We start from the raw sequence: 55,826 nt of genomic DNA, 5'->3' as shown, positions 1-55,826 counted from the left end.
GTTCGCTTTGGCCAGCTTCGTTCTTTTCCAAGCTTGGCTTAATCGGCCGCACGCGATCATAGATGATGTGGAACAGGTAGGTGTAAACCGTATAAGTCAGTGTCAGACCGACATTGAGCGCAAGCGCTGATCCCAGAGAATGCCCACCAACCATCATCAAAAGTGGGCAGGTGATCATGACTGCCGTAACCTCATGCAATGTGGCATGAAGAACGCGCACCGATTGGGGGCGTTTGCAGGCCAGCCGGGCCGTTTTGTCCCGCTCAATCAGATCAAAAATAGTATTGAAGAACGGGCACCAGATCATGATCACAATCGACAGCATGGCGATCATAGCGAAACCGTGCACCATCGATGCGCCGGTCAAATAAGCGTATACGGGTGAGACAAATGCGATCCCGATCAGCTCGAAGCTGCCGGTCTGGATGACGCGTTCCTTGAAGGTCCTCAGGGTCATGTCACGCCTTTCAAAACACAGGATCACGGTTCAGCCGAGCGGATTGCCCGGCTGCTGAAATACGGGTGGTCTTAAGGGATAGATTGCTTCCCTAGCGTAACCTTTCATGAAGAAATACATCTGACTGTGAACTCGCACACATTCAGATATTTATGGCAATAATTGACCGATCCGTCCTTGGCTGGGCGGTCATAGCTCGAAACGAAAAAGGCCCCGGCGTTTCCACCGGGGCCTTGGTCACTTGAAAGAAGAACAGATTACTCTGCGCTTTCCTCTTTCTTTTCTTTCTTCTCGGGAACGATCTCTTCGCCGGTTTCCTGATCGACCACTTTCATCGACAGGCGGACCTTGCCGCGATCGTCAAAGCCCAGCAGCTTGACTTTCACTTCCTGACCTTCCTTCAGAACATCCGACGGATGGTTCAGGCGGCGGTTTTCGATCTGGGACACGTGGACCAGACCGTCGCGCTTGCCAAAGAAGTTCACGAAGGCACCGAAGTCGACGATCTTCACGACCTTACCGGTGTAGACCTGACCCTCTTCCGGCTCAGCGACGATCGAGTGGATCATCTCATACGCCTTCTTGATCGATTCACCATCGGGCGAGGCGATCTTGATGACGCCGTCGTCGTTGATGTCGACCTTAGCGCCTGACACTTCGACGATTTCGCGGATGACCTTACCGCCCGAACCGATCACTTCACGGATCTTGTCGGTCGGGATGTTCATGGTCTCGATGCGCGGGGCGTGGACCGAGAAATCGTTGGTCTCGGACAAGGCTTTGCCCATCTCACCCAGGATGTGCATTCGGCCGTCCTTGGCTTGCGCCAGGGCTTTCTCCATGATCTCGGGCGTGATGCCTGCGACCTTGATGTCCATCTGCAGCGAGGTAATGCCGTTTTCGGTGCCCGCAACTTTGAAGTCCATGTCGCCCAGGTGGTCTTCGTCACCCAGAATGTCGGATAGGATGGCGTATTCGCCGTCATCTTCCAGGATCAGACCCATGGCCACACCGGCAACCGGTGCTTTCAGCGGAACGCCCGCATCCATCATCGACAGCGAACCACCACAGACCGACGCCATCGAGGACGATCCGTTGGATTCAGTGATCTCCGACACGATACGGATCGTGTAGGGGAAGTCGGTCGCCGCCGGCAGAACCGCCTGCAGGGCGCGCCATGCCAGCTTGCCGTGGCCGATCTCACGACGGCCCGGACCACCAACGCGGCCAACTTCACCTACCGAATACGGAGGGAAGTTGTAGTGCAGCAGGAAGTTCGATTTGAAATTGCCATGCAGCGCATCGATGAACTGCTCATCGTCGCCAGTGCCCAGCGTGGTTACAGCCAGCGCCTGCGTTTCACCCCGGGTGAACAGGGCGGAACCGTGGGTACGGGGCAGCATCGAGGTTTCTGCAACGATCGAGCGGATATCGGTGGTCGAACGACCGTCGATCCGCTTGCCGCCTTTGACGACGTCACCGCGCAGAATGCCAGCTTCCAGCTTTTTCATAGCCGAACCGAGGTTGCCGTCTTCCAGCTGCTCTTCGGTCAGCGCTGCTTTGATCGCTTCACGCGCAGCGGCAACAGCGGTAGTGCGCTCTTGCTTGTCGGTGATCGCGAAAGCGGCGCGCATCTGCTCTTCCCCGGCAGCTTTGACTGCGGCGGACAGCTCCGAGTAGTCGGGCGCCTGGAAGTCGAACGGCTCTTTCGCGGCGTCTTCGGCCAGCGAGATGATCAGGTCGATGACCGGCTGAATCTGTTCATGTGCGAATTTGACCGCACCCAGCATTTCGGCCTCGGACAGCTCGTACGCTTCCGATTCAACCATCATTACGGCGTCTTTGGTGCCGGCAACAACCAGATCCAGGCGCTGTTCAGGGTTCAGGCGCAGGTCCTGCATGTCGTCAACAGTCGGGTTCAGAACGTATTCACCGTCCTCAAAACCAACGCGGGCACCGGCGATCGGACCCATGAACGGCGCGCCGGAGATAGTCAGCGCAGCCGAGGCAGCGATCATCGCAACCATGTCGGGGTCGTTGACCAAATCGTGAGACAGCACGGTGCACATCACCAGAACTTCGTTTTTGAAGCCGTCAACGAACAGCGGGCGGATTGGACGGTCGATCAGACGCGCAGTCAGTGTCTCTTTTTCGGTCGGGCGCGCCTCGCGCTTGAAAAAGCCACCCGGAACCTTACCGGCGGCATAGTATTTTTCCTGATAGTGGACGGTCAGAGGGAAAAAGTCCTGACCCGGTTTTTGCTGCCGTGCAAAGGTCACGTTCGCCATGACGCTGGTTTCGCCCAGTGTCGCGATCACGCTGCCGTCGGCCTGACGGGCAACCTTGCCGGTTTCCAGTGTGAGCGTCTCTTCGCCCCACTGCATAGATTTTTTCGTTACATCAAACATATGCGTATCCTAGATGGGAGCACTCCCGCCCCTGCGGGTCTCCCGTTTGCATGGCGGCCCCATTGCCGCCGATCCCATTTTAGCTTTCGTCTGAGTGCCGGGATCAGGGCACAACGTCTCAGATACCGCGCGCATACATGAGATTGGTGTAGAAGGAAAGGGGAACCGCGCAGCGCCGGTGGAGGACTGCGCAGCCTACGCCCGATCCATTTTGGACCGGGCCAGAGCCGTTCAAAAGAGTGCGTGCGCGAGGATCATCACCACGCCGCATCCCAGAGCATAGCCAGTGTCGACCATGATCGCGAACACGCTTTTTTGCGCCCAGGCCCCGACCGAGGCCGTCTGCGCCGCCACTGCAAGGATGGCCAGAAGGGCGACGCCCAGGCTGTTGGTGGTTTCGGTGAGCGCGATCACGGTGGCCAGCAAGATCAGGAACACGATCTGCGCGGCCATCTGAGGCAATGGCGGCGATTCCGGCGGTGTCGGATCGATCCGCGTTCCTTCGGCCCAGCGTTTCTGGAATCCGACCGGTCCATAGACCAGCCATCCCAGCAGAAAGGCCGCGATCACCCCCGCTGCAAGGGCCAGCCAGTTGATCATAGCGCTGTCTCCAGCGCTGCAAGGATCGCAGTCCATCCGCCCTCATGATTGTCGCGGCTTTCCTGTGATGGGAATCGGACGTGATGCAGTCGCAATTCGGTCCCTGCATCGGTTGGCGTGAAATCCAGCGTCACGGTGGAATCATCCTGACTGTACGGAGAGTTCCAAGTAAATTGCAGCCGGTTCGGGCGGTCGATGACCTTGTATTCGCCCTCGTGCGGCAGGTCACCCGCTTCGGGTGCACGCATGATGATCTTGAACCGTCCACCGACCTTTGCATCGGAATGCGCCTCTGGCACCGTCATACCCGGCCCTGGCAGCATGAATTTGGCCAGCATATCCGGGTTCAGCCAGGCGTCGAACACCTTTTCAGGCGGGTGCGGGATTGCGCGTGTGATTTCAAGTGACAGATCCGTCATCTTCTGGGTCCTCCAAAGCAGTTTCCAAAGCGTCCAGCCGAAGCGTCCAGATCGAACGCAAACCGGCAAACCATTCATCCACGGCTGACAAGGGATCCATTTGAACCTCGATCAAATGCTCACGCCATTCCGTCCGGCGCCGCACCAGTTCGGCGTTTTCCAGCACCTTGATGTGCTTGGATACCGAATTGAGGCTCATATCGAATTGCCGCGCGATGTCCGTCACCCGCAAGGGTCCCTGCTGCGCAAGCATCGTCAGGATCGCACGGCGGGTCGGGTCGGACGCGGCCTTCAATATCGCGCTCAGATCAGAGCGACTCTCTCGTTCAACCATATGGATGAATTACATCCTTCCTCTGCTTCAGTCAACCATTTGGGTGAATAACACGGATAAAGCCCCTTGGCCAGAAGTTGGGACCAATGATCCCGGTGCCGTCCAAAGTCGTTTATCAAGTCAGATAAATTCACTAACGGGAATGCGTTTGGTGAAATTATGTCGTCAGTGTAAGCTGTTATCACGAAGCCCGCGGTCGAATTGACGGAGAAGCGCCAAGGGACAAAATCTCGTTTCCGTCCGCTGGTCGAATACCTTGGCGTTTGCACTTAGCGAACAGAAGGGCAGACGAATGGCACAAACCAAGAAAATGCTGGATCCGGACCCCCGGATTTACGACTTCGAGACCGAATACGAGCTTGGGCAAGACAACGTCCGGCCATTCGGTCTGGACATCCACAACCCGGTCTTTTTGATCTCGAGCATCCTGATCTTCGCGTTCGTTCTGATCGCATTGGCCAATCAAGAGGGTGCTGCGGCACTTTTTGGCTGGCTACGACCATGGCTCACCAGCACGTTTGACTGGTTCCTGGTCCTGTCGGTCGACGCAATCACCTTGTTCTGCCTTGTTCTGATCGTGTTGCCGGTTGGCAAGGTGCGGATCGGTGGCAAGGACGCAAAGCCCGACTATTCCTATGCCGGATGGATTGCGATGATGTTCGCGGCTGGTATCGGCATCGGGCTGTTGTTCTTTGGAGTGATGGAGCCCGTCTATTACAATTTTGCCGAAGACGGCAACGCGGTGCCACTGGGCATCGACATCGCCGTTCCGGGCAATGAATATGCTGGAGTCGTCGGTACAATCCATCACTGGGGGCTGGAAGGCTGGGCGGTCTACGCCGCTGTTGGTCTAAGCCTGGCCATCTTTGCCTATAACCTTGATCTGCCCTTAACCCTGCGGTCGGCCTTCTACCCGATCCTGGGCGAACGCGTCTGGGGTTGGTGGGGCCACATCATCGATACCTTGGCTGTGTTTGCGACGCTCTTTGGCCTGACCACCTCGTTGGGTCTTGGTGCGCAGCAGGTTGCGGCGGGCCTGAATGAGGTGTTCGGCATCGAACCCAGCCCAACCGTCACAGTCCTGCTGATCATCGGTATCACGTTGATTGCGTTGGGTTCGGTCCTGATGGGGATGGATGCTGGCGTCAAACGGTTGAGTGAAATCAACATGATCATGGCCGTCGGCCTGTTTATCTTCGTGATTGTTGTTACTGGCGTCGGCACGGCCATCGCACGGTATTTCAACGTGATGGTGGATTATGTGTACCACCTGCCGGCGCTGTCGAACCCGTTCGGACGCGAAGACACCAGTTACTTCCACGGCTGGACGACCTTCTATTGGGCCTGGTGGATCGCATGGTCGCCTTTTGTGGGCATGTTCATCGCCCGCATCTCAAAAGGTCGCACAGTGCGCGAGTTCATCCTTTGCGCCCTGCTCGCACCAACGGCTGTTTGTGCCTTGTGGATGTCGACCTTTGGCGGTGCCGCCATCGACATGTTGAACGCAGGTGGAGCCGAAGGTGTGCGTGCCACAGTGATCGACAGCTACGCCCCTGAAGGTGCCCTGTTCGGATTCCTCAAGGAGCTGCCGCTTTACAGTATTGTTGCGCCAATCGCCCTGGTCCTGATCGTGGTGTTCTTTGTCACCTCGTCGGATTCCGGTTCGCTGGTGATCGACACGATTACTGCGGGTGGCAAGATGGACGCACCGGTGGTTCAGCGGGTGTTCTGGTGCACTTTGGAAGGTCTGGTCGCCATTGCGCTGTTGCTTGGCGGGGGCCTCTCTGCACTGCAAGGTGCTGCGGTTTCGACAGGTATCCCGTTCACCTTGGTGGTTCTGATCATGTGCTACTGCTTGTGGCTGGCGCTGAAATCAGAAAAAGCTAAGATGTAGGGCCTTGATCCGATACATTCTGGACGCCCGCCTTTTGGCGGGCGTTCTTTTGCCGCCGGACAACCGAAAACGCCCGGAAACTTCGCGGAGAAAAAGCAAGGCACAGGCTAGAGGCCCTGAAGCTTAAACTTCTGCGACACTCACAGCAGTTTCGAGCGCTTGATCAAGACTGTTCGCCACCTGATCCACGTCGTCCAACGACAAACACAGCGGTGGCACCATCCGTAGGCATTGTTGAAACGGGCCGGACTTTGACAGGATAATTCCTTGTGCGCGGCAGGCTTCGAAAACTTCTGTGGTCATGTCCTTGTCCGGCGTTTTGCTATCCCGGTCTTTCACGAATTCCAGCGCAAGCATAAGGCCTTTCCCGCGAACATCGCCGATGACCTGATACTTGTCTTTCAAGCCATGCAGCCTTTCCAGCAAGGCGGCCCCTACAACGCGGGCGTTTTCCTGCAACCCTTCGTCCCGCATGACAGCAAGAACCGTACGGGCTGCGGCAGCCGAGGTCGGGTTGGCCCCATAGGTGTGGAACATGAACCTTTCCGCCATCGGTTCCGCAATATGTTTCTTGGCCACAACCGCCCCGATCGGGAAGCCATTTCCCAGACCTTTTGCCATGACGACGATATCGGGCACGACGCCGTCCGCTTCGAACCCCCAGAAGTTTTCGCCAGTGCGGCCAAAGCCGGATTGCACCTCATCCGCGATGTAGAGACCTCCTGCCGCGCGCACGCGCTCGGCTGCGCCGGACATATAGCCGGGGGGCATTTCGATGATGCCGCCATAGCCCTGCACGCTTTCGACAAATATGCCCGCTACATTGCCGGATGTGGCTGTGGCGATTGTGTGATCAATCTCATCCAGATAGGGCTGGGTCCCCTGTCCAAAGATGCCGCGGTATTGATTGGGTTCCGGCACAAAGGCCACGTTGCCGGGCATGCCCGGGTGACGCCAGCCCGAGATACCGGTAATCGACTGCGCCGCAGCCGTTGGCCCGTGATATGCGGTGCGCAGCGCAAGTAAATCCAGATTGCCTGTGTAAGTGCGCGCCATGGTCATCGCCAGATCAACCGCTTCGGATCCGGAGTTGGTCAGATGCACCACCCAGTCATGTCCTTTGGGCATCGTCGCGGCCAGTTCTTCGGCCAGATGTGCTGGTGTCGGGTGGTAGAACATTGTCGTGCAGTGGGTCAGTTCCTGCGCCTGTGCTGCTGCCGCCGCCACCACGCGCGGGTGCGAGTGCCCGACCGAGATACAGACATTCATGCCCAGCAGATCGGTGTATTTCCGACCATCCGTATCCCAAAGGTATTGTCCCTGACCTTTCTTGAAAACGATAGGTTCGCGAAACGGTGTGAACCGCGTTAGTGAGGCAGCATAGTACTGGTCCCGTCGCGCGGCGGTGTTCGAAAAGTCCCAGTCGGTGTGAAGGGCGTGGTCGGTCATTCGGAACCTCCGGTTTTCAAGCGTGAGTTTTCGGGGTCAAAGGGAGCCTTTGGCAGGATGGTTGCCGCACGATGCTGGCCCAGTATTGAGATGGTCAGCCCGTCTCGCGCGGTCTGGTCGCGCAGATAGGCCAGGGCCAGAACTTTTCCGGTCCGGTGGCCATAGGCACCCGAGGTGGCGATCCCAACGGGCAGATCGTCTTTCCAGATCGTGTGGGAGTAGAACGGGTCAATCTCACCGGCCTCGACCTCAAGCAGCACCATATCCCACGTGTTGTCTCGGCCCAGTCCGTGGCGCAGGTCCTTGCGGACAAACGGGGTCAGACCGGCCTCAAGCGGGCTGCGTTCGGTCGTCAGGTCACTGCCCCAACCGCGATACCCTTTTTCAAGGCGCATGGAGTTTGCTGCATAGGCCCCATAGAACCCAAGACCAAGCGGTTTGGCGACCTCTTCCAGCGTCGTGAAAAGCTGCACGGCATTTTCTTTGGCCACATGCAATTCCCAGCCACATTCGCCCAGATAAGACACCCGCAGAGCGCGCAGGGAAATCCCGCCTACATGGGTCTCTTGCGCGGTGAGCCAGGGCATATGGTTCAACTCGGGCAACACATCGGCGGATTTGGGTCCCATGACGCCGATAACTGCCAGATCCTCAGACACGTTTCGAACGGTGACGTCAAAGCCTTTGGCAACCTGTGTCAGAAGATCCTGGTCGATCTGCTCGGCCGCGGCGGCGCTGGTCAGATAGGCGTGATCCTCGGCCAAGCGTGTGACGGTGAATTCCGACAATACGCCGCCTTTGGGTGTCAGCGCATGGGTCAGACCGATCCGGCCCGGCTGGATGGCGCGGTTTGCGCCCAATGCTTGTAGGAAGGCCGCGATATCGGGGCCGGTGACGTCGAATTTCGAAAACACCGACAGGTCGCCCATGGCGACGCGGTTGTGTGCGGCCTCGACCTCTTGCGCCACGGGTTCGAACCAATTGGCGCGAAGGAAGGTTTCGTCGGCGACTGCTCCGGGTGTGTCCGAGAACCAGTTTGGACGTTCCCACCCATAGGCCGCACCCATCACCGCGCCGCGTTCGACCATCAGGTCATGCAGTGGAGACAGGCGTAGACCGCGCCCGACGGGGCGTTCTTCGTGCGGATAGTGCACGCCGAATTGCAGGCCGAAGCACTCGACGGCCTTGGCCACGCGATAATCACGATCAGCCCAGGACCCAAAGCGGCGCGAGTCCACGGCCAGCGCATCCATCGGCGGCGCGCCGTGGGTCATCCAATGCGCAAGGAACCAGCCCGCGCCGCCGCCTTCCATGACGCCCATCGACGAGCCGGTCAAAAGCCACGCGTTTTGAAGCCCATGCGCAGGCCCGATCAGCGGATTGGCGTCGGGCGTGAACGTGATCGGGCCGTTGATCACCGATTTTACACCACCGGTTTCCAGCGCCGGAATCCGATCCATCGCGGCCATGATGATATGTTCCACACTGTCCAGATCCGGCGGCATCAGATCCGCGCCAAACTCCGGTGGCACACCATCAACGGACCAGACCTTGGCGTCCTTTTCATACGGCCCAAGGATCAGCCCATCGCGTTCCTGCCGCACATACCAGCTTTCTTCGGGGTCGCGGATGATCGGCAGCTCTGGCAATCCCTCTTTGATCCGCGATGACACGGCTTCCACCGTGTCCGTCACCAGATATTGGTGCAGCACCGGAACAGACGGGATGTTGAGGCCCATCATATGTCCGATTTCCCAACCCCAGGTGCCTGCAGCGTTGACCATGTGGGTGGTTTCGATGATCTCTTTCGCAGTCGCAATCCGCCAATGGTCCTGCTGACGCTCAATCGCGGTGACTGCGCAATTGCGTATGATCCGAGCCCCGCCACGCCGAGCAACCTCAGCCATTGCGTGGGTTGCCAGCGTAGGGTCTACATGGCCGTCATCGGGTTCATAGATCCCCCCGATCAGCCCATCCAGTTTGGCCAGAGGGAACAGCTCGGCGATGCGCTCGGGCGTCAGCACCTCCAGCGGGTAACCGGTGAATTCGGACAGGCCGGCCACATGGCGGAACTCGTCCATTCGGTCGGGGTTGCGTGTGATCCGCATCGCACCCGAGCGGTGAAAGCCGCAATCGCGTCCTGTTTCCTGCGGAAGTATATCGCGGTAAAGCCGAACAGAGGTAGCACGCAATTCCTGAATGGTGGGATTATGCGCGAAATGAGTACACAGTCCCGCCGCATGCCAGGTCGATCCGTGGGTCAGGTCGTTTTTCTCGACCAGCAGAACATCGGACCAGCCAGCCTTGACCAGATGATACATCAGCGACACGCCCATGGCCCCGCCGCCGATGATAGTAACCTGCGCCTTGATCATGCGCGCATCCTTTCGCCTGAGGGATCAAAGGGTGGGCGTCGCAAGGGCTGAGCGGGATAGTCCTGCCCGGCGACCCGAACCGTGAATTTTCGATCGCATGTCTGGGCCAACGTCTCGCCCGGTTGGACCGCGACCATGGCAAAACACAGGTTCAGCCCCGTACGCGGCCCGCGCCCGCCCGAGGTTGTCAGCCCCACATGGGTGCCATGCTCGAACACCGGTTCGTCATACAGCATCAGGGCATTGCCGTGAACCTGCAGAAGGATCAGGCGCTGTTGCAAGCCGTTGGACTTTTGCTGTTCCAGCGCCGCTTTGCCCTGAAACTCCTTGTCCCAGTCGATGGTGAACCCCAGGCCGGCTTCCAGCGGAGTGATCTTGGGGCCAAGTTCATGCCCCCAGTGTTTGAAGCCCTTCTCCAACCGGCAGGCATCCACCGCATAGTGACCCAGCGGGCGCGCGTCTGCCTTGTGGAGGGTGTCGAACAGCTGAGGGGCCTGCGCGTTGGGTACGGTTAGTTCCCAGCCCAATTCTCCGACAAAACTAACGCGCGTGGCGCGGCAAGCAATGCCTGCCAATTCGGCCGTGGCGGCATAGCCAAATGCCATTTCTTGAAGGCTGCCAAGACCCTGTAGCAGCGTCCGGCTGCCACCTCCCATTACACCGATTGTGCAGAATGCTTCGGTCACATCCCTGACAGACACATCGCCCTTCAAATGCCTGCGCAGGAACATCAGATCGCGCATCCGCGTGGCAGCGCCTGAAGTCAGATGAAACGCATCCCGACCCAACCGCGTGATGGTCACATCCATTTCGATCCCACCGCGCGCGTTGAGTATCTGCGTATAGACAGCCCGACCAATGGGCACGTCCATCTGCGCGGTCGTCAGGCGGTTCAGCGTTGCAAGAGCATCCGGCCCGGTGATGTCAAGTTTGGTAAACGGACTCAGGTCAATCAGCGCAGTGCCCTGATCCAAGATTGCCGCTTCGGTCTCAGCCAGCGACCACCACCCCTGATCTGTTGTCGAATAGGGCTGTGCCGGGCCGTAATACAGCCCGCGTTCCCACCCGGCCGTCAGGCCAAAATGCGCCCCAGCCTCAGCCCAGAAATCGTGCAGTGCTGTGGTGCGCAGACCTCGGCCGGCGTTGGGCTGTTTATATGGCCAATGCAAAGCGAAAAGATCCGCGACGGCCTCTTCCATGCGGTCGGCCATATGTTCAGCGCTGGCTGTGTGCGGGTCGACCCGGGCGACATCGACCTCCCACATGTCCATCGGGGGGTGGCCGTCGACCATCCAATCCGCCAGCGCCCGCCCAATCCCCGCCGAAGACATGACCCCGACCGAGTTCATACCCGCAGCCACAAACAATCCATCGACCGTGGTTTCACCAACAAGCGGCCTTGTGTCTGCGGTAAAGCTTTCTGGGCCATTCATGAAATGCTGGATGCCGACCGTTTCAAGGCTGGGGCACAGCTCTAATGCGGCCTTCATGAAAGGGGCAAATTGATCCCAATCCTCGGCCAGTTCAAGAAAGGGTCGGTCGCCTTCGGGGCCGTATGCGTCCCAGCATTTGGCGTTGGGTTCAAAGCCGCCGATCACAAGCTTGCCCGCATCGCCCTTGATGTAGATGCCCCGGTCCAGATCTCGGATCACCGGGAACGGGTTGGGCAGGTCGAGCATGGGTTCGGTGACAACATACATGTGCTCGACCGCCTGTAACGGAAGCGCGACGCCAACATTGGCGGCCAGCTCACGTGACCAAGCGCCGGTGGCAAGAACGACCTGATCGGCGTCCAGTTTCGTCCCATCGGTCAGGGTTACACCCGTGATCCGCTGACCCTTTTTCCGCAGGGACTGAACCCCGGTATGTTCGCGGATTGAAACGCCACGATCCCGTGCACCTTTGGCGTATGCCATGCACAAATCGACCGGATTCACATTGGCGTCTTCCGGCACATGCAGCGCACCGAAATGGTTCCTCAGTTCAAGGTGTGACAGGGGCACGTCCGAGGCCTCGATCATGCGTGGTGTCAATCCCAGGGTCTGGCCCAGATCCGCAATCCGGCGCAGCTCGTCCAAACGGGCAGGGTCGCGGGCCAGCCAATAGCCAGAGGTTTGGCGATATCCAGTGGACATGCCAGTCTCGGCCTCAAGGGTCGGAAAAACCTCAAGTGCGGCCATTGCCAATCGGGTCATGTTTGGCGTTGCACGCAGTGGACCGACAATCCCCGCCGCATGCCAGGACGTGCCCGAGGTCAGCTGATTGCGCTCCAGAACAGTGACGTCATTCGAACCGCGTTTGGCCAGATGGTAGGCCAGGCTGAGGCCAATGGCGCCACCACCGATAATCAAGAAACGGCTCATCAGAAGTAATCCTGATCTGGCTTCTCGGCCTTACGCTGCGCGATATAGTCCTGCAGCGCGGCGTCGATGCCGGGGTCGAGACCGGGGTCTTGATATGCGTCAAGCCGCTCTTTCCAGATTGCATTGGAGCGGGCTGCGGCATCCAACTCTCCGGCCGCGTGCCATTGTTCGAAAGAATTGTCATCCGGGGTCCAGGGCCGGAACAATGCGGACATGAAATTGGCCTGCGTATGCTCAGAGCCCAGAAAGTGCCGCCCCGGTCCAGTCGCGGCAATTGCCTCCATCGCCTGAGCGTTCTCGCTCATGTCGATTCCATCGAAGAACCGTCCGACTTTGCCACACAGATCATGATCCAAGATCGTTTTTTCGAACGAGGTCACCAACCCACCTTCGAGCCATCCCGTGGCATGGTTGATCAGATTGGCACCCGCGAACATCGACATCATCAGGCCCCATGTAGCCTCTTGCTGGCTCTGGGCGTCCGCAACTTTTGAGGCGCTGAGCGTGCCAACCGTGTGCAGCGGCACCCCCAGTCTGCGGGCAAGCTGACCGGCCGCCAAAACCATCAACCCGGCTTCGGGCGTACCAAAAGTGGGCGCACCGGATTTCATCGACATGGTTGAGGCGAAACTGCCCATCAAGCAGGGTGCCCCGGGGTTCACCAGTTGGGTCAGCGTCATCGCTGCCATGGTCTCGGCCAACACCTGAGCCAACGTTCCTGCTACGGTGGACGGCGACATGGCCCCGGTCAGAACCCAGGGGGTGCAAGCGACCGGTTGCCCGGCCCGGGCATAGGTTTTCAAGGCGCCCGACATGTGGCTGTCCATCACCAGCGGCGCGTTTGTATTCGAGACACAATACAGGACGGCGTTTTCCGCCACGAAATCATCACCGAACACAATCCGTGCCATGTCGATTGCGTGGCCCGCGCGTTCGGCCCCGATAAAGGCCCCCATAAAGGCGCGGTCAGAATGGCGAATATGACCATAAAGCATGTCGAGATGGCGTTTATTGGCCGGTAAATCCACCGGTTCGCAAACCACGCCGCCCGAATGGTGCAGCCAGGGCAGGCTGTGATGCAGCTTGACCAGATCGACGAAGTCCCGATGCGAGGCATAGCGCCGCCCCCGGTCCAGATCGTGCACAAAGGGCGGACCCCAGGCCGGGCATAGCACGCTGGCTTCGCCGCCCAATTGAACGTTGTTGTCCGGGTTTCGGGCGTGTTGAACGAACTGTGCAGGCGCGGTTGCCATGATCGTATTGCGGCAGAACCCCGGCGCGAACCGAACGCGAGAGCCGTCGACGTCACAGCCTGCATCGGCAAAAATGCTCAGGATTTCCCGGTCGTCCTGAAACTCCATCCCGGTTTCGGCAAGGATGGTATCAGCATTGGCCTCGATCTGTTGCAGGCCGGCCTCGCTGAGGACATTGAAGGTCGAAAGTTTGCGCAGAATGAACGGCGCGCGCACCTCGGGAAGAGTGCGAGATCCAGCGGCCCTGCGGCGTCGAGATGAGCGCGAACGTGTCATGGCCAAAGCGTTGACCGAGTGCTTGACGTAAACCAAGAAAATTCCAACAGTATAAATATTATTTATACTAAGGATGAGCAATGCTGGATCATCGTAAACTCTCACCAAGTCTGATGCGTTCACTTGAGGTTTTCGTCGCCGTTGCGGAAACGGGTCAGATGCGGGCTGGCGCAAAACTTCTGAATTTGTCGCAGCCGGCGGCTTCCCAGCACGTCACTGCGTTGGAAAAGGCTTTTGGTACTGTGCTTCTGGATCGCAGTACGCGACCGGCACGGCTGACCTATGCGGGTGCGCGTTTGCATGGGAAAGCGCAGAAAATTCTGGATGCACTTTCCGACATGGAAACGGAACTGCGCCACGTTGGCCAGAAATCCCTGACGCTGCTGCGGGTCGGCATTCAAGCCTCAATCGCCACAACGCTGACGCCCTCTTTGGTCGATTTTGCGCAGCGTGAGTTCAACGTCGAAGACATCACCCTGCACGCCGGTCAAAGCGGCAATCATGAACACCTGCTGCGGACGAAACAAGCGGACCTCGCGATCACATCCAATCCGTTTCTGGATATGGATGGGTTAGAGCGTCACCACGTTCTGACCGAACGATACCTTCTGGTACTGCCGGAAACATATGACGGCCCGACGGACAGCCTGGAGGCGATCCAAACGCGGCTTCCTTTGGTTCGGTTCGGGGATACAACCAACGCGGGCCGCCAGATTGCGCAGCATCTGCGCCGATTACGGTTTGAGCCCGACAAGGTCATCCAGGCGGACCGCTCCAGCATGGTTACGTCCTGTGTTTCCGCAGGTCAGGGGTTCAGCCTTTTGACGCCGACATTGCTGATTGATGGTTTGGTTGAGAATATGAGCCTGCAGTTGAAAGATCTTCCGGTCTCGGGCCTTTCACGCACTTTGACAGTTGTCGCCAGAAAGGAAGAGCTTCAGAGTTTTCCGGAGGCGCTTGCAGACATGTCCAGGCAGAAATTGGTGCAGCGCATCACCGGCCACATGGGCGACATCGGAGCCAAAAGCGTAGAGTACGATATGGTTTAGCGCGCCGTCACAAGCTGAACAGTGCGGGGAACTTCGGGCTAAGTTTTAGCCCAAAGTCGCTACCTGTTGATGAACTTCGACAACATTGCCTTCGGGGTCGCGAAAGAACACTTGGTGCCACTCTTTCGAAAAGGCTGTGCCATAGTCCGAATAAGGAACCGCGTTTTCATCAAGTATCCTCAAGACCGCGGCAAGATCATCCGTTCGGAACGCAATGTGTCCGCGGCTCACTGGATTGATGACCTGATCATTTTTGAAAGCGACGTCAAAGTCCCGTTCCGCAAGGTGCATCTGCATGCTGCCGTCCGTTGCAAAGCGGATTTGGCCGTCATAACCCGAGTCTTCGGTTGCTTCAGAGCGCGGGAAATTATGCTGCGGAATATCACCCAAACCCAAGACGTTTGTATAAAAGTCGTGTAGGCGGTCAACGTCGTCTGCCACCAGGTTAATATGATGAAATTCCAGCTTCATTTGGTTCCATTTTACTTGTCGTCACACACTGGATGTGTGCTTGGGGGACTGAGGTATTGAGCAGCTGTTGATCAGGTCCCGGGATAGTGCCGACAGAGTTTGTGAACTGCAAGCCGGATTGAGCCCCACCATACCGCTACTCCGAGCGCGCGTTCCCTGATCCAACAAAAAACGCCCGCCAATTAGGGCGGGCGTCCGAAATCCAAAAGCGGTAAGATCCGAAATTAACGACGGATGCCCAGCTTTTTGATCAGGTCCTGATAGCGCGCTTCTTCTTTGCCCTTCAGGTAGTCCAGCAGCTTACGGCGCTGGGCGACCATTTTCAGCAGACCACGACGACCGTGGTTGTCTTTTTTGTGGGTCTTGAAGTGCTCGGTCAGGGTGGTGATGCGCGAGGTCAGGATGGCAACCTGGACTTCTGGCGAACCGGTGTCGCCGTCCTTGGTGCCGAATTCTTTCATGACGCGTGCTTTTTCAGCGGCAGTAATCGACATCGGGGTCTCCTTTAAAAGGTTAGAGTTGATGGCGCAGGCCGGGATGTCGTCCAGCACAGGCCCATGGAGAAAACCGCACCGATTCCGATGCGGATGGGCGCGTATAAGCGGATTTCAGGCAAATGGCAAAGGGATTCTATTGCTTCAACTCAGCGCATTGAGCTGCGGCAGTTCCTGACCGTTGATCAATTGGATATCGTCCAGGGTCAACCCTTTGGCACCCAGCAGTTGGGCGACGTCTTGTCCGTCGACCATGACACGGGTCAGGTTTTCGTTTTCAGTGTCTGTTTCAATGTTGATCTCCGGATCTTCCTCGCCTTCCCACGAGATCAACAGCTTGTCCTGCCCGGGTTCAAAATCCATGACCTTGACGGCATCGTCGTCATCCTCGGGGTTCAGGTGGATGCTGTCGGCGCCTTCGCCTCCGGTCACGATATCACCGCTATGGGCAGCAATAATGTCGTCGCCGGCACCGCCATTCAGAAAATCCACGGAGTCTTCGTTTTCGCCATCCTCACCGGTCAGCACGTCGTCACCGTCGCCGCCAAACAAGACGTCTTCACCTGCGCCACCAGCAAGCTCATCGTCGCCATAGCCCCCATGCAGCGCATCGGCGCCCGCGCCTCCGGTCAGCGTGTCGTTGTCCTGACCGCCGTACAGGTCGTCATCCCCATCGCCACCGTCCAGCCTGTCGTCGCCGAAATGACCAAAAAGCTTGTCGTCGCCATCCTCACCGGACAGGACGTCATCGTTACCTTCGCCATGCAAAACATCATCGCCTTCGCCGCCCTGGATTGTATCAACGCCATCGCCGCCATGCAGGGTGTCATCGCCCATGCCCCCCAGCACAGTGTCGTCGCCACCGTAGCCGTTGATCTGGTCGTCGCCATCTTGCCCGGTCAGAATGTTTGTGTCGTCGTCCCCGGCCACAACCAAATCGCCTTCGAATTCCGAGACTGTGGTCCCGGTCGAGGGCTCTTCGACTTCGTCGATGTTTTCACCAATCTCAAGATACCTGCCGTCAGAGACCTCTTGCGGTTCATCTTCGATGATCTCGTCTTCTTCGGTGTCGTCGTCAGCCTCGATAATACCGCCCATCGCATAGGCTGCTCCGCCCATTGCGGCCAGGCTCAGCAATCCGAACAGAAACATGGCAACCCTCCGAGAACGCACTGCTCCGAGGGTGAAATATCCCATGTGATCAGTCAGTTGGTCAAAGCCAAGCTGAACTTGTGGTTAACCGTCGGTCACCACGGTTCGGGCTGTTGGGTATAGGCGATGTAAAGCGGGTGCTTGGGGTGTCCGGCCTTGGTCAGCCCCAAATGAAACAGTTGCTGACCGGTGCCGCGCAGCAGCGTCTCAACCGCCGGGCCGCGGTCCAGATGTGCACCATGGGTGCCCCATGCGGCGATGACCTGATCGGCCCATTGAACACCATCCAATATGGCCGCGTCGTTCTCGGGTCCTACCGGGTCGGCAGCAGCGCGCATCTTGCGCGGGTCCGTGTCGCGCCATGCGAAGATGTTGGTTACCTGAAACGCTCCGAACCCCAGCGCCCGCGCTCGGCGCTCGCAGCGTTCCACCGTCGGGTCGTTCTGAACTTCGGTCGCGGTTGACGGGTTCAGCATCACGAACAGAGCTTTGCGCCCCGCAGGATCCCAGATACGGGTCAGGCTATAGCGATATTTCTCGCAGTCGGAATAGATGGCGGTCGAGGGCGCGTCGCCCTTGGTGTGCGTTCGGGTAATCATGCCCTTCGCCTAGCACGTGGCTTAGGTAACGAACACCCGGCTGGGGTGCAATTCGCCCGATTTGTAGATCCCTACCGCCACGGCCTTGCCGTCTAGCGAAGCCCAGGCTTCATCGCCGTATTCCACGTCCGAGGCCAGAACCATGCCCGGGTTTCCGTTGCGCAGGCGGGTTGCGCCTTCGGGTGTGCATTTCAATTCAGGCAGATCGGCGAGGCCGGTTTCCAGCGGGTGCAGGTAGTCGTCCAGTGCGGTTGTCTTGGCCATTTCATCGATCTGTTCGATGCTCAACCCGTCTTCAACGCCGAACGGGCCGGACCAGATGCGGCGCAGTTCCCGGACGTGGCCGTGGCATCCCAGCGCTGCGCCCAGATCGCGGGCGATTGAGCGGACATAGCCGCCCTTGCCGCAGGTCATTTCCAGCGTCACGTGGTCTTCGTCGGGGCGGTCGACCAAAATCAACTCCTCAACCCATAGCGGACGTGCGGCCAGTTCCACATCTTCGCCATCGCGGGCCAGCTTGTAGGCGCGCTGGCCGTCGATTTTCACGGCCGAGAACTTGGGTGGGACCTGCATGATATCACCCAGAAACGGGGCCAGTGCTTGTTTGATATCGTCATCCGATGGGCGCGCATCGCTGCTCGCAATCACTTCGCCTTCGGCATCATCGGTATTGGTGGCCTGACCCAAACGCACGGTGAATGTGTAGGCTTTCAACGCATCGGTGATGTAGGGAACGGTCTTGGTCGCCTCACCTAGTGCCACGGCCAGTACACCAGTCGCTTCGGGGTCCAGTGTGCCCGCATGGCCCGCCTTCTTGGCATCCATCGCCCAGCGTACCTTGTTGACTACTGCGGTCGAGGTCATGCCCGCGGGCTTGTCCACCACCAGCCAACCGGAAATGTCGCGACCCTTGCGTTTGCGTCCCATTCTTCACCCTGAATCTTGTCGAGGCGCGCGACCTAACGGATCGCTCTGCCGCTGTCAATTTCAGGGCGTATCTTCGACCACGCCCACAATCGGGCCAAGCGAAAACCCGACATCCGACCGATTGCCTGCGCGTTCATACATCCGGGAGATATTGCCGTCGAAGAACAGAGCATTCGGCGTTTCAAGGACATCGCGGAACAGGCTGCCGAATTCGTGGAAGGTGACATAGTCATCCGAGATTGCGAATACTGCCCGTGTCCCATCTGCGCTGGTACCAACACCGTTGCGCACATAACGCGAGGTCGAATCGGGCAGGAAGCGCGGGTGCAGTTCACCATCTATGACCAGCATCGGGCCGGATTGCGTGGCGAAACGGCACTGCGGGGCCTGATCCACATAATCCAAGGTTTCAAACACGTCGGCGCGGCCTTCGCGGATACAAAACACTCCGTTCGGCAGCAACCCGAAATTGCCCGGCCCTGCATTGGGGATCACGCGCATCTGTTCCTGACCGCCTTCGACATAATGCCCGACGGGCGAGCGGTCGTCATGATACATGCCCGCGTTCATGGCAAATGCCAGTCGCTTTCCCTGTGGAGCCAGTGCCTCGTTCACAGATGAGAAATGGCCCAGCACGTCGCCTTCTTCATCATTGAGAAATAAACGCAGCTCTTCGCCTGCGGCATCCACCTCACATACGGTGTACCGCTTGTCCTCATGGGTCACCTTCTCGCATGTGACCGCCGAAGCCTGCGCGGCCCAGAAGGCCGCGCCCAAAATGACAAATGCGCGGATCACTCGTCCAGATCGCGGCGCACCGCGTCCTGATCGAACATGCGGCGGGTGTCATCCATTCGGTCAAACGTGTCATCCAGCCGGAACCGCAGATCGGGAGAGAATTTCAGACCGACCTTCTTGCCGACCGCCCGCCGCAATTCACCCTTGTTGCGGGCCAGCAGTGCGATCACATCCTCCTGCCCCTTGCCGCCCAAGGGCAACACATAGGCGGTGGCAATCTTCAGATCGGGTGAGGTGCGCACCTCACCTACGGTAATCGACATACGGTTCAGGTCGGGGTCGTGGACATCTCCGCGCGCCAGAACTTCGGACAGGGTGCGGCGGATCAGTTCGCCGACACGCAGCTGTCGTTGGGACGGGCCGGGGCCATCGTGGAATTTGTTCTTTGCCATATCCCCGATCTAAGCGCAAAGCAGGGCTTTGCCAAGCGGGCGCGAACCGGGTAGGAGGCTTTGAGCCGAATTCAACAAAAGGACCAGCGCAATGACCCATATTCCGGGGATCGTCATCACAGGGGCTTCGGGCCGTATGGGGCAGATGCTGATCAAGGCCGTAACCGACAGCGATCAGGCGCGTCTGGTGGGTGTCGTCGAGCGTAAGGGCCATGACTGGATCGGTCAGGATGTGGGCGAGGCGATGGGCGGTCAGGCGCTGGGTGTGAATGTCACCGATGATCCGCTGGAGGCGTTTGCGCAGGCGCAAGCCGTAATCGATTTCACCGCGCCCGAGGCGACGCTGGAGTTTGCGGCACTGGCCGCGCAAGCCCGCTGCGTGCATGTGATCGGCACCACTGGCATGTCGGATGAACAGATCGCCGCGCTGGAACCAGCCTCACGCCATGCAGTCATCGTGCGCGCGGGGAACATGAGTCTTGGCGTCAATCTGCTGGTGCAACTGACCAAGAAAGTCGCGGCTGCACTGGATGAGGATTTCGACATCGAAGTGATCGAAGGGCACCATCACCACAAGGTCGACGCCCCGTCGGGCACAGCATTGATGCTGGGCGAGGCCGCTGCCGAAGGGCGCGGCGTGAAGCTGGAAGATGTGTCTGACCGGGGCCGCGACGGCATCACCGGCGCGCGCAAGCGGGGCGACATCGGCTTCCACGCCATTCGCGGCGGCGACATTGTGGGTGAGCACGACGTCCTGTTCGCCGCCCCCGGAGAGCGCATCGTCCTGCGCCATTTGGCCACCGACCGCGCCATCTTTGCCCGTGGCGCTTTGAAGGCGGCACTGTGGGGGCAGGGCAAAGCGCCTGGTCAGTATGACATGGTGGATGTGCTGGGACTTTAAGCGCCTCTAACGGAACGCCGCAAGACCGGGCGGTTCGGCGCCCTCGTCCTCGATCTTGGAAAACAGTGCGCCTAGTCGCTGATCCCAGGTCGGGTATTGGCCTGTACGCGCATAAGTCAGGCGTTCGGCCCCTATGGATATGCCAAGGGGTGCTGCCTGCCCGCCAATCACAACCTCACCGATTTCGGTCCAGTTGTCCGACGGCGGGTAAGCGGTGGGGGCCGTTTCATCCGTGCCGCCCAGCCGATAGTAGACGCCCATTGTCACAAGGTACTCATCACCAAACGGGTCGGGGAAGAAAAAGCCCGAGGCATCGCGTGCAGCCAATGCCTCGGCCTCATCCCGCAACAGAACCTTTTCGGTGAATGGCAAGCCTAACGCGTCCAGCACCGGGCGCATGTCATCGGCTTGCGGCACACTGACAAATGCGATGCGGGGCGGGTCGAGGCCAAAGCTCTGAGTCAGAATTTGCATCATCAGCCGGATCATGGCTTGCCCATTAGCATCAGCGGGATGACAGCCGACCTCGTGAAACATCGGCAACACATCGGCACGTGACTTTTCGTCAACATCAGCAACGCGCGCCAAAGGCTGAATCACATAAGCGCCCGAAGGCAGAACGGACTGATCGAAATCATGCCGCAACCCGCCATTATAGTCGTCGACCCCCGAGGCCAGCGACAGGGGCTCAACCTCGTTTAAGTCAAGCTCTGACAACGCGGTTCTCAGTTGATTGAGCGTGTTTGCGAATTCCTGTTCGAACCTGTCATTCTGGTCAGTGGCAGCAGCGCCGACGCCCGAAATCAGGGTTCCGATCGTTGCTGCGCTTCCAAGCTGAACCACTCGACGCCTATTCAATCCCATCAGAGGCCTCCCCTTTGAGCTGGACATTGTCGAGCGTATCACAGATGTGGCCGCCAACGGTTAAGGGATTGTGAAAATGCGCGATACTGGCGTTTTGCCCTGTACTTCATAGGTCCTTGATTTTGTCGGCCTGGAGCGGGCAGGCGAGATACACGCCAAATTCAGTCCCGATATCGGCACTGACACGGGCGTGAACCTTGCCTTGCCGGTCGAGGAAACGCTGATTGTCTTCGACCGGGAAAATCCCCTCGTGCCAGATACCGGGATGAATATAGAGGCCACGCGTACCATCACACCAGAAAGCCACCACCTTATCTGGCGTCAGGTTATCGCCGGGCAGCGCGACAGGCACGATGAAGGGCTTGTTGTCCAATGGCCAGAACATCTGTCCGCCATCGGGGTGATAGTTCATGTGCCATAGCAGAACCTGATCGCGCTGTACCGTCTGCAGTCCGGTCTGCGCCTGTTGCGGATCAGCGGACCAACCCAGAACATAGTGGCCCTTGACGGCCTCGTTCTCACCATAGAGCACGTCACCCCGCCAGTCGCATTTGAACGTGCCTTCGACCCAGCCGCCTTCGTCGCCTGTTCCCTCGTCAATCGGTCGCCAGCCTTGTTGCGGCCAACGGGTGATTTCAATCTCGAAGATATCGGGATCGTCGACCAAACAGCCATAGCCTTTGACCGACGTGTCCGTGGCCCGGATCAGCGGAACCTCGTGCCACGGCAGTGACGGTTTCGAGTTGGCCTCGAAGATGTATTCCGGTGCACTCATGACGCCCCCAGATGCCTGTCGACCATGCGCTGCACCATCGGTGCGAAATGGGTGAAATCGGGGGTTTCCATGTCAGCCCGTTTGCCCGCCTCGTCCAAATAGCGCACCTGGATGATCTCTTTCAGGTTTGGGTTGCTCTCGAATTCAGCGACCTCTTCAGCGCTCATCGGCCCGCCCTGCAATTCCAGCGTATGGACCGAGGCGGCGGAGAGACGGTTGAAATACTCAGGCTTGGTCGCGCAGAGATACCGTTTGGCCGCCACGTGATAGCGGCAGCAATCGGTGATGACCGAGGGGAAGAACTGTTCCAGCACTTCGGCACCCGCATCCTCATGGTGGCGGTCTTCGGTATCGTCCGGGTGGTAGGTGCCGAACTCGGACGTGAAATGTCCGATATCGTGCAGCAATGCACCGACGATGATTTCCTCGGGCTGGCCGTTCTGCTCGGCGATCGTTGCACCTTGCAACATGTGTTCAGCCATGGTGACGGGCTCACCCAGATATTCCTCACCGCCGCGGCGGTCGAAGATATCGCCGATGAAAGCCACGATATTTTCCCGGCTCAGGGTCGAGAAATCGGGCTTCATTCTGCGGCCTCCGGTTGACTCATTTCCATCGCGGCCAATGTGGACAGCAACCCGTCCTTGTCGGCATAGCAGCCCTGTAACCAGCGCGAACCCGCGCCGGAATAGCCCAGACGGGCATGCAGAACGCGGGTGTTGTCGACGATGAAGCTTTCACCCGGTTCCAGTTTGAACGACACGCCCATGGCGGGGTCGTCGATGATCTCGCCCAATTGGCGATAGGCGGCGTAGTAGGCCTCCATCTGATCAAAGGGCACGTCGACGAACGGCGCGGATGAGCGATTGTTGAACCGGATACCGACCAATTCACCATCTGGCGATAGCTCGATCATCGGGCGGCGTGAGCGCAGGCAGATACCGTCCGAGCCCTTGTATTCGAACCGGGCGGGATAGCCTGCCAGCAAGGCAAAACCTTCCGGGTTCTGTTCGTGCAGTTTTTCAGCGGCGCGGAAGCCGTCAACCACGATGGAATCACCACCCTCGGCACTGTTTTCCAGGCAATACAGAATTTGCAGCGTCGGAACCGGATCACGATAGGGGTTGTCGGTATGCGCCTGCAGACCAAGGCCGGTATAGGCGAGGTTGGTCGGGTTCACCTCGGTCCGGACCTCAAAATAGGGGCCGTAGTTGGTTTGGCGGACATAGCCGAACAGATCAGCGACTTTCAGCAGGGATTCCGGCTCGGTCGGTCCGCGGGTCAACTTGGCAAAGCCGTATTCGGCCACCGCAGCCAGCCAGCCACGCTTGGCGACGGGATTGGCGTGGACCTCGTCCCAATCTGCGCTGGGCGCGTCGATGCCGCGTCCCCAGGTGGTGATGCCGGGAGCCGTCCGACCCATGGGGCGGTTTTGATCGCGGTCATAGCTGTGCTCGGCCAGCCAGTCGGCGGGAAAGGTGACAATCTTGCCTTCTGGCTGAAAGGTGACTGTCAGATCACCATTGCTGATTTCGGCGGCGCTGACCGAAATGTCTGAGGGGATATCGCCGATGGTGATCAGACGTTGGCCATTGCCGGGCGCGCGGGTTTCGGGGTCCAGCGCGTTGTCGCGTAGCCAGATGGCGTGAAAGCGAGCCTTTGTGCCGGTGTCGAATTCTACGGTCACAACCGAGGCGTCATGGGTGGCAAAGCGCAGCATGGGGGGTCTCCTGTTCAGCGCGGGCTTTGGTTGAGGAGATACGCCCCTTGTGGCATTACGACAATTAATCCTTCTTTCTGCTGAGGCTTGGAAAAACTTATGGCTAAGAAAAAGATCGGGTTGCCACCCTTGGACTGGCTGCGCGTTTTTGAGGCGGCGGGGCGTCTGGGCGGGTTTTCCGCAGCGGCGAGGGAATTTGGTCTGACACAAGCGGCCGTAAGCCAGCGGATCGGCAACCTTGAAGCCTGGCTGGGTCGAACATTGTTTGTGCGTGAGGCGCGTGGCGTGTCACTGACTGTCGAAGGCGAAAGCTACCTACCACTGGTGCAAGACAGTTTGCAGGCGCTTGAACGCAATACCGAGGATCTGTTTGGAAAATCCCCGCGCGAATTGCGGGTGGCCGGTTTGTCATCGCACATCCATGCGCTTGTGGTGCCAAGTCTTGCCCGGTTTCAGGAGATGCAGCCGAAGGTGCGTGTTCTGACCGATTCCGTGGCGCGGCGGTCGTCGCTGGATGAAGAGCGGACATGGCTACAGATCCGTTATGGTCGGGGCGCTTGGCCGGGGCGGGATTCCGAATTGATTGCAGCTGAAGTGCTGGTGCCTATGGCGGCACCGGGCGTGGAATGGGGCGCGCCTTTGATTGATCTGCGCGGAGAACGACCGGGGTGGCGAGATTGGGCGCGAAAGGCAGATCAGGGCGATGTGACTACGTCGAACATCAGCTTCGATTCAATGGAACACGCGTTGTCTGCGGCACGTCAGGGTATGGGCGTAGCGTTGGGGTCGGTGCCCTTGGCCAAGGCGGATCTGCAGGACGGACGGTTGCGCCGGTTACGCCTACCAGAGCTGAAAACGAAGGATGGGTATTGGCTGACCTGGCCCGAGGAACGGGCGAAATCCAAGAAACAGCGCGCTCTGATCGCGGATTTTCTGGAAGCTTTGCGGGGATAGGCGATCAGAAATCGATCGCTATGCCCTTCTTCTCCCAATCACCGTACCGGGCCGGATCGGGGCCGTCGCGACCGCCCAGTTCCTTGGGCATATCTTTTGCCTCAGCCTCGGCTTTGCGGCGCCGCTCTTCAGCTTCGGCAAGGGCGCGCTGGGCAGCAGGCGGCAGGTCTTTGCGGTCGTTACTCATGACATCGGGTTCCTTTCCGTGCATGGGCTTGATATACGCCCGCGTCCGCTATTGGCAATGCGGGCGAGGATTAATTCAAAGGCGATTCCATGTCCGACAACGCAACAGCGGCCCGACGCAGCGCGATCTATCTGCTGGATCAGATACTGGGCGAAGGGCGCCTGCTGTCCGAATGTCTGGCCGCAGGCGCGCTGGACCGGTTGGCCCCTGAAGATCGCGCGCGGGCGCAACGCCTGACGCTGGAAACCCTGCGCGGATTGGAGCGTGCGGATCGTCTGCTGGAAAACCACCTGAACCGCACGCCGGCTTTGACCGTGCATAACGCCCTGCGCCTTGGCGCGGTCGAGCTGTGCCACGGTGAAGCGGCACATGGTGTTGTGAATTCAATGGTCGACATCGTAGGGCGTTCACGCAAGCACGGGCGGCTGAAAGGCCTAGTGAATGCCGTGTTGCGCAAAGTGGCCGCCGAAGGCCCCGATGCATGGCCCAAAATGCGCGTGCCGCGTTTGCCCGAATGGCTGCGTGATCCGCTGATCATGGCATGGGGTGAGGATGCAATCGTGGGAATGGAAAAGGCGCAATTTGCTGGCGCACCGCTTGACCTGTCTGTGAAGCCGGGCGCCAGCGGACCGGGTGAGGCCCTGCCTACCGGTTCGATGCGGCTGCACGATGCCGGTCAGGTCACCGCCCTTCCGGGCTATGGCAAAGGTGATTGGTGGGTGCAGGACGCGGCGGCCGCTATTCCAGTGCGCATACTTGCTCCGAAATCGGGCGAAAAAATCCTCGACCTTTGTGCCGCTCCGGGTGGAAAAACACTGCAACTGGCGGCGGCTGGGGCCGATGTTACGGCGCTCGACGTCTCTGAATCGCGATTGGCGCGGGTGCATGAGAACCTCAAACGCACCGGACTGACTGCCACTGTCGTCGCGGGCGACGCGCTTGAACATCAGGGCCAGTATGACGCCATCCTTTTGGACGCGCCGTGTTCTGCCACGGGAACGATCCGCAGGCACCCTGACTTGCCTTTTGCCAAAGACGGATCGGAATTCGGTGAGCTGATCGAGCTGCAGGCCCGGATGCTGGCCCACGCCTGGAGCTTGCTGAAACCCGGCGGGCGGCTGGTCTATTGCACTTGCTCTCTCCTGCCGGATGAGGGCGAGGTGCAGGTCGAAGAAGCGCTGGACCAACACCCCGATATGTCGGTGGATCGGGCGGCTTTGAACATTGCCGGAATCGAGTCCGAATGGATCACCGAGGAAGGCGGCCTGCGTCTGCGGCCCGATTACTGGGCTGATCTTGGTGGAATGGATGGGTTCTACATCGCGCGCCTGAACAAATCGGCGTAGTTGCATGCTTTTCGATGACTTGACGATCGCCCCGGTCTATCGTTGGGTCTCAGGCGCCAGCAGAGCGCAAGGGGCAGAGTAACGAGCGTCATGTCGAAGACAGATACCATGACCAATCAGTGGACACGGTTTCAGAACCGTCTCTACGCGCGGCTCAGTCAGCGACGCAAAGCGGTCTCGGGGTTTGTTGGCGATCCGGAGCCACGCACGGTCGGCTCATTTGCGCGCGGGCGTCAGTTGGTCGCCGGAAATCTGCTGTTCGCAGGCTATCTGGTCGAAGCTCAGGATACCGAGCTGTGGGATGTGACCGCGCCCAGTACCGGGTTTGACAATGAACGCCACGGCTTTGCCTGGCTCGACGATCTGGCGGCTGTTGGCGATATGCGCGCGCGTGAAAAGGCCCAGCGGTGGGTCTGGGGCTGGATTAACGCGCATGGCCGCGGTCAGGGGCCGGGCTGGGCACCTGATCTGACCGGTCGACGCGTTATACGCTGGATCAACCATGCGATTTTCCTGTTGCGCGGCGCAGATGAACACCAAAGCAGGATGTTTTTTCGTTCGTTGGCCCAACAGACATGGTTTTTGTCCAAGCGCTGGAAGGCAGCGACTCCCGGTCTTCCCCGGTTTGAGGCGCTTGCCGGGCTGGTGCAGGCTGGTCTGGCGCTGGAGGGGTTGGAGCAAATGGCTGATCCTGCCCTTCGTGCTTTGGCACGCGAGTGTGACAGTCAGGTAGACGAACAGGGCGGTATCCCAACCCGCAACCCCGAAGAGCTGCTTGAGGTCTTTATGCTGCTTTCATGGACCTCGGCTGCGCTCAGCGCGTTGGGCCGGGGCACGCCCGGGGCGCAGGCAAGTGCCATCAAACGCATGGCCCCCACCTTGCGCAGCCTGCGCCATGCGGACGGGGCTTTGGCCCGGTTTCACGGCGGTGGGCGCGGTGTCGAAGGGCGTTTGGATCAGGCACTGGCGCAAAGCGGTGTCAGGCCACATCACACCACGGGGCTGTCCATGGGATTTGCCCGACTTTATGCGGCCAGAACCAGCGTGATTGTGGATGCCGCCACTCCACCCAAGGGGGCGGCGTCATACAACGCCCATGCTTCGACCCTCGCTTTCGAACTGACGTCGGGCCGCAGACCACTGGTGGTCAATTGCGGATCGGGCGAAAGCTTTGGGACGGAATGGCGGCGTGCGGGTCGGGCGACACCGTCGCATTCGACACTGTGCCTTGATGGGTATTCAAGCGCTCGGCTGGCGCCACCGACGCAGGGAGTCGAACGCGAGGCACTGGTGGATGCGCCGCATGAGGTTCCCATTGATTTCGAGGATGCCTTTGAAGGCACGCGATTCATGGCCGGGCATGACGGGTATACCAAGGTCTTCGGATTGACTCATGCGCGTACCTTTGAGCTGCGCTTTGATGGGCGTGAGCTGGCCTGCGAGGATATTCTGCTGACGGCCACCGACAAGGCGAAGCGCCAATTTGACAAGGCGATGGACGCCTCGGGCCTGAAGGGCATCGCCTTTGACATCCGGTTTCACCTGCATCCGGACGTGGATGCGGCACTGGATCTGGGGGGCGCTGCGGTGTCGATGGCGCTGAAAAGTGGTGAGATCTGGGTTTTTCGCCATGACGGCGTCGGAAAATTGTCTGTAGAACCAAGCGTTTATTTGGAAAACGGGCGTTTAAAACCACGCGCGACAAAACAGATCGTTCTATCTGGCCGCGCAATGGAGTATGCGACGCGCATCCGGTGGACGCTGAGCAAGGCCCAGGACACAGCCTATGCCGTGCGGGATATACACCGGGACGAGCCCGAGTTTGACTGACGCCAAAAGGACCTTTGACCCCATGACCGATCTTCACCCCGTGCGCCGCGCGTTGCTTTCCGTTTCCGACAAGACCGGGCTGATCGAGCTGGGAAAGGCACTGGCCGAGCGTGGGGTCGAATTGCTGTCTACCGGAGGTACAGCCAAGGCGCTGCGCGATGCAGGGCTTGCGGTTAAGGATGTCAGCGAGATTACCGGCTTCCCCGAGATGATGGATGGCCGCGTGAAAACGCTGCATCCGATGGTGCATGGCGGGCTGCTGGCCCTGCGCGACAATGACAGCCACGTGGCGGCGATGGACGAACATGGCATCGGCGCGATCGACCTGCTGGTGGTGAACCTCTATCCGTTCGAGGCCACCGTGGCCAAAGGTGCGGGTTACGACGAATGCATAGAGAATATCGATATCGGTGGCCCGGCGATGATCCGCGCGGCCTCGAAAAACCACGCTTTTGTGAATGTGGTTGTGGATGTTCAGGATTACGACGCGCTGCTGGCTGAGCTGGCGGCTAACGATGGGCAGACATCCTATGCGTTCCGTCAGAACCTGGCGCAGACAGCCTATGCTCGTACCGCCGCTTATGACGCGGCCGTGTCGAATTGGATGGCCGATGCGCTGGCCGCCGAGGCCCCGCGCCGTCGCGCCTTTGCCGGAGAATTGAAGCAGACCTTGCGTTATGGCGAAAACAGCCACCAACAGGCGGTCTTCTACACCGATGGCACCAACCGCCCCGGTGTGGCGACAGCGGTGCAGCATCAGGGCAAGGAACTGAGCTACAACAACATCAACGACACAGACGCGGCATTTGAACTGGTGGCCGAGTTCGACCCGGCGCAAGGCGCAGCCTGCGCGATCATCAAACATGCCAACCCCTGCGGTGTTGCCAAGGGCGCGACATTGATCGAGGCCTATAAGGCCGCGTTTGATTGTGACCGCACTTCGGCCTTTGGCGGGATCATTGCCCTGAACCAGCCGCTGGATGCCGAAACCGCGCAGGAAATCACCGGAATTTTCACCGAAGTTGTGATCGCTCCGGGTGCGTCGGATGAGGCCAAGGCAATCTTTGCCGCCAAAAAGAACCTGCGTCTGCTGACAACCGATGGCCTGCCAGATGTGACCACAGGTGGCAAAACCGTCCGTCAGGTAGCCGGTGGCCTTCTGGTGCAGGATAAGGACAACGGATTTGTCGGCCTGGATGACCTGAAGGTCGTCACTAAGAAATCCCCGACCGAGGAACAGATGCGCGATCTTCTGTTTGCGTGGAAAGTGGCGAAACACGTCAAATCCAATGCCATCGTCTATGTCAAAGACGGAGCAACCGTGGGTGTGGGTGCCGGGCAGATGAGCCGCCTGGACTCGGCGATGATTGCAGCGAAGAAAGCCGAGCGTATGGCTGATGCTCTGGGCTTGGCCCAACCACTGACAATCGGGTCCGCCGTGGCGTCGGATGCGTTTTTCCCGTTCCCGGACGGTCTGATGGAAGCGGCCGAGGCCGGCGCGACCTGTGTTATCCAGCCCGGTGGCTCGATGCGCGATGACGAGGTGATCGCGGCCGCGGATGAGGCCGGTCTGGCCATGGTCTTTACCGGCATGCGCCACTTCCGCCACTGATGCGCTATCTTCTGCTTCTCTGGGCCGCACTGGCTGCGTTACTGATCGACCAGATCAGCAAGTATCTGGTCGTTCACGTGATGCGCGTAGCCGAAGGGAACATTGATGTTCTGCCGCCGCTGCTGGTGTTCAAATACGGTGAGAATCGGGGCATCAATTTCGGCTTGTTTCAGGGCAATACCGATGCTGCCCGATGGGCGTTGATCGGAGTTTCCATGCTCATCGCAATCGGTGTGCTGATCTGGCTGATGCGCACAGCCCCGTCGAAACTGATGCTGGTTTGCGGCGGGTTGCTGATTGGCGGGGCGCTGGGCAACGTCATGGATCGCTTGCTTTATGGCTATGTTCTGGATTTCCTGAACATGTCCTGTTGCGGCATCAACAACCCTTTCGTGTTCAACCTTGCTGATGTGTTCATTTTTGCGGGAGCGATTGGTCTGGTGCTGTTCGAAGGCAAAAAGGCCTCGTGACGCGCCATTTGAAATGCGATAAAAGCGCCTGAAACAGGCTGGAGACTCTGATGCGGCTGCCGCGTTCCATATTTGCTTTGACATTGGCCTTTGCGGCTGCAGGCTGTTCCGATATCGGATTGCGCCACTTGGAAGCGCCCGGGCAGGGGCCGGACGAATTCTCGGTCCTGCCTGTCAAACCACTGACTCAGCCCAAGGATTACGCTTTTCTGCCTGCGCCCACGCTGGGGGGGAATAACCTGACCGATCCGAACCCTAAGGCCGAAGCTGTCGTTGCCCTTGGCGGAAACGAATCTTCGCTGAACGCAAATACGGCCATCCCGTCCACGGACGCCGCCCTTGTGACGGCCTCCAGCCGGTATGGGGTTCCGGCGAATGCCCGGCAGGTGGTTGATGCCGAGGATGCAGAATTCCGCAGAAAGCAGAGTCGCCTGACGCGCTTGCGCTTGTTCAACGTGGATCGTTATTCGCAAGTTTATCGCCGCGAAACGTTGAACCCCGACCGTCAGAATGAGGCTGCACGCCAAGCCGGGATCGAAACACCATCGGCGCCACCGGTAGATGAATAATCTTTAACTTTTCGTCATTAGCCTTGAACCCGCGCGGCGCAACCGTAGTTTGAACAGCATAAATCAAACGGAGGACGCCCTATGGTTCGGGCCCTGGCACTGTCGGCTGCCCTGATCGCCGCAACACCTCTTGCCGCAAGCGAGGGGCACGAAGCGGTGACTACATTTACGCTGGACAACGGCATGGATGTCGTCGTGATCGAAGACCACCGCGCGCCTGTTGTGCAGCATATGGTGTGGTATCGCGCCGGGTCGGCGGATGAACCCGTAGGATCATCGGGTGTGGCGCATTTCCTTGAGCATCTGCTGTTCAAAGGCACTGACACTTTGGCCCCGGGCGAATTTTCCGCCACCGTTGCGGCCAATGGCGGCACCGACAACGCCTTCACATCATATGACTACACCGCTTATTTCCAACGCGTCGCTGCTGACCGGCTGGAATTGATGATGCGGATGGAAGCGGATCGGATGCGCAATATCCGACTGAGCGAAGATGATATTGTCACTGAACGCGACGTGATCCTTGAGGAACGCAACCAGCGCACCGACAACAGCCCGCGTGCGCTGTTCGGTGAACAGATGAGCGCGTCGCAGTACCTCAACCACCGCTACGGTGTTCCGATCATCGGCTGGCGCCACGAGATGGAGACGCTGGACATGGAAGACGCGCTGTCCTTCTACCAAACCCATTATGCGCCCAATAACGCCATTCTGGTCGTCACCGGTGATGTCGAACCTGACGAGGTCAAATCGCTGGCCGAGCAGTATTACGGTGTGATCCCCGCCAACCCTGACTTACCCGAACGGGTCCGGTCACAGGAACCGCCGCAAACGGCAGAACGCCGTCTTACTTACAAGGATGCGCGCGTGTCGCAGCCTTATGTTCAGCGTAGTTATCTGGCCCCCGAACGTGATCCGGGCGAACAGGAGAAGGCAGCTGCTCTGTTTCTGTTGGCAGAACTGTTGGGTGGAAGCACGACATCCTACCTGAACGAAAAGCTGCAGTTCGAGCAGCAGAAGGTTGTCTACACCGGGGCGTTCTACCGGGGTGTCTCGCTGGATGATACGACCTTTGACCTTCTGGTTGTTCCAGCCGCCAGTGTATCTTTGCAAGAGGCCGAGGATGCAATGGATCAGGCGGTTGCCGACTTCATCGCTGAGGGTGTGAATGAAGAAGACCTTGACCGGATCAAGATGCAGCTGCGGGCTTCGCAGACCTATGCGCGCGACAATGTGGATGGGATTGGCAACCGCTATGGTCGCGCTCTGACCAGTGGTCTGACGGTCGAGGATGTGCAGGCCTGGCCCGATATTCTGCAGGCTGTCACCGGGGAAGAGATTATCGCCGCCGCGCGCGAGGTGATACAGCCGGAAACATCGGTCACCGGCTGGTTGATGCGCGATGATGAGGTGACGCAATGAAACGGATATTCGCAACCCTGATCGCGTTCGTTGTTGCTCTGCCCGCGTGGGCCGATATCGAGATCGAAGAGGTTACTTCTCCGGGTGGTATCACCGCATGGCTAGTCGAGGATCACTCAATCCCCTTCACCGCGCTGGAGCTGCGTTTTCGCGGCGGCACATCGCTGGATGACGCGGGCAAACGCGGTGCGGTCTACCTGATGAGCGGCCTGATTGAGGAAGGCGCAGGCGACATGGATGCCCGCACCTATGCGCGTGAACTGGAATCGCTGGCGGCCTCGTTCCGGTACAATGCAACTGATGACACGGTGTCGATCACCGCGCAGTTCCTGACTGAAAACCGGGACGATGTGTTCGACCTGCTTCGCACCACAATTCACGAACCCCGCTTTGATCAGGATGCGGTGGACCGGGTAAAGGCGCAGGTGCTGTCCGGCCTCAAATCCGATCAAACCGACCCGAATGACATTGCGGGTCGTAACTTTGCGCGCATGGCCTATGGCGATCATCCCTATGGCACAGAAGGCAAAGGCACGATCGAAAGTGTGACAGCCCTGACGCGCGAAGACGTGGTCACAGCGTATCAGTATGTCTTTGCCAAAGACCGGATGTATATAGGCGCGGTGGGTGACATCACCCCCGAAGAATTGGGCGCGTTGCTGGATAAACTGCTGGCCGACCTACCGGAAACAGGCAAGCCGATCCCTGAACGTGCCGATGTGTCCATTCCTGGTGGCGTGAGCGTGGTCGAGTTCGACACGCCGCAATCTGTGGCCCTGTTCGGACATGCGGGCATTGACCGCGATGATCCCGATTTCTTTGCCGCCTTTATCCTGAACCACATCCTTGGCGGGGGCGGGTTTGAAAGCCGCCTGATGCAGGAGGTAAGAGAGAAGCGCGGCTTGACCTATGGCGTCGGCACTTACCTGGTGCCCAAGGATCTGGCCTCGGTCTATCTGGGATCCGTTTCATCCAGCAATGATCGCATTGCCGAAGCGGTCGAAGTGATCCGCGCCGAGTGGGCACGGGCCGCGTCCGAAGGTGTGACCCAGAAAGAACTGGACGATGCCAAAACCTACCTGACGGGCGCTTACCCGCTGAGGTTTGATGGGAATGGCCAGATTGCGGGGATCATGGTCGGGATGCAGATGGAAGACCTGCCCATCGACTATATCGCCACCCGCAACGACAAGGTGAATGCGATCACGCTGGAAGAGATCAACCGGGTCGCCAGCGAATTGCTGGACCCTGATGGGCTCCACTTCACCATTGTCGGCAAGCCCGAGGGTCTGGACGGCTAAACCCGTTCAGGCCGCGACGGGCTGTTTCTGTGCCCGAATCGTATGCTTGTTGCTGCTCAGAAGCTTTTGCCGCGCGTGCCTGAAATGTGCGGCTTTAAGCGCGTCGTCGATATGCCGGTTGCGGCGTAGCAGGCGGGACAGACGGAAATTGTCGAACACCAAGCAAGTTGTCGGCTCTGAGGCGATAACGGTGGCCGTTGCGGGTAGGCCAAGGCCGAATGTCAGCTCTCCTAGTGTCTCGTCCGAGCCGCAAATATTGATGACCTGACCATTTTGCAGGATGGTTGTTCGCCCGCTCAGGACATAGCCAAGGAAATCTGTTGTTTTGGCTTCTTCGATCAGAATGTCGCCTTTGGCGAACTCCTGAACCGACGCAGTGTTCAATAGCTTTCGGGCATGATGCGGTTTCAGTGACCCAAGATGATGCGAGATGAACTGGCGCTCGGCTGCGGAAAAGCGAATGAGATGCCGCGAAAGGTATCCGCGCAGCAATCCGATGACCGAGATCGCGATATAGGCCATCTGTATGATCGAACCGGCAAGATTGAATTCTTCAACCATGCTGATCAGAACGCAGGTTGCTGCAACGATAACCAGAACCGGGTAGAGCACGCCATTGCCGCGGACTATGCCGATTTGCAGTAAAAAGTAGTTCAGAATGTAAAGGCCAGCCCCGGCTACGCCGATCATGGTGGCCAATTCGACAAACTCGGTAAATTCAAATGGACTATTCAGCATGTAAGGACCCACCCTCGCAATGAATGGGTCTTACGCTGTGCCAATTACGTGAAGCCGTAAATGAACAACCTCACAGGTTAATGGGTCTTATGAGCGTGCTTTCGCCTGCGCGCGCAACATTTGCCCCATCATCTGGCCGAACTTGCCCGAGCCACGCTGGTACAGCGCGCCGTCTACGGCCAATACCGTGCCGCTGATATAACTGGCCAGGTCGGAGCTTAGGAACATACAGGCGTTCGCCACGTCCTGCGGCTGACCCCAACGGCCCAAGGGGACGTCCTTGCGCAACGCTTCTCCGGCATCTGGCGTAGGGGCCAGACGCTTGGCCCCTTCAGTGCCCTCGATAAAACCCGGCACGACCGAGTTCACACGGATACCCTCGACACCCCATTCCATCGACAGGGTGCGGGTGATTTGATCCACGCCTGCCTTTGCGGCGCAGACGTGGGACTGACCTTCATAGGGCAGATAGGATTGCGGGGCCGAGATGTTGATGATGCTGGTACCCGGACGCTTGAGGAAAGGATAGGCCCCCTTCATCACGTGGATCGTGCCCATTAGGTCGATATCGATCACGGTCTTAAACGCATTGACCGACATCTCTGCCGCCAATGCCGGGAAGTTGCCCGCCGCGCCCGATACCAGCACGTCGAAGTCACCGAACGCGTCGTGGAACTGTTTCAGCCCGTTTGCCACGGCCTCCGGGTCACGTACATCGAACGCCGCGCCGATGGCGTCCTGTGCGCCCGCTTCTTTCAGCGCGGCAACAGTGTCATCGACCTTTTCCTGCGACCGGCTGGCGACGGCCAGTTTGGCACCCGAGGTCGCAAAGGCCTCGGCAATGCCGCGATTGATACCGCTGGTTCCGCCAATGACGATGACGGTTTTTCCTGAAAAGTCCATGTAGGCCTCCCTTGGCGGGGAGCCCTACTCGCCGTAGGGCACCCAGATGTTTTTGACTTCGGTCGCAGCCTGCAGGAAGCGGCGAGAATGGTCCACGCCCCAATCGATTGCCGTCGCGTTATTCACCCAGGTCCGTTTCAGGTTCCCGGCCGAAACGACCTCGATCTCTTTCGACAGGTCGGTGGATGAGAACGACCAGACTGCATCGACGTTCAGGTGCGAGGCCAGCGGTTTCGCCAGTTCCGCGTGGCTGCCGGTCAGGATGTTGACCGCGCCAGCGGGGACGTCCGACGTCTCGAGAATCTGGTAGAAATCAGTCGCTGCCAGCGGGTAGGGCTCCGAAGCCACCAGGACTGTCCGGTTCCCCATCGCAATCGCCGGGGCCATGGCCGAGACCAGACCCAACAGAGGTGCCTCATCCGCGCACAGCGCGCCGATGACACCCACGGATTCCTTCATGGCAATCGCCACGCCACGGATCGGAACGCCGTGCACCTGACCGTCGTACTTGTCGGCCCAGGCTGCGGCTGTGAACAGACGCTGGATTGAAGCCTCGACCTCTTTCGCGCCGTCCTTCTTGCCGGTCATTGCGTCGATGCGCGCGGCGAATTCATCGGCACGGGCCGAGAGGTTTTCGCCGATGTAATACAGGATCTGTGCCCGCAGATGGCCGGTGGTCTTGGACCATCCATTGGCCCCTGCCGCAGCTTCAACTGCATTGCGGACGTCCTTGCGATTGGCGAGGCCCACGTGGCCCAACAGCCCGGATTTACCCCAGACGGGTTTCGAATAGCCGCTATCAGGCCGCGCCTGCTTGCCTCCGACATACATCTTGGCGGTACGGTCAATCGGATCGACCGGAGCGCCTTCGCCGGTCCCCGCTTCGACCTTCGCCAATGGCTTAGCTTTGCCTTTGGGCTTGGTGTACGCGGTCAAACCTTCCCAGCCGCCTTCACGGCCAAAGCCGCTTTCGCGCACGCCACCGAATCCGGCTGCCGCGTCGAACAGGTTGGTGGCATTCACCCAAACCACGCCCGCGACCAACTTAGGTGCGATATCCAGCGCCAGGTTCACATTCTCGGTCCAGACCGTCGCGGCCAGCCCGTAACGGGTGTTGTTGGCCAGTTCGACCGCCTCTTCCGGTGTACGGAAGGTTGAGGACACCAGCACGGGGCCAAAGATCTCTTCCTGCATTAGCGGGTCGGAAGTTTCGAGGCCCGAGATCAGCGTCGGGGGGTAATAACACCCGTTCGCCGGCAGATCGCACGCGGCTTGGTGCACGTGACCAGCGGTGTTGCTTTCGACCATGCTTTTGATGGTTTGCAGTTGGACCGGGTCTACAACCGCGCCCACATCAATGCATTTATCCAGCGGATCGCCGATGCGCAGCTTGTCCATCCGTGCGCGCAACTTGTCATGGAAACGATCAGCGATGCCTTCCTGCACCAACAGGCGTGAGCCGGCACAGCAGACCTGCCCCTGATTGAACCAGATCGCGTCGACCAGACCTTCGATGGCACTGTCGATATCGGCATCATCAAAGACGACGTAGGCCGACTTGCCGCCCAGCTCCAATGTCAGTTCCTTGCCGGAACCCGCGGTTGCTTCACGGATGCGGCGGCCCACAACTGTCGAGCCGGTAAAGGCGATCTTGTCCACATCCGCGTTCACGATCATCTCGCCCACTGCGCCGTCACCAGTGACGATGTTGACCACGCCATTGGGCAGCCCGGCCTGCGTGCAAATGTCAGCAAACAAAAGTGCGGTCAGCGAAGTGTACTCGGCTGGTTTCAGAACCACGGTGTTGCCCATCGCAAGTGCCGGGGCAATCTTCCACGCCAGCATCAGCAAGGGGAAGTTCCACGGGATGATCTGCCCGCAGACACCCAACGCCTCGGCATCGGGCAGTTCGCTTTCCATCAGCTGCGCCATGCCCGCGTGATAGTAAAAATGCCGCTGCGCCAGCGGGATGTCGATATCACGTGACTCCCGGATCGGTTTGCCGTTGTCGAGGCTTTCCAGCACGGCAAACAAACGCGAATGCTTCTGCAACAGGCGCGCGATGGCATAGAGGTACCTAGCGCGGCCTGCGCCGCCCTGCTTCTCCCATTTCGGCTGCGCTTTACGTGCGGCAGTAACGGCGGCATCCACATCGGCTTGTTTCGCCTGTGTCAGCTTAGCCAGCACCTCTCCGGTCGCTGGGTTGCGGCTCTCAAACCCCTTACCCGGCTTGGTAAAGGCACCGTCGATGTAGTGACCGAACTTGTCGCCCTGATCGACTAGCCAGGCCAGCGCTTCAGCCGCGCTTTCGGGGGCGGGGCCATAGTCCATGGTTTCGAAAATCTCTTTGACTGTCATTGTTCTTGTCCTCAGCCCATAGAGTGACGGTAACCGGCGGAATACGCGCCCGTTACATAATGTTCCAATTGCCGTTCGATATCGCCCAGCAGCGATGACGCGCCAAAGCGGAACAGGTCAGGTTCCAGCCAGCGGTCGCCCAGTTCGTCCTTGATCAGCGACAGATAAACCAGCGCGTCCTTGGCTTTCGAGATGCCGCCTGCCGGTTTATAGCCGACCCGGTATCCGGTTCGGTCATAATAGTCGCGGATCGCGCGGATCATGACCAGCGAAACAGGCAAGGTGGCGTTGACGCTTTCCTTGCCGGTTGAAGTCTTGATGAAATCCGCCCCGGCCATCATGCAGACCAGCGAGGCGCGCGCGACGTTGCGCAGGCTGCCCAGCTCTCCGGTGGCGAGGATGGCTTTGACATGCGCATCGCCGCAGGCGACGCGGAAGGCCTTCATCTCGTCATACAAAGCTTGCCAGTCGCCAGACAGGACGTGACGGCGCGAGATCACGATGTCAATTTCCTCGGCACCGGCCTTCACGCTTTCTTCGATCTCGGCCACGCGCAGATGGAATGGCGACAAACCTGCCGGGAAGCCGGTGGAAACCGCAGCAACAGGGATGCCGGTGCCATGCAGAGCGTCCACGGCGGTTTCGATCATGTCGTGATAGACGCAAACGGCCCCGGTTGTGATAGGCGGCATATCCAGCGCTTTCAGAACCGAAGGTGCAACGGGTTGCCGTGCCTTGGCACACAGACGGCGCACACGTCCGACCGTATCGTCACCCGACAGGGTGGTCAGGTCGATCATCGTGACCGCCTTCAACAGCCATGCGGCCTGATACTCTTTTTTGACAGACCGACGACCGGGCAGGGTCGCGGCGCGGCGTTCAATGGCCGAAGTATTGACCTGCACGGCGCGTACCCAGTCCAGATCCAATTCCATTCCAGGGTTTCTAGGCTCGGTCACTTGCGGCAGATGCGCGGTGCGCACGGGGCTTTCTGAGCTCTGCGTTTCCATCTTCACATCCTTTGGGAGGTTTGCGCCAAATTCGCACGGCTTGGCGCTAATTGGAAGGCACGGCGGCCTTGCGCGTGCAATTTTTTTGACCAAATGGACAAATTTAATGTTTTCTTGCGAATAATTCGCAATGACGTTGACTTAGTTGCGAATGGTTCGCATATTCATTCTCAAGAGGATACCTAAATGGGGTCAGAAATGATTCGTCGTAGTTTTCTTGCGGCTTTGGCTTTTGCCGCCGCTTTGCCGGTCACAGCCTGGGCCGAGGCACCGCTGAAAGTGGTTGCAACCACAGGCATGATCGCTGATGCGGCGCGTCAGATCGGTGGGGAACGGGTGGAGGTCAAAGGCCTGATGGGCCCGGGCGTCGACCCGCATGCTTACCGTCAGACCCGCAGCGATATCGTGGCTATGACCCGGGCGGATTTGATCCTGTGGCACGGTCTTTACCTTGAAGCGCAGATGGAAAACTTTTTCCATGATCTTGGGCGCAAACGTCCGGTCGTGGCTGTTGCCGAGGGTGTCGATAAGTCCAAGCTGCGCGCACATGACGATTATGCCGACAAGTATGACCCGCATGTATGGATGAGCCCGGCCGTCTGGCGCGATGTGGTGGTCGAAGTTCAAAAAGCCCTGACAGACGCGCGCCCCGAAGCTGCTGATTTTTTCGCCGCGAACGCGCAGACACATCTGGCCGAGATTGATCAGTTGGAAGCCTACGGCAAACAAGTGCTGGCCGACGTGCCGGAAAACAACCGTGTGCTTGTAACGGCGCATGACGCCTTTGGCTATTTCGGTGAGGAATACGGCTATGAAGTGCTTGGCATTCAGGGCATCTCGACCCAGTCCGAGGCCGGTTTGAACCGGATCGGCGAACTGGTCGATACCTTGGTAGATCAACAGCTGACGGCGGTGTTTGTCGAAAGCTCGGTTTCTGATCGGTCCATGCGCGCGCTGATCGAAGGGGCCGCGGCCAAAGGCCATGATGTTGGCATCGGTGGAGAGCTGTATTCCGACGCGATGGGTGAACCGGGCACGTACGAGGGTACGTATATCGGGATGCTGGATCACAACATCTCTGTGATTGCCGGGGCGTTGGGCGCAGACGTGCCCGAGCATGGCATGAACGGCAAATTGTCGGCGGGGTCCTGAACGATGCTGTCGCTGGCTGCGCATCAGGGTGCTTCGGTTGCTGAGAAAACTACAAAGGACTGCCCTCTGGTCATTCGCGGTCTGACTGTTTCTTACGGTCAGAAACCCGCCGTGTTTTCGGTGGATATGACCGTGCAGCCCGGCGCGATGACGGCGATCATCGGACCAAACGGGGCGGGGAAGTCTACGCTTCTGAAGGCGGCGCTGGGTATTGTCTCACCCCTGTCCGGGCAGGTTTCGGTTTTTGGTGAACCGCTTGAGAAACAGCGTGCCAGGATCGCGTATGTACCACAACGCGCCAGCGTCGACTGGGATTTCCCGACGCGTGTGATTGACGTTGTGTTGATGGGCCTGTCCCGCGAGCTGGGGTTGTTGGGCCGCGTCCGTGCTCGGCATATGTCCCGGGCTATGGACTGCCTGAACCGGGTCGGGATGCGCGATTTTGCCGACCGCCAAATTGGTCAGCTTTCAGGCGGCCAGCAACAGCGCGTTTTCCTTGCGCGTGCTCTGGCGCAGGATGCCGATCTTTATCTGCTGGATGAGCCCTTTGCCGGTGTCGATGCCGCGACAGAAAAAGCAATAATCGCAGTGTTGAAGTCGCTGAAAGAGGCTGGCAAGACCGTTGTCGTCGTACATCACGATCTGGCCACGGTGACTGATTATTTCGACCATGTATTCCTGATCAATACCCGCAAAGTGGCTGAGGGAACTGTGGCCGAGGCCTTTACCGCTGAAACCCTGCAATCGGCGTATGGCGGCCGTTTGGCCACAGCCCAAATCGACCAGATTTCACGCGCATTGGGGTAAATCATGCTTTGGGATGCTCTGACCCTTCAGCTGGGCTATAACGCCACGCTGGTCGCGATTGGTGCGACCTTGCTGGGTATATCCGCTGGTGTGACCGGCACGTTCCTGTTCCTGCGCAAACGCGCGCTGGTCAGCGACGCCATCAGCCACGCGACGCTGCCCGGCGTCTGCCTTGGGTTCATGGTTTTGGTCGCCCTTGGCGGCGATGGGCGCAATCTGATCGGTCTGCTGGCCGGATCGGCGGTGTCGGCTTGGGTCGGTTTGCTTTGCATGAACTGGCTGACTCGCCACACGCGACTGGCCGAGGATGCCGCCATTGGTGCCATCCTGTCGGTGTTTTTCGGTCTCGGCATCGTTCTGCTGACCGTGATCCAGACCATGGGCGTCGGTCGTCAGGCCGGGCTGGAAGGGTTCCTGCTGGGCTCAACCGCAGGGATGTTGTGGGCGGATGCGCTGGTCATCGCAATCGGTGGGGCAGCGACGCTGTTGCTCGTCATGATCATTCGCCGACCTATGACCATGGTCGCCTTCGACCCTGAATACGCTGCTGCCCGGGGCCTGCCGGTGCACCGGATTGATCTGGCGATGATGGGGCTGGTCATGGCAGTTACTGTGGTGGGCCTGAAAATTGTCGGGCTGATCCTGATTGTGGCGCTGCTGATTATCCCACCTGTCACGGCGCGTTTCTGGACGGACCGTTCGGACCGCGTGGTGCTGCTGGCTGGACTGGCCGGAGGGTTGGCGGGCTATCTGGGTGCGGCGATGTCAGCCTCGGCCCCCAATCTGCCCACCGGCCCGATCATTGTACTGGTCAGCTTTGGCTTTTTCGCACTGTCACTGTTACTTGCGCCTGTCCGTGGAGTTCTGGCAGCGGTTCTGCGGCACCTGCGGTTCCAGCGCCGGGTTCATATTCGGCAGGGTCTGCTGGCACTGGCGCAAGGGCAAAAGATCTATGAGCCACTGACCTTGCGTCTCTTGCGGCGTGCCGGTTTGGCGCGGGCGGATGGCGTGGCCACCGAAACAGGCAAGGCGCGCGCGGCCAAGGCGTTGCGCGATGAAAGGCGCTGGGAAATCGTCAGGGCTGATCAGATGCATGAGGCAACGGCTGCGCTCTATGACGGGTTGCGGGACATCGAAACCGTCCTGACCCAAGATCAGATCGCTGAGATCGACCGCCAGATCGGCGGCCCGCAGGAGGTTCCGGCATGAGCGGTGAAGAATTCGTACCCCTGTCTTTGACACCCTTGCTGATCGGCACGTTTGCCGCCATCGCCTGCGCTTTGCCCGGGAACTTCCTGGTCCTGCGCAAACAGGCCTTGATCGGGGATGCGATCAGCCATGTGGTGCTGCCGGGTATTGTCGTGGCCTTTCTGCTGACCGGAACGATTTCGACCTGGCCAATGATGCTGGGCGCCGCGGGCGCGGCAGTGGTGGCTGTGGTTCTGATCGAAGCTGTCAGGCGGCTGGGGCAGATCGAGGCGGGTGCCGCGATGGGGGTGGTTTTCACCACGATGTTTGCAGCCGGTGTGCTGCTGCTCGAACAAACCGATACTTCGACCGTACACTTGGATGTTGAACATGCGCTTTATGGCAATCTGGAAAGCCTGATCTGGTTGGACGCTGTGGGCTGGTCTTCGGTGTTGGATCCTGTGGCGCTGGCGGGGTTGCCGCCGGAATTGCCTCGGATTGCGCTGACTTTGCTGGCGGTATCTGTCTTTGTATGGCTGTTCTGGCGGCCGCTGAAGATTTCCACCTTTGACGAAGGGTTTGCGCGTACCATTGGTGTTCGGACCGGAGTTCTGGGTATGGCTTTGGTGATCACGGCAGCTATTGCCGCCGTGGCGGCATTTGACGCCGTGGGTTCGATCATTGTGATTGCCATGTTCATTTGCCCACCCGCAGCGGCGCGCATGATGACCAACCGGCTGGAAACCCAGATCGCATGGAGCATCGTCTTTGCCATCCTGTCGGCCGTCTCCGGGTATGTGCTGGCCGGATATGGTCCGCTCTGGCTGGGGGCGGCGGACGCGGTCAGTGCTGCGGGCATGATCGCAACAATGTCCGGCCTGATCCTTGCGCTTACGGCTTTGTGGGGGCCGTGCCGGACCCGGGCGGGTGCACCCGGAACCGCGTGACCCGGCATTTTCTCGCCGCTGGGTCCTGCGTGGTATCGGCCAAACTTCGCCACCCGACTTGAGGCCCAGAGAGTCTTCGCATCGTGAAACCGTATTCGTGGTATGAAATGACCCGTTGATTATTGGATGACCACCACTCACTCCGGATCGTTCGAGCAATCGCGCCCAGACTGACCGCAAGTCTAGGCTGGCACCGTGCGATTGTTCGAACGCCCCCTCCTCACATTAAATGCAAGCCAAAGCGGTGGCAGAATCGCGCGCGTATGTGCTAGGTCTGGTGGTATGGCGCAGGCACACCCCAATATCAGCGAAAATCGACCGGTCATCCGGCAACTTGACGACGCAGCAATCAACCGTATTGCCGCAGGCGAGGTTGTTGAACGTCCGGCTTCTGCAGTCAAGGAATTGGTGGAAAATGCCATCGACGCTGGCGCAACCCGCGTCGCGATCGACATTGCCGATGGGGGTAAGACGCTGATTCGCGTCACCGATGATGGCTGTGGGATTGCCGCTGAGGATCTGCCATTGGCCCTGTCGCGCCACGCGACCTCGAAAATTGATGGGTCCGATTTGTTGAATATCCACACCTTCGGGTTTCGGGGTGAGGCGCTGCCATCGCTCGGCGCCGTCGGGCGCCTGACCATTACCAGCCGGGTGCCGGGGGGCGAGGCGGCCTCGGTCCATGTGGCGGGTGGTCGGATCGAGGCGGTGAAACCTGCCGCCTTACGTGCTGGCACGGTGGTTGAACTGCGCGATCTCTTTTTCGCCACGCCTGCGCGATTGAAATTTATGCGCACCGACCGGGCTGAAGCGCAGGCGATTTCCGATACAGTCAAACGTCTTGCCATGGCCGAACCTGCGGTAACTTTCACTCTGCGTGACGTCTCTGGTGGTGGAGAGGGGCGCGTGACCTTCCGCGCCGACCGCGAAAATGGTGATCTGTTTGACGCGCTTCACGCCCGACTGGCCCGCGTGATCGGGCGCGAGTTTGCTGAAAATGCCCTGCAGATCGATGCCACGCGCGAGGGGATCCGGTTGTACGGTTACGCCGCCTTGCCGACCTATTCGCGCGGTGCGGCGGTGGAGCAGTATCTGTTCGTCAATGGTCGTCCTGTGCGCGACAAGATGCTGACGGGCGCGCTGCGGGCGGCCTATTTCGATTTCCTCAGCCGGGATCGTCATCCGGCAGCAGCATTGTTCATCGACTGCGATCCGACGTTGGTCGACGTGAATGTGCATCCGGCAAAGTCCGAGGTCCGGTTCCGCGATCCGGGCGTCGCGCGCGGGTTGATCGTCTCGGCCTTGAGGCACGCGCTGGCCGAGGCCGGGCACAGGGCCTCCTCCTCAGTGGCGAATGCGACTTTGGGCGCTATGCGTCCGGAACCGGCACAACCTGCGCCGGCACGCGTCTATCAGATGGACCGTCCCTCGCCAGCTGCTCGAAAAGTGGCGTATCAGGCACAGGCACCGGGATTTGCCGAACTGTCTCAGGACTACAGCGGCAGCATTGTCGAACCGGCTTCGGTCCCAGAAACACCGGTCGAAGACCTGCCTTTGGGGGCGGCGCGCGGGCAGGTGCATGAGAACTACATCATCGCCCAAACTGCAGACGGCATGGTGATCGTAGATCAACATGCGGCACATGAGCGGCTGGTTTATGAAAGGCTCAAAAACCAGATGGCCGAGAACGGCGTCGCAGCGCAGGCGCTTCTGATCCCGGAAATTGTTGAACTGTCCGATAGCGATTGCGCGCGCCTGATGCAGGTTGCGGATGACCTGACAAAGCTGGGTCTGACGATTGAACCCTTTGGCGGCGGTGCGGTCGCTGTGCGTGAAACGCCCGCCATTCTGGGCGAGGTGGACGCGCGGGCGATGATCCTTGATATATTGGATGAACTGGCCGATCAGGGCGAAAGCCAGATGGTACAAGCGCGGATTGAGGCGATCCTCAGCCGGGTGGCCTGTCACGGCTCGGTCCGGTCGGGTCGCCGTATGCGGGCCGAAGAAATGAACGCCCTACTACGGGAAATGGAGGCCACGCCCCATTCCGGTCAGTGCAACCACGGGCGGCCGACTTATGTGGAATTGAAGCTGAGCGATATCGAGCGATTGTTCGGCCGCAGTTGATCCATTGGCTTGGTTGGGCTATGGAGAATAAAACAAGAACACCCGAGGCGACATGATCGAGATTGCAGGAACACAATATGCACTGAACGACCCCGTGATCCTGACCGTGGGTGGGGTTGTTACGCTGATCTTGTTGTTGCTGTTCCTGTCGCTACGCGCAGCCAACCGGTCGGCCAGGATGGCGGAACCTCTGTCCCGCCAGATGGCGCACCTGGGCCAGCATGTGCAGCAGTTGGGGCAAGGGCAGGAACAATTGCGCGGCGGATTGCAACATGTTTCGGACACACAGGCCAATGCGCAGGTGCAGGTGATCCAAACGGTTGAATCCCGCCTGTCCTCGGTCCAGCAGCAGATGAATGACCGACTGGCGGATAACGCGATTAAATCGGCACGTGCCTTGGGCGAGATGCAGGAGCGGATGAAGGAATCCCTGCATGGATCATCCAAACAAACCGCGACATCGCTGACACAACTGCAGGAACGTCTGGCCGCCATCGACAAGGCGCAGGACAATATCACAAAACTGTCGGGCGACGTGCTGTCTTTGCAGGATATCCTGTCGAACAAGCAAACGCGTGGTGCTTTCGGAGAGATTCAGCTGAATGATATCGTCTCTAAGGCGCTGCCTTCGGATAGTTTCCAGCTGCAGGCAACCCTGTCGAATGGACGGCGCGCAGATTGCCTGATCAACCTCCCGAACCCTCCAGGACCGATTGTCATCGACAGCAAGTTCCCGTTGGAGGCCTATGAGGCGCTGATCGGTTCGACCAATGACATGGAGTTGAAGGCGGCGGTTCAGATGTTCCGCAGCACGGTGCGTAAGCACATTACAGATATTTCCGAGAAGTACATTCTGGACGGTGAAACGGCAGATGGAGCACTGATGTTCCTACCGTCCGAGGCGGTCTATGCCGAACTTCATGCCAAATTTCCTGAACTGGTGCAGGAGAGTTTCACCAAACGCGTGTGGATCGTCTCGCCCACCACCTGCATGGCGACACTGAACACGATGCGTGCGATCCTCAAAGACGCGCGGATGCGGGAACAAGCTGGGGCGATCCGCAAAGAACTGGGTTTGCTGCACAAGGATGTTGAGCGTTTGGGTGATCGGGTCGGCAATCTGGACCGCCATTTTGGGCAAGCGGCCAAGGATATCTCGGAAATCAAGATCAGCGCGGAAAAGGCTGGCCGCCGGGCACAGCGGTTGGATAACTTCGATTTCGAGGAACTGGCGCCTGACGATCAGACCAACGTTGTGCCTCTGGGCCAGTCCGAAGGCTAGGCATTACTGGATTGACAGATCCAGATTGTAGCCGACCGTCTTGTCCGAATCGCGGTCATTGCCCATCAGGTAGACCCGGATTGTGTAGTCTCCATCCTCAGGCAATTCGATGCGCGCGGTATTCCCGTCGATCGAGCCGTTGTAGATCGCGAAACCATCACTGTCCGGCGGCAGGATGTTGAAGTAGATCACGCCATAGCCATTTGTGTCGCTTACCTTCAGGTCGGCAAACATCTCTTGTCCGGCTTTTGCACCCAACTTGTAGTCGAAGTACTCGTTTCCAGTGACGGTACCATTGACCATTGTCCCGAAATTGCCCGGTTCGAACTTCACGTCAGCGACCAACTGGGCAGAAGCGACAGATGAAAAACCCATAAGGGCAACGATAAACAACATAGTCCGGATCATTTCAAATGCCTCCACCACTCAGCTTGCAGGGCAGGGTACCACATGAGCGCTGATTGCGTCAGATCTTCAGGAACGGTTGGAACAGACGCGGCATCAGCTTGTTGAATTTCAGCGGCGCGTCAGTGACAGCCAGACAAATGCAATCTCCGCTGATGTCGGCTGTCGGCGTATGGTGCAGGTCTTCATCTGCAATCTCCACATCGCCACGGGCAAAACGGTCGACCTCATCCGAAAACGCGCCCTGCAGAACCATTGTCAGCTCTACACCATTATGGCTGTGATCCGGAACTGCGGTCCCCGCCGGAATGAACAGCAACCGAGCTGTTGCTTCGCCGGTCGTCGGCAGGATCGCCTGTTTGACCCCCATGCCGATTGGCCGCCAGCGGATGTCATTCACGTCACCGCCCACGTAATCCTGCAACGGGGTTGGCAAAACCGAGCAGCCGGGTCGCCTGGGTTTGGCAATCGGCGCACCGTTTGCGATCAAAGCCATCGTTTCCGCAAGTGCTTTGTCGTTCATCGCAACGGTCTCGTCCTGTTCTTCCAGGACATATCCGCCAACGGCGTCAAAGCTTTCGGCCTGCGCACGACATTGATTGCACAGGGACAGATGTGTCGCGACCATCAGGTCGAAAGCCTCGGGCAGAGTGCCTGCGGCGTAAGCCATCAGCAGGTCGTCTGTCAGGTGATGTTTGATCTTATTGCTCATATCCGTCATCTCAATTCATCGCATGGCGCAAGCGGTCCAGCGCCAGCCGTATCCGTGATTTGATCGTTCCCAGTGGCAATCCAGTCTGAGAAGCGATTTCTCGATGGCTCAGATCGCCAAAATAGGCCTTCTCGATCAGTTGTCTTTGCGCCTCTGGCAGCGCGGTCATCGCGTTGCGCAGCTGCGCGGTCTCCTGTTGCAGCACGAGTATGTCGTCCTGCTCCGGTTCAGCTTCGGGTCCCCATCCCAGTTCTTCGGGCTCGGGTCGGCGTTGTTTGCGCAGGACGTCGATGCGCTTGTTCCGGGCGATCGTAAACACCCATGTGGCCACGGTTGCCCGCGTGGGGTCGAACAAATGTGACTTGTGCCACAGCGTGACCATCACCTCTTGTGCGCACTCTTCGGCCATGGCCGCATCTGAGCCCGACTTGATCAGGAACGCCTTGATCCGCGGCGCGAAATGCTGAAACAACTCAGCAAAGGCGACCTGGTCCTGCGTGTCCCTTATGCGTCTGACGTGGTCCACCCACCCAGCTCGTTTGTCACAACTGTCTTGCGCTCGGTTCACCGGTTTTCCCTTGATGCGTTTCTTTGCGCGCCACGGTTTCTGTGAAGGCCTGCTGGCCACCGGTTCATCCAAGGTCGCGGTATCGATCTCGGTAAACATAACAACAATACGCAGCGACACCCAAGCTGGATCACATTGTGATGCGAAATTAATCCAAACCGGACCATGTTTCGTATGATACGTATGTACATGACGAAAAAAACAGCGCCACTTGAACAGCTTACAGGAATACTGGAACACAGCCGAGAATGAACAGGATCGACCATATTTCAGGCCATACTTACCACGGTCGAAAAGGCAGGATCGAGAATGCGTTTCGGTATTCCATTGATTACATCCTGCTGGACCCCGAAGCCCGGCCTGACACACCGCTTTTGTTTTCGATGAACCGCGCCAATGCGATGTATTGGCGAGACCGTGACCACGGCGGTGAACCCGGCAAAGGGCAGAGTGCGGCGTGGTTGCGAGTTAAATTCGACGAAATGGGTGTGACGCAACCTGCAAGGCTTGAGTTGCTGACGCAGCCACGGGTGCTGGGGCATGTTTTCAATCCGGTCAGCTTCTGGTTCTGCTTCGATGCCGGTGAACAGCTATATGCGGTGGTAGCCGAGGTTACGAACACCTACGGCACGCGCCACAGCTATCTGTGCAACAATCCCGGGTTTGCGCCGATCCAGCCGACGGATCGCATCGTTGCGGACAAGCTGATGCATGTCTCACCGTTTCAAAAGATCGAAGGGACGTATGAGTTTCGCTTTGACCATCGCCCCGAGCGTATCGGCGTCTGGATTGACTATGGTCGAAAAGCGGGTGGATTGATTGCCACCCTGACCGGGCCGCGCGCGCCGCTGACCAACCGGGCGATCCTGTGGTCGTTGCTGCGGCGCCCCTTCGGTGCGCGACGTGCGTTTTTCCTTATTGTGTGGCAGGCGATCAAACTTAAGATCAAGAAGGCACGGTTTGTCCCGTTCCGAACCGCCCCTGTGCCCGATCAGCCGATATCCCGCAGTCGCAAGCCTTAGCCCTTAGGTCTTTGCTTAAGATCAAAGACTCAGCCCCTTCCTCATGGTTGTGGTACTATTGAAACCGCGAATACGAGGAGTTGGGTCATGATGGAAATTTCGCCAAGGAAAATTGCTCAGGTTGCAATGATGGGGCGCGAATTGGGTCGTGCCGAGGGCGAATTGCGCGCCTTTATTGACCGGATGAGCGAGGACGAACAGGCCGAACTGGTGGCTGTCATGTGGGTTGGGCGAGAAAGCTTTTTCGCCGAAGATCTGCCTGAGGCTATTGCAACCGCCAAGTCCGAAGCTTCGACCCCTTGCGCAGACTACCTGATCGGTACGCCGCATATGTCGGATCATCTTGAAAATGGCTTGGATGCACTGGGCATCTCAGCAGAGGATGTGGAAAACGACCTGATGTAAGTGCACCAACTATGTGCAACCGTTGCAGCCTGCAATACATTCGCTGAATACCCGGTTTTCGGATAACATGGTCAGGAAACCCGAAAGCCCGCATTCAGGCTGGGGTGCTATTAGACGGAGCGTGATCCATGTGGCGCGTCTTGCAATTGTTTGCGGTGTTCGCGCTTTGCGTGGGCTTCCATTCCCGCCCTGCCCAAGCCTGCGGCGTCTGCGTTGAGCTTCCGGAATATTCTCTGGCGGACCGGATTCTTTCGGCGCGTGTTATCGTGCTGGCGGCACCATCGCCAGACAACCCTTTCAGGTTCTCCCCCGTTTCGGTTTTGAAAGGCACGCCGGAACAGGTTGGGGCGTTGCCCGAAATACCTTTCCTGGTCGACAGCGTTACGCGATCCGCCTTTCGTGCGAATCCGGACAGAACGGTTTTGATGGTCTACGGGACGAGGTTTCAGGACAAGGCCGGTCGCAGCCTGCCCAGTGGTTGGACCAAAGGGTTCCTGATGACACCGGACAGGGCCCACTTCCTTAAAACACTGCGTGCCGAGGGGCAGGGCTGGGCCAGTGGCGCGCCGGATCGCGCGGCGCAGGTTGCCTTTTTCAGTGCCTATCTCACACATGAAGATCGCCTGTTGCGCAACACGGCGCTGATCGAAATCCACCGCGCGCCCTATTGGCTTTTGACCCACCTGACCGATGCTGTGCCAACCGCACAATTATTGCAGGATCTTCGCAATCCCAATCGTTTAGCCTACGCGCCGGCACTTATCCGATTGTTGGGTCTTCAGTCGGATCCGAAGGCTAAAGAACGCGTAAGGCTTGGCTATCAAAGCGCGCTTCGCAGCGGAAACCTCAACCTATACGACTGGGGGCTGGCGGGAATCACAGTTGATGGGGATCGGGCAATCCTTGAAATCGAAAAGTCGCTGCAACGGCCTGAACGCTCCGCCGACGAAAAGCGCATCCTGATCCGCAGTCTGGCCGATGGCGGAACGACCTATCCCGATTTGCGGTCCCGGATCCTGGATGTGTTTAGGCATCAGTTGGACAAAGACAGCACTGTTGCGATCTGGATTGCCCTGGCTGTACGACCTTGGGGTACCAACGCATTGAACCCCAACTTTGAGGCTATCATGGCCCAAAGCGAACTAGATCCGGCGACTCTGTTCCTCATGCGGGCCGCAATCGAAGCTGAGGAACCGGGTTAACGTTGTAGTGACGCTCCTCATAGTTCCAAATCGCACTAGGAAACAGATGGGGCAGCACTGTCGCCAAGCAAATGCATCTCAGCAGCCCCGGCGCATTCGAATTCAGAAAAATATCGCGCTTGATCAAAATCGTCTTGTATCTGGTCGACATGCAAGGATATACCGGCCAGCGGAGACGTGGCCGAGTGGTCGAAGGCGCTCCCCTGCTAAGGGAGTAGGCCCGGAAGGGTCTCGAGGGTTCGAATCCCTTCGTCTCCGCCACCTACCATTTCCGTTCAATTGGAAAAGATGCTTTTCAGCCCCTTATGGGGTTGTTTTGCCTAACACAATTAAGGTCGCTGTTGCTCTTCAATTGTATTCGATTACTCGATCAAAGATCGGTTGTTCTTGATGTGGCGTTGCACCATATGCCGAACCTGCTTGCCTTTGGCCGGGATCGGACGCGCTGATGGTGGTACGAAATCCTCTGTGGCCAAGGCGGGAAACAGTTCCAGCATTTCTGCCCGTGCCGCAGCCGGCACCGTCCTGAGGGCCTCGGCGCCAGCAAACAGACTTTCCGATGGGGCACCTTGGGCAAAGACGATCTCATGCTGTTCGAACAGCATGTGATAATACTCGACGGTTTGAGTGTTTTCCTCGACCGAGATACCGGAAATTCCAACCAGCGCGTGCGCGGCCACGAGGATTTCGCTGGTTTCGAACATTCGGATTGCAATGGCGGACCGCACCAGCATCCGGTGTTGCGGGGAAACAAGTAAGTCGCGCTGAGGCAGTCCGCTGCCTAATGCACCGGCGGCGATGCGGATCGGGCGCAGTTTGGGCTTTTCCGACAGCTTTTGACTGGTCAGCGTACGCGCACCGATCCAGCGGATACGCTGCGGACCCCGGTCCATCGTCTCAACCAAATCGCCTACACTCAGACGTTCGATCGCAATATCTCCACCCGGTGTCCGGATCAGTGTGCCAGCCGTAAAGCAGGGCACGTCAACGATGGATGTGGGGTCGGTTGTATCAGGCGCATTGCCTGGCGTGACGTTGACAATCGTCATCGAATAGGCAGTGCCGGGTTCCAAAGGCTCTGACGTAATATAGCCTGCCAGGTCACCCTCGACCTCGACCCGGTAGACGGTGATGGTGCCACCGTCCGGATCGGTCAGAATATAGGATTCTTCAAGGTAAATATCACCACTGAAAAATGTTGTGGACCCGTCCAGATTGGTGACCGTACCGGTCTGTGTTAAGTCATCGCCGCTTTCGTTGCTGTTGAAGTCGCCGTTAAAGACGGTGCCGGTATCGGGCAGCGTTGGATTCCCGGGTCGTGACAGAATGTCACCGCCTGCTGCATCCTCGACATTGAAAACGTGCCGGTCAGTGGCCGGGTCAAAATCGGTGTCCAAAATGACCTGGCCCGACCCCACCGTGATGACGTCGGGATCATATCCAATGTAGGAATAGTTTGCCATTTACAACTCACCACCTTTTTTGCGCGCGCCGTTCATTTCAGTCAGAACTTTTGGCACATAAACCACCATTCAATAGGTATTTTCAGCAACAGTCGCCAATCAATCCCCTTATTTCAAGGCAATACCACGGCATTTTTTTGAATTCATGAATGTGGCTGGCCTTTTTACCATAACGCTACTCTGCCATGGGCCTGACTTTCGTTAAGGCAGTGCGGTGGGCCGCGCTGGGTACCGATCTCACTAGCTAAACTGTGCAACGGTGATCGCGTTGCGAAATGTCATGACGATGAGCATGGCGCTAACACGGGTAGAAGCCATATTGGCCTGTGTAGTGATGCACCTTCCCAACCCGGTTTTTTTGTCCCTGATGCGCGAAGACCCTGAGATTCGCGTATCGATCCTGACTTCGACCTTTACCCATCTGCATTCGGTGGTCGCACAGCTTGAATAACTCAAGGCCCAGACTGGCGCGCAGCAGGTGGCCAAATTTTTGATGAACCTGTCCGACAAGGTGGCCGACGGCTGTGAGGTTGAGCCGCCTTATGACAAGATGCTGATTGTAGGACGCTTGGGCATGAAGCCCGAAAGCCTGAGCCGTGCGTTTTCGCAGCTCAAGCCGGAGGGCGTGAAAATCAACCGTAATCACTCGGTTGCCGCGGATACCCAATGCCTGCGCGATTACGCCGAAAACAACCCGTCCAAAAAGTAGCGCAAACTCTGCTAGAGCAGTGCAATTTGCACAGACATTTTGATCTATTTGCTAGCGTTTTTTTGCATATTTGTGTACAATGACGCTAGTTCTGCCGCGTATTTCGGCGGGGGGTGCAGCATGACACACGACCGCAACGGTGGCCCTGACAGGCCGCCCTTGGTTGCGCTCAGCGTCGCCAAGGTCGCTCTTTCGGTTCGGGCCAAGCTGCTGGTGGCATTTTTGGGAATAACCGGTCTGCTGGTTTGCTTGGTGTTGTTTGGTCTTTATGCCTTGCTTCAGGCCAATCTCCGGTCCGAGACGATGATGCGCGATCAGGAACGTATTGCGTTCTTTAATGACACCCACACAACGATCTCGAACCTGAACACACATCTACTGTCCTTGTTCGTTCCGCAGAACCTGAAAGGCCGTCCACGTCAGAACGGAATTCTGGGGGCTTCTACGCGTTCGATACTTCACGTCTCGGCAGCACTAGAGCGAAACCTTGCCCTTGGTTTTCGCAGTTTCGGACAGCCGGGAATGCCAGATGAGCAGGCGATCGCGAACCTTCGATCTGACCTTCAGGACATATTACCGGCAATCACTGAACTGCGCCGTCTGAACCGCGAAGGCGATCTGTTAGCCGCAGCGCAACACGGTATCGACCACATGTTCGAGCCGCTCCAAGCCATGCAGCGCGAGGCGTATACCGTGGCGCAGAATGTCGAACAGGAAGTGCGCGAACTGGCGCGGACTACAGAACAGGCATATTTGACTTCACGCCTAAGCATCACGGCTGCGGCGATCGCGGCGATTGGGATTGCCCTTTTGTTGGGATATTCGATTTCGTCGTCCCTGTTGTGGCCGATCGAACGTATCCATGCGGTGCTCAGCAAGCTGTCCCGGGGTGGGTTCGACAACCGGATTACGGTTCCCAATCGGGACGAACTGGGCGAGCTGGCAAACCACGTGAACCAGACCAGCGAAAAACTGGGTGCGCTTTACGGGCAAGTCGAAGTGCAAAAAGCCCAACTAGCTGATTTGAATGCAGCGCTGGAAACTCGGGTCGCCAACCAGATAGAAGAGATCGAGCGCACCAATCGTCTGAAACGCTTCCTGCCGTCTCAGGTGGCAGCGATGATTGTCGGCGCGACGGATGAGGAGGATGTCTTGAGGACCCGTAAGGCCGAGATCACAGTTCTTTTTGCCGATCTGCGCGGTTTCACGGCCTTCGCCACCGTTGCCAATGCGGATCAGGTCGTCGCGGCGCTCAACGCATTTCATGGCACTTGTGGACCGCTTGTCGAAGCCTGCGGGGGAACGTTGGAACGGTTTCTCGGCGACGGTTTGATGGTTTTGTTCGGCGCGCCAGTGCCGCTGGATGATGCTGCGCAGAGAGCCGTTGATCTGGCCCAGAAAATGCAAGTGGATGTCCGAAAGGCGATGGTCCCGTACAGGGCTGGTATCGCTCAGCACGGTCTTGGTCTCGGCATTGGGATCGCAACGGGCGCAGCAACCTTGGGTCGGATTGGTTTTGAGGGTCGTTTGGATTACTCGGCAATTGGGCCTGCACCCAATCTGGCGGCACGCCTGTGTGAAATCGCCAAGGACGGTCAGGTGCTTGTCTCAAATGCGACTGCGCGTCAGGTCCGGATAGATATGACCCCGGCGGGACCGTTCGATCTGAAAGGCATAGGAACCCGCGTTTCGGCCTATGAACTGGCGCGTCTGGTCGAAAGCCGGACGGCGCCTCACGTTTGTGCCCCCTATCCCTGACAAATGCAGGGAGTTGCGCTCGTCGTAACTTCAAAAGGAGGGGTCGGGCGGTCATTTGCCAGCGATGAGCGCGCCTGCAATCTACAAGACTGAGCCAACCAAAACAGCTTCAGTGCGCACGCTGATGACGGCCCGATGGGACGGCAACTCACCCGATGCGTGGGTCAGCGAGTGTGTTTGACTTGATGTGGGGGGACGAACCGACTGTTAACCAGGGCGCGGTCCTTTTCGTCCTACCTGGCAGATAACTGTCCCGCAAAGCGTTGATTTCGGATGTCGTCCGGGGATGTCTTGTAGTGGGCGCGAAAGGCGCGACCCAAAGCGACAGCAGAAGAAAACCCAGTGGCTGCCGAAATCTCTCGCTGCGACAGATCCGTTGTTCGAAGCAACGTGTCAGCCCGTTCCAGACGAAGTTCTCTGTACGTTGTCAAAAGCTTTGTGCCGGTTCTGTTCAGGAACCGACGCTGCAACTGTCGGGTAGACGTTCCCAGCATTTGCGCCAGATCCGAGATCCGCAATGGGTCCTCAAGATTATCACTCATCGTTTCGATGGCTCGGCGCACTTGTGGATCGGCCTCGGACCGTTGGAAAAGCCGGATTGCAATATGGCTCTTGGCGGTCCTTTTGGGCTCGGACAGGCCGATGTATCCGCGCAGAGTGTCTGCGAGGTGCTCTCCGTGATCGATCGAAACGAAATTGGACAACAACCGTAATGCGCTCAACCGGGTCGATGCGCTGTGCAAACGGTTATCATAGGCCATGTGGATACCCGAACCATCTTCGATCAGTCCGATTTCCTGCGCTGCGGCCGTGAAGTTGGGGTGCACCGCGGCGACTGTTTTCTCTGCACGCCCGATTTGAGCAAGCAGCAAAACGGCGCTGCCGACAAGTATTGTGCGCGACGACAGGTTCACAACCTGCGAGGTCCATGATTTCTCAGAGTCATCCAACCGCCAGTTTTCGTGGATATCCCCCCAAAACAGTGCCGTTCGCCCAGACCAATAGAGCGGCCCTCCGACCGGGTCTTTAGCTAACCTGCGAATGTTGATGATGTAAGAATGATGTTCGACCAGCCTGTTCAAGGCATCAAAGAAATCCAGAACGATCTGTGCAGATGCTTCGGTGTCCGCGCCAGAGAGGACAACATCGACGTGATGATTTCTGTTGGGTGTTTGCCTGGCAACGCAGGCTTGCCGTGAACGGGCATTTTTGAGGACATAGTGTTTCATTGTTCCTCCACCTGATGGTCTTCGGCTTTGCCCTTCGGGGCACCGCTCATTTCTTTTGGCCGACCCCCGCTTTTGGCGGGGGTCGACCGTAATTTGCAGCCCGTTTACTCAGCGGCTTCTTCGTATGCGTCCATTGGGGGGCATGTGCAGATTAGGTTTCTGTCGCCATATGCGTTGTCG

General features: G+C 58.6%; 53 protein-coding genes and 1 tRNA gene (1 of these 54 running past the window's edge). 24 read left to right on the top strand and 30 right to left on the bottom strand.

Annotation, left to right across the window (positions count from 1 at the left end; genetic code table 11):
* The 5 genes from AC2FI9_RS03050 to AC2FI9_RS03030 all read right to left on the bottom strand — a co-directional run.
* Positions 1-457, bottom strand: partial view of a PACE efflux transporter gene (locus tag AC2FI9_RS03050; RefSeq protein WP_496765472.1) — the 5' portion only. 29 nt of this gene lie to the left of the window's left edge; the window shows 457 of its 486 coding nt (coding positions 1-457); its start codon is at positions 455-457; the stop codon falls past the left edge of the window.
* A gap of 257 nt (positions 458-714) precedes the next feature.
* A complete protein-coding gene (gene pnp, locus AC2FI9_RS03045; RefSeq protein ID WP_496765468.1) occupies positions 715-2,865 on the bottom strand; it encodes a polyribonucleotide nucleotidyltransferase in 2,151 nt (716 codons plus the stop codon).
* A gap of 231 nt (positions 2,866-3,096) precedes the next feature.
* Positions 3,097-3,465 (bottom strand): DUF1761 family protein, encoded by a 369-nt coding sequence (locus AC2FI9_RS03040; protein ID WP_496726364.1) that lies wholly within the window; start codon positions 3,463-3,465, stop codon positions 3,097-3,099.
* Complete coding sequence (locus AC2FI9_RS03035; RefSeq protein WP_282152313.1) at positions 3,462-3,884, bottom strand: SRPBCC family protein; 423 nt, start codon at positions 3,882-3,884, stop codon at positions 3,462-3,464. The genes AC2FI9_RS03040 and AC2FI9_RS03035 overlap by 4 nt, the downstream gene beginning before the upstream one ends.
* Positions 3,865-4,218 (bottom strand): ArsR/SmtB family transcription factor, encoded by a 354-nt coding sequence (locus tag AC2FI9_RS03030; protein WP_058274972.1) that lies wholly within the window; start codon positions 4,216-4,218, stop codon positions 3,865-3,867. Before AC2FI9_RS03030 ends, AC2FI9_RS03035 begins: the two co-directional genes overlap by 20 nt.
* A gap of 292 nt (positions 4,219-4,510) precedes the next feature.
* Between AC2FI9_RS03030 and AC2FI9_RS03025 the strand changes: the two genes are divergently transcribed.
* Complete coding sequence (locus AC2FI9_RS03025; RefSeq protein WP_496765462.1) at positions 4,511-6,112, top strand: BCCT family transporter; 1,602 nt, start codon at positions 4,511-4,513, stop codon at positions 6,110-6,112.
* A gap of 123 nt (positions 6,113-6,235) precedes the next feature.
* On the opposite strand, the gene AC2FI9_RS03020 is transcribed toward AC2FI9_RS03025, so the two are convergent.
* Genes AC2FI9_RS03020 through AC2FI9_RS03005 form a run of 4 tightly spaced genes read right to left on the bottom strand, consistent with a single transcriptional unit; the run spans position 6,236 to position 13,828 of the window.
* Positions 6,236-7,561, bottom strand: a complete 1,326-nt coding sequence (locus AC2FI9_RS03020; protein ID WP_496765459.1) for an aspartate aminotransferase family protein — start codon at positions 7,559-7,561, stop codon at positions 6,236-6,238.
* Positions 7,558-9,936: a GcvT family protein gene (locus tag AC2FI9_RS03015; protein WP_496765456.1), complete on the bottom strand. Its 2,379-nt coding sequence runs from the start codon at positions 9,934-9,936 to the stop codon at positions 7,558-7,560. The genes AC2FI9_RS03020 and AC2FI9_RS03015 overlap by 4 nt, the downstream gene beginning before the upstream one ends.
* On the bottom strand, positions 9,933-12,299 hold the full coding sequence (locus AC2FI9_RS03010; RefSeq protein WP_496765451.1) for a GcvT family protein: 2,367 nt from the start codon (positions 12,297-12,299) through the stop codon (positions 9,933-9,935). Before AC2FI9_RS03010 ends, AC2FI9_RS03015 begins: the two co-directional genes overlap by 4 nt.
* Positions 12,299-13,828, bottom strand: coding sequence for a trimethylamine methyltransferase family protein (locus AC2FI9_RS03005; protein ID WP_496765449.1), 1,530 nt, complete (start codon positions 13,826-13,828; stop codon positions 12,299-12,301). The genes AC2FI9_RS03010 and AC2FI9_RS03005 overlap by 1 nt, the downstream gene beginning before the upstream one ends.
* Before the next feature lie 80 nt (positions 13,829-13,908).
* Between AC2FI9_RS03005 and AC2FI9_RS03000 the strand changes: the two genes are divergently transcribed.
* Positions 13,909-14,877: a LysR family transcriptional regulator gene (locus AC2FI9_RS03000; protein WP_496765447.1), complete on the top strand. Its 969-nt coding sequence runs from the start codon at positions 13,909-13,911 to the stop codon at positions 14,875-14,877.
* A 45-nt stretch (positions 14,878-14,922) separates the two neighbouring features.
* Here AC2FI9_RS03000 and AC2FI9_RS02995 read toward each other — a convergent pair whose 3' ends face one another.
* From AC2FI9_RS02995 to rbfA, 7 genes are all read right to left on the bottom strand, one after another.
* Positions 14,923-15,348, bottom strand: coding sequence for a VOC family protein (locus AC2FI9_RS02995; RefSeq protein WP_282152321.1), 426 nt, complete (start codon positions 15,346-15,348; stop codon positions 14,923-14,925).
* 224 nt (positions 15,349-15,572) lie between these two features.
* A complete protein-coding gene (gene rpsO / locus AC2FI9_RS02990) occupies positions 15,573-15,842 on the bottom strand; it encodes a 30S ribosomal protein S15 (protein ID WP_039543122.1) in 270 nt (89 codons plus the stop codon).
* A 144-nt stretch (positions 15,843-15,986) separates the two neighbouring features.
* Positions 15,987-16,994 carry a calcium-binding protein gene (locus AC2FI9_RS02985; RefSeq protein WP_496765445.1) on the bottom strand — a complete coding sequence of 336 codons (1,008 nt, stop codon included), beginning with the start codon at positions 16,992-16,994 and terminating at the stop codon, positions 15,987-15,989.
* 95 nt (positions 16,995-17,089) lie between these two features.
* Positions 17,090-17,593 (bottom strand): DUF1643 domain-containing protein, encoded by a 504-nt coding sequence (locus AC2FI9_RS02980; RefSeq protein ID WP_282170211.1) that lies wholly within the window; start codon positions 17,591-17,593, stop codon positions 17,090-17,092.
* 21 nt (positions 17,594-17,614) lie between these two features.
* Positions 17,615-18,520: a tRNA pseudouridine(55) synthase TruB gene (gene truB / locus AC2FI9_RS02975; protein WP_496765443.1), complete on the bottom strand. Its 906-nt coding sequence runs from the start codon at positions 18,518-18,520 to the stop codon at positions 17,615-17,617.
* Between the two features lie 60 nt (positions 18,521-18,580).
* Positions 18,581-19,318 carry a phosphodiester glycosidase family protein gene (locus tag AC2FI9_RS02970; RefSeq protein ID WP_496765441.1) on the bottom strand — a complete coding sequence of 246 codons (738 nt, stop codon included), beginning with the start codon at positions 19,316-19,318 and terminating at the stop codon, positions 18,581-18,583.
* Positions 19,315-19,710, bottom strand: a complete 396-nt coding sequence (gene rbfA / locus AC2FI9_RS02965) for a 30S ribosome-binding factor RbfA (RefSeq protein ID WP_058274960.1) — start codon at positions 19,708-19,710, stop codon at positions 19,315-19,317. The genes AC2FI9_RS02970 and rbfA overlap by 4 nt, the downstream gene beginning before the upstream one ends.
* Positions 19,711-19,801: 91 nt before the next feature.
* Here rbfA and dapB point away from each other — a divergent pair, with 91 nt between their 5' ends.
* Positions 19,802-20,611: a 4-hydroxy-tetrahydrodipicolinate reductase gene (gene dapB / locus AC2FI9_RS02960; RefSeq protein WP_496765439.1), complete on the top strand. Its 810-nt coding sequence runs from the start codon at positions 19,802-19,804 to the stop codon at positions 20,609-20,611.
* A gap of 6 nt (positions 20,612-20,617) precedes the next feature.
* On the opposite strand, the gene AC2FI9_RS02955 is transcribed toward dapB, so the two are convergent.
* From AC2FI9_RS02955 to tmpA, 4 genes are all read right to left on the bottom strand, one after another.
* On the bottom strand, positions 20,618-21,475 hold the full coding sequence (locus AC2FI9_RS02955; RefSeq protein WP_496765436.1) for a hypothetical protein: 858 nt from the start codon (positions 21,473-21,475) through the stop codon (positions 20,618-20,620).
* A 106-nt stretch (positions 21,476-21,581) separates the two neighbouring features.
* Entirely contained in the window at positions 21,582-22,250 is a 669-nt protein-coding gene (locus tag AC2FI9_RS02950) for an ureidoglycolate lyase (RefSeq protein WP_496765434.1), read from the bottom strand.
* A complete protein-coding gene (gene tmpB / locus AC2FI9_RS02945) occupies positions 22,247-22,837 on the bottom strand; it encodes a (R)-1-hydroxy-2-trimethylaminoethylphosphonate oxygenase (protein WP_496765428.1) in 591 nt (196 codons plus the stop codon). The genes AC2FI9_RS02950 and tmpB overlap by 4 nt, the downstream gene beginning before the upstream one ends.
* A complete protein-coding gene (gene tmpA, locus AC2FI9_RS02940) occupies positions 22,834-23,970 on the bottom strand; it encodes a 2-trimethylaminoethylphosphonate dioxygenase (RefSeq protein WP_496765424.1) in 1,137 nt (378 codons plus the stop codon). The genes tmpB and tmpA overlap by 4 nt, the downstream gene beginning before the upstream one ends.
* A gap of 99 nt (positions 23,971-24,069) precedes the next feature.
* Here tmpA and AC2FI9_RS02935 point away from each other — a divergent pair, with 99 nt between their 5' ends.
* Positions 24,070-24,924, top strand: coding sequence for a LysR family transcriptional regulator (locus AC2FI9_RS02935; protein ID WP_496726346.1), 855 nt, complete (start codon positions 24,070-24,072; stop codon positions 24,922-24,924).
* A gap of 4 nt (positions 24,925-24,928) precedes the next feature.
* On the opposite strand, the gene AC2FI9_RS02930 is transcribed toward AC2FI9_RS02935, so the two are convergent.
* Entirely contained in the window at positions 24,929-25,111 is a 183-nt protein-coding gene (locus tag AC2FI9_RS02930) for a DUF1674 domain-containing protein (protein ID WP_496726345.1), read from the bottom strand.
* Positions 25,112-25,200: 89 nt separating this feature from the next.
* Here AC2FI9_RS02930 and AC2FI9_RS02925 point away from each other — a divergent pair, with 89 nt between their 5' ends.
* The 7 genes from AC2FI9_RS02925 (at position 25,201) to AC2FI9_RS02895 (ending at position 33,661) form a co-directional block, all read left to right on the top strand.
* Positions 25,201-26,457 (top strand): RsmB/NOP family class I SAM-dependent RNA methyltransferase, encoded by a 1,257-nt coding sequence (locus tag AC2FI9_RS02925; RefSeq protein ID WP_496726344.1) that lies wholly within the window; start codon positions 25,201-25,203, stop codon positions 26,455-26,457.
* A gap of 90 nt (positions 26,458-26,547) precedes the next feature.
* Positions 26,548-28,287 carry a heparinase II/III family protein gene (locus AC2FI9_RS02920; RefSeq protein ID WP_496765421.1) on the top strand — a complete coding sequence of 580 codons (1,740 nt, stop codon included), beginning with the start codon at positions 26,548-26,550 and terminating at the stop codon, positions 28,285-28,287.
* A 22-nt stretch (positions 28,288-28,309) separates the two neighbouring features.
* A complete protein-coding gene (gene purH / locus AC2FI9_RS02915; protein WP_496765417.1) occupies positions 28,310-29,899 on the top strand; it encodes a bifunctional phosphoribosylaminoimidazolecarboxamide formyltransferase/IMP cyclohydrolase in 1,590 nt (529 codons plus the stop codon).
* Entirely contained in the window at positions 29,899-30,369 is a 471-nt protein-coding gene (gene lspA / locus AC2FI9_RS02910) for a signal peptidase II (RefSeq protein WP_496765415.1), read from the top strand. The genes purH and lspA overlap by 1 nt, the downstream gene beginning before the upstream one ends.
* 50 nt (positions 30,370-30,419) lie before the next feature.
* Complete coding sequence (locus tag AC2FI9_RS02905; RefSeq protein ID WP_496739587.1) at positions 30,420-30,938, top strand: DUF3035 domain-containing protein; 519 nt, start codon at positions 30,420-30,422, stop codon at positions 30,936-30,938.
* 81 nt (positions 30,939-31,019) lie between these two features.
* Positions 31,020-32,360: a M16 family metallopeptidase gene (locus tag AC2FI9_RS02900; RefSeq protein WP_496765411.1), complete on the top strand. Its 1,341-nt coding sequence runs from the start codon at positions 31,020-31,022 to the stop codon at positions 32,358-32,360.
* On the top strand, positions 32,357-33,661 hold the full coding sequence (locus AC2FI9_RS02895; protein WP_496765409.1) for a M16 family metallopeptidase: 1,305 nt from the start codon (positions 32,357-32,359) through the stop codon (positions 33,659-33,661). Before AC2FI9_RS02900 ends, AC2FI9_RS02895 begins: the two co-directional genes overlap by 4 nt.
* 6 nt (positions 33,662-33,667) lie before the next feature.
* On the opposite strand, the gene AC2FI9_RS02890 is transcribed toward AC2FI9_RS02895, so the two are convergent.
* From AC2FI9_RS02890 to deoC, 4 genes are all read right to left on the bottom strand, one after another.
* Entirely contained in the window at positions 33,668-34,399 is a 732-nt protein-coding gene (locus tag AC2FI9_RS02890) for a cyclic nucleotide-binding domain-containing protein (protein WP_496765407.1), read from the bottom strand.
* Positions 34,400-34,486: 87 nt separating this feature from the next.
* Positions 34,487-35,302, bottom strand: coding sequence for an SDR family oxidoreductase (locus AC2FI9_RS02885; RefSeq protein ID WP_496765405.1), 816 nt, complete (start codon positions 35,300-35,302; stop codon positions 34,487-34,489).
* Between the two features lie 24 nt (positions 35,303-35,326).
* A complete protein-coding gene (locus AC2FI9_RS02880; RefSeq protein WP_496765403.1) occupies positions 35,327-37,660 on the bottom strand; it encodes an aldehyde dehydrogenase family protein in 2,334 nt (777 codons plus the stop codon).
* An 11-nt stretch (positions 37,661-37,671) separates the two neighbouring features.
* Positions 37,672-38,670 carry a deoxyribose-phosphate aldolase gene (gene deoC, locus AC2FI9_RS02875; protein WP_496726335.1) on the bottom strand — a complete coding sequence of 333 codons (999 nt, stop codon included), beginning with the start codon at positions 38,668-38,670 and terminating at the stop codon, positions 37,672-37,674.
* 198 nt (positions 38,671-38,868) lie between these two features.
* Here deoC and AC2FI9_RS02870 point away from each other — a divergent pair, with 198 nt between their 5' ends.
* The 6 genes from AC2FI9_RS02870 (at position 38,869) to AC2FI9_RS02845 (ending at position 46,173) form a co-directional block, all read left to right on the top strand.
* Complete coding sequence (locus AC2FI9_RS02870; protein WP_496766089.1) at positions 38,869-39,822, top strand: metal ABC transporter solute-binding protein, Zn/Mn family; 954 nt, start codon at positions 38,869-38,871, stop codon at positions 39,820-39,822.
* A gap of 3 nt (positions 39,823-39,825) precedes the next feature.
* The gene (locus AC2FI9_RS02865) at positions 39,826-40,629 is read left to right on the top strand and encodes a metal ABC transporter ATP-binding protein (protein WP_496765399.1); all 804 of its coding nucleotides are present in this window, start codon (positions 39,826-39,828) and stop codon (positions 40,627-40,629) included.
* A gap of 3 nt (positions 40,630-40,632) precedes the next feature.
* Complete coding sequence (locus AC2FI9_RS02860) at positions 40,633-41,838, top strand: metal ABC transporter permease (RefSeq protein WP_282119542.1); 1,206 nt, start codon at positions 40,633-40,635, stop codon at positions 41,836-41,838.
* Positions 41,835-42,764 carry a metal ABC transporter permease gene (locus AC2FI9_RS02855; RefSeq protein WP_496739593.1) on the top strand — a complete coding sequence of 310 codons (930 nt, stop codon included), beginning with the start codon at positions 41,835-41,837 and terminating at the stop codon, positions 42,762-42,764. The genes AC2FI9_RS02860 and AC2FI9_RS02855 overlap by 4 nt, the downstream gene beginning before the upstream one ends.
* A gap of 282 nt (positions 42,765-43,046) precedes the next feature.
* Positions 43,047-44,891, top strand: a complete 1,845-nt coding sequence (gene mutL / locus AC2FI9_RS02850; protein WP_496765397.1) for a DNA mismatch repair endonuclease MutL — start codon at positions 43,047-43,049, stop codon at positions 44,889-44,891.
* A gap of 52 nt (positions 44,892-44,943) precedes the next feature.
* Positions 44,944-46,173 carry a DNA recombination protein RmuC gene (locus AC2FI9_RS02845; RefSeq protein ID WP_496765394.1) on the top strand — a complete coding sequence of 410 codons (1,230 nt, stop codon included), beginning with the start codon at positions 44,944-44,946 and terminating at the stop codon, positions 46,171-46,173.
* 3 nt (positions 46,174-46,176) lie between these two features.
* Here AC2FI9_RS02845 and AC2FI9_RS02840 read toward each other — a convergent pair whose 3' ends face one another.
* From AC2FI9_RS02840 to AC2FI9_RS02830, 3 genes are read right to left on the bottom strand one after another with little or no spacing between them, the layout of a single operon-like run.
* The gene (locus AC2FI9_RS02840; protein WP_496765391.1) at positions 46,177-46,581 is read right to left on the bottom strand and encodes a hypothetical protein; all 405 of its coding nucleotides are present in this window, start codon (positions 46,579-46,581) and stop codon (positions 46,177-46,179) included.
* Between the two features lie 58 nt (positions 46,582-46,639).
* On the bottom strand, positions 46,640-47,290 hold the full coding sequence (locus AC2FI9_RS02835; protein ID WP_496765389.1) for a ChrR family anti-sigma-E factor: 651 nt from the start codon (positions 47,288-47,290) through the stop codon (positions 46,640-46,642).
* Positions 47,291-47,300: 10 nt separating this feature from the next.
* Positions 47,301-47,957, bottom strand: coding sequence for a sigma-70 family RNA polymerase sigma factor (locus AC2FI9_RS02830; protein WP_496765386.1), 657 nt, complete (start codon positions 47,955-47,957; stop codon positions 47,301-47,303).
* A gap of 149 nt (positions 47,958-48,106) precedes the next feature.
* Between AC2FI9_RS02830 and AC2FI9_RS02825 the strand changes: the two genes are divergently transcribed.
* The 4 genes from AC2FI9_RS02825 (at position 48,107) to AC2FI9_RS02810 (ending at position 50,748) form a co-directional block, all read left to right on the top strand.
* Complete coding sequence (locus AC2FI9_RS02825) at positions 48,107-48,880, top strand: DUF1365 domain-containing protein (protein ID WP_496765383.1); 774 nt, start codon at positions 48,107-48,109, stop codon at positions 48,878-48,880.
* A gap of 87 nt (positions 48,881-48,967) precedes the next feature.
* Positions 48,968-49,285 carry a DUF3775 domain-containing protein gene (locus AC2FI9_RS02820; protein ID WP_108860111.1) on the top strand — a complete coding sequence of 106 codons (318 nt, stop codon included), beginning with the start codon at positions 48,968-48,970 and terminating at the stop codon, positions 49,283-49,285.
* Between the two features lie 128 nt (positions 49,286-49,413).
* The gene (locus AC2FI9_RS02815) at positions 49,414-50,487 is read left to right on the top strand and encodes a hypothetical protein (protein ID WP_496765381.1); all 1,074 of its coding nucleotides are present in this window, start codon (positions 49,414-49,416) and stop codon (positions 50,485-50,487) included.
* 171 nt (positions 50,488-50,658) lie between these two features.
* Positions 50,659-50,748, top strand: a tRNA-Ser gene (locus tag AC2FI9_RS02810).
* A gap of 101 nt (positions 50,749-50,849) precedes the next feature.
* On the opposite strand, the gene AC2FI9_RS02805 is transcribed toward AC2FI9_RS02810, so the two are convergent.
* Positions 50,850-51,950, bottom strand: coding sequence for a Hint domain-containing protein (locus AC2FI9_RS02805; RefSeq protein ID WP_496765379.1), 1,101 nt, complete (start codon positions 51,948-51,950; stop codon positions 50,850-50,852).
* A 292-nt stretch (positions 51,951-52,242) separates the two neighbouring features.
* Between AC2FI9_RS02805 and AC2FI9_RS02800 the strand changes: the two genes are divergently transcribed.
* The 3 genes from AC2FI9_RS02800 to AC2FI9_RS02790 all read left to right on the top strand — a co-directional run bounded on the left by AC2FI9_RS02800 (position 52,243) and on the right by AC2FI9_RS02790 (position 54,417).
* A complete protein-coding gene (locus tag AC2FI9_RS02800; RefSeq protein WP_496765377.1) occupies positions 52,243-52,401 on the top strand; it encodes a hypothetical protein in 159 nt (52 codons plus the stop codon).
* Between the two features lie 27 nt (positions 52,402-52,428).
* Positions 52,429-52,659: a hypothetical protein gene (locus AC2FI9_RS02795; RefSeq protein WP_496765375.1), complete on the top strand. Its 231-nt coding sequence runs from the start codon at positions 52,429-52,431 to the stop codon at positions 52,657-52,659.
* Positions 52,660-52,779: 120 nt separating this feature from the next.
* Entirely contained in the window at positions 52,780-54,417 is a 1,638-nt protein-coding gene (locus tag AC2FI9_RS02790) for an adenylate/guanylate cyclase domain-containing protein (RefSeq protein ID WP_496765373.1), read from the top strand.
* Positions 54,418-54,650: 233 nt separating this feature from the next.
* On the opposite strand, the gene AC2FI9_RS02785 is transcribed toward AC2FI9_RS02790, so the two are convergent.
* A complete protein-coding gene (locus AC2FI9_RS02785) occupies positions 54,651-55,646 on the bottom strand; it encodes a helix-turn-helix domain-containing protein (RefSeq protein WP_496765368.1) in 996 nt (331 codons plus the stop codon).
* Positions 55,647-55,826: the final 180 nt, after the last annotated feature.

Source organism: Ruegeria sp. CDSA246 (genome assembly GCF_059611225.1).
This window is presented reverse-complemented; position numbering and strand designations above follow the sequence as displayed.

Excerpts from the sequence above, each read along its gene's own strand:
- AC2FI9_RS02805 (WP_496765379.1), bottom strand. The coding sequence starts at position 51,950 with ATGGCAAACTATTCCTACATTGGATATGATCCCGACGTCATCACGGTG.
- AC2FI9_RS02800 (WP_496765377.1), top strand. The coding sequence starts at position 52,243 with ATGGCGCTAACACGGGTAGAAGCCATATTGGCCTGTGTAGTGATGCAC.
- AC2FI9_RS02860 (WP_282119542.1), top strand. The coding sequence starts at position 40,633 with ATGCTTTGGGATGCTCTGACCCTTCAGCTGGGCTATAACGCCACGCTG.
- AC2FI9_RS02865 (WP_496765399.1), top strand. The coding sequence starts at position 39,826 with ATGCTGTCGCTGGCTGCGCATCAGGGTGCTTCGGTTGCTGAGAAAACT.
- AC2FI9_RS02985 (WP_496765445.1), bottom strand. The coding sequence starts at position 16,994 with ATGTTTCTGTTCGGATTGCTGAGCCTGGCCGCAATGGGCGGAGCAGCC.
- AC2FI9_RS03035 (WP_282152313.1), bottom strand. The coding sequence starts at position 3,884 with ATGACGGATCTGTCACTTGAAATCACACGCGCAATCCCGCACCCGCCT.
- pnp (WP_496765468.1), bottom strand. The coding sequence starts at position 2,865 with ATGTTTGATGTAACGAAAAAATCTATGCAGTGGGGCGAAGAGACGCTC.
- AC2FI9_RS02955 (WP_496765436.1), bottom strand. The coding sequence starts at position 21,475 with ATGGGATTGAATAGGCGTCGAGTGGTTCAGCTTGGAAGCGCAGCAACG.
- lspA (WP_496765415.1), top strand. The coding sequence starts at position 29,899 with ATGCGCTATCTTCTGCTTCTCTGGGCCGCACTGGCTGCGTTACTGATC.
- AC2FI9_RS02870 (WP_496766089.1), top strand. The coding sequence starts at position 38,869 with ATGATTCGTCGTAGTTTTCTTGCGGCTTTGGCTTTTGCCGCCGCTTTG.
- AC2FI9_RS02950 (WP_496765434.1), bottom strand. The coding sequence starts at position 22,250 with ATGAGTGCACCGGAATACATCTTCGAGGCCAACTCGAAACCGTCACTG.
- rpsO (WP_039543122.1), bottom strand. The coding sequence starts at position 15,842 with ATGTCGATTACTGCCGCTGAAAAAGCACGCGTCATGAAAGAATTCGGC.
- AC2FI9_RS03040 (WP_496726364.1), bottom strand. The coding sequence starts at position 3,465 with ATGATCAACTGGCTGGCCCTTGCAGCGGGGGTGATCGCGGCCTTTCTG.
- AC2FI9_RS02835 (WP_496765389.1), bottom strand. The coding sequence starts at position 47,290 with ATGAGCAATAAGATCAAACATCACCTGACAGACGACCTGCTGATGGCT.
- AC2FI9_RS02885 (WP_496765405.1), bottom strand. The coding sequence starts at position 35,302 with ATGGACTTTTCAGGAAAAACCGTCATCGTCATTGGCGGAACCAGCGGT.
- AC2FI9_RS02840 (WP_496765391.1), bottom strand. The coding sequence starts at position 46,581 with ATGATCCGGACTATGTTGTTTATCGTTGCCCTTATGGGTTTTTCATCT.
- purH (WP_496765417.1), top strand. The coding sequence starts at position 28,310 with ATGACCGATCTTCACCCCGTGCGCCGCGCGTTGCTTTCCGTTTCCGAC.
- AC2FI9_RS02845 (WP_496765394.1), top strand. The coding sequence starts at position 44,944 with ATGATCGAGATTGCAGGAACACAATATGCACTGAACGACCCCGTGATC.
- AC2FI9_RS02905 (WP_496739587.1), top strand. The coding sequence starts at position 30,420 with ATGCGGCTGCCGCGTTCCATATTTGCTTTGACATTGGCCTTTGCGGCT.
- AC2FI9_RS03015 (WP_496765456.1), bottom strand. The coding sequence starts at position 9,936 with ATGATCAAGGCGCAGGTTACTATCATCGGCGGCGGGGCCATGGGCGTG.
- AC2FI9_RS03005 (WP_496765449.1), bottom strand. The coding sequence starts at position 13,828 with ATGACACGTTCGCGCTCATCTCGACGCCGCAGGGCCGCTGGATCTCGC.
- AC2FI9_RS02785 (WP_496765368.1), bottom strand. The coding sequence starts at position 55,646 with ATGAAACACTATGTCCTCAAAAATGCCCGTTCACGGCAAGCCTGCGTT.
- AC2FI9_RS02925 (WP_496726344.1), top strand. The coding sequence starts at position 25,201 with ATGTCCGACAACGCAACAGCGGCCCGACGCAGCGCGATCTATCTGCTG.
- AC2FI9_RS02880 (WP_496765403.1), bottom strand. The coding sequence starts at position 37,660 with ATGACAGTCAAAGAGATTTTCGAAACCATGGACTATGGCCCCGCCCCC.
- AC2FI9_RS03030 (WP_058274972.1), bottom strand. The coding sequence starts at position 4,218 with ATGGTTGAACGAGAGAGTCGCTCTGATCTGAGCGCGATATTGAAGGCC.
- truB (WP_496765443.1), bottom strand. The coding sequence starts at position 18,520 with ATGGGACGCAAACGCAAGGGTCGCGACATTTCCGGTTGGCTGGTGGTG.
- AC2FI9_RS02790 (WP_496765373.1), top strand. The coding sequence starts at position 52,780 with ATGACACACGACCGCAACGGTGGCCCTGACAGGCCGCCCTTGGTTGCG.
- AC2FI9_RS02830 (WP_496765386.1), bottom strand. The coding sequence starts at position 47,957 with ATGTTTACCGAGATCGATACCGCGACCTTGGATGAACCGGTGGCCAGC.
- AC2FI9_RS02890 (WP_496765407.1), bottom strand. The coding sequence starts at position 34,399 with ATGCTGAATAGTCCATTTGAATTTACCGAGTTTGTCGAATTGGCCACC.
- AC2FI9_RS02855 (WP_496739593.1), top strand. The coding sequence starts at position 41,835 with ATGAGCGGTGAAGAATTCGTACCCCTGTCTTTGACACCCTTGCTGATC.
- AC2FI9_RS02920 (WP_496765421.1), top strand. The coding sequence starts at position 26,548 with ATGTCGAAGACAGATACCATGACCAATCAGTGGACACGGTTTCAGAAC.
- AC2FI9_RS02825 (WP_496765383.1), top strand. The coding sequence starts at position 48,107 with ATGAACAGGATCGACCATATTTCAGGCCATACTTACCACGGTCGAAAA.
- AC2FI9_RS02980 (WP_282170211.1), bottom strand. The coding sequence starts at position 17,593 with ATGATTACCCGAACGCACACCAAGGGCGACGCGCCCTCGACCGCCATC.
- AC2FI9_RS03010 (WP_496765451.1), bottom strand. The coding sequence starts at position 12,299 with ATGAGCCGTTTCTTGATTATCGGTGGTGGCGCCATTGGCCTCAGCCTG.
- AC2FI9_RS03025 (WP_496765462.1), top strand. The coding sequence starts at position 4,511 with ATGGCACAAACCAAGAAAATGCTGGATCCGGACCCCCGGATTTACGAC.
- dapB (WP_496765439.1), top strand. The coding sequence starts at position 19,802 with ATGACCCATATTCCGGGGATCGTCATCACAGGGGCTTCGGGCCGTATG.
- AC2FI9_RS02995 (WP_282152321.1), bottom strand. The coding sequence starts at position 15,348 with ATGAAGCTGGAATTTCATCATATTAACCTGGTGGCAGACGACGTTGAC.
- AC2FI9_RS02820 (WP_108860111.1), top strand. The coding sequence starts at position 48,968 with ATGATGGAAATTTCGCCAAGGAAAATTGCTCAGGTTGCAATGATGGGG.
- AC2FI9_RS03000 (WP_496765447.1), top strand. The coding sequence starts at position 13,909 with ATGCTGGATCATCGTAAACTCTCACCAAGTCTGATGCGTTCACTTGAG.
- AC2FI9_RS02815 (WP_496765381.1), top strand. The coding sequence starts at position 49,414 with ATGTGGCGCGTCTTGCAATTGTTTGCGGTGTTCGCGCTTTGCGTGGGC.
- mutL (WP_496765397.1), top strand. The coding sequence starts at position 43,047 with ATGGCGCAGGCACACCCCAATATCAGCGAAAATCGACCGGTCATCCGG.
- AC2FI9_RS02935 (WP_496726346.1), top strand. The coding sequence starts at position 24,070 with ATGGCTAAGAAAAAGATCGGGTTGCCACCCTTGGACTGGCTGCGCGTT.
- tmpA (WP_496765424.1), bottom strand. The coding sequence starts at position 23,970 with ATGCTGCGCTTTGCCACCCATGACGCCTCGGTTGTGACCGTAGAATTC.
- AC2FI9_RS02895 (WP_496765409.1), top strand. The coding sequence starts at position 32,357 with ATGAAACGGATATTCGCAACCCTGATCGCGTTCGTTGTTGCTCTGCCC.
- AC2FI9_RS03020 (WP_496765459.1), bottom strand. The coding sequence starts at position 7,561 with ATGACCGACCACGCCCTTCACACCGACTGGGACTTTTCGAACACCGCC.
- rbfA (WP_058274960.1), bottom strand. The coding sequence starts at position 19,710 with ATGGCAAAGAACAAATTCCACGATGGCCCCGGCCCGTCCCAACGACAG.
- AC2FI9_RS02900 (WP_496765411.1), top strand. The coding sequence starts at position 31,020 with ATGGTTCGGGCCCTGGCACTGTCGGCTGCCCTGATCGCCGCAACACCT.
- deoC (WP_496726335.1), bottom strand. The coding sequence starts at position 38,670 with ATGGAAACGCAGAGCTCAGAAAGCCCCGTGCGCACCGCGCATCTGCCG.
- AC2FI9_RS02930 (WP_496726345.1), bottom strand. The coding sequence starts at position 25,111 with ATGAGTAACGACCGCAAAGACCTGCCGCCTGCTGCCCAGCGCGCCCTT.
- tmpB (WP_496765428.1), bottom strand. The coding sequence starts at position 22,837 with ATGAAGCCCGATTTCTCGACCCTGAGCCGGGAAAATATCGTGGCTTTC.